The organism is Bartonella phoceensis, from assembly GCF_902825145.1.
Taxonomy (GTDB): Bacteria; Pseudomonadota; Alphaproteobacteria; order Rhizobiales; family Rhizobiaceae; genus Bartonella; species Bartonella phoceensis.
The window spans coordinates 1-57,671 of sequence record NZ_CADEAD010000003.1 but is presented as its reverse complement, the minus strand read 5'-3'; the positions used below and the strand labels follow the sequence as shown (position 1 = coordinate 57,671).

Annotated in this window: 57 protein-coding genes, 1 tRNA gene and 1 pseudogene (1 of these 59 running past the window's edge); 12 read left to right on the top strand and 47 right to left on the bottom strand. The window is 39.0% G+C overall.

Features of this window, described 5'->3' with window-relative positions; genetic code table 11:
* On the bottom strand, positions 1 to 318 hold the 5' portion of the coding sequence (locus tag J7R07_RS04255; protein WP_208435704.1) for a carboxypeptidase regulatory-like domain-containing protein. Its footprint begins 672 nt before the window's first position; 318 of the gene's 990 nt are visible here — the first part of the coding sequence; the start codon lies at positions 316 to 318; the stop codon falls past the left edge of the window.
* Positions 319 to 379: 61 nt separating this feature from the next.
* Positions 380 to 703, bottom strand: a complete 324-nt coding sequence (locus J7R07_RS04250; protein WP_208435703.1) for a HesB/IscA family protein — start codon at positions 701 to 703, stop codon at positions 380 to 382.
* A 107-nt stretch (positions 704 to 810) separates the two neighbouring features.
* Here J7R07_RS04250 and J7R07_RS04245 point away from each other — a divergent pair, with 107 nt between their 5' ends.
* From J7R07_RS04245 to J7R07_RS04235, 3 genes are all read left to right on the top strand, one after another.
* A complete protein-coding gene (locus J7R07_RS04245; RefSeq protein ID WP_208435702.1) occupies positions 811 to 2,013 on the top strand; it encodes a deoxyguanosinetriphosphate triphosphohydrolase in 1,203 nt (400 codons plus the stop codon).
* A 31-nt stretch (positions 2,014 to 2,044) separates the two neighbouring features.
* Entirely contained in the window at positions 2,045 to 3,802 is a 1,758-nt protein-coding gene (gene argS, locus J7R07_RS04240) for an arginine--tRNA ligase (protein ID WP_208435701.1), read from the top strand.
* Between the two features lie 152 nt (positions 3,803 to 3,954).
* Positions 3,955 to 6,447: an SPOR domain-containing protein gene (locus J7R07_RS04235; RefSeq protein ID WP_208435700.1), complete on the top strand. Its 2,493-nt coding sequence runs from the start codon at positions 3,955 to 3,957 to the stop codon at positions 6,445 to 6,447.
* A gap of 91 nt (positions 6,448 to 6,538) precedes the next feature.
* Here the strand turns inward: J7R07_RS04235 and J7R07_RS04230 are convergent, their stop codons facing one another.
* Positions 6,539 to 6,910: a hypothetical protein gene (locus tag J7R07_RS04230; RefSeq protein WP_208435699.1), complete on the bottom strand. Its 372-nt coding sequence runs from the start codon at positions 6,908 to 6,910 to the stop codon at positions 6,539 to 6,541.
* A 296-nt stretch (positions 6,911 to 7,206) separates the two neighbouring features.
* Here J7R07_RS04230 and J7R07_RS04225 point away from each other — a divergent pair, with 296 nt between their 5' ends.
* A complete protein-coding gene (locus J7R07_RS04225) occupies positions 7,207 to 8,313 on the top strand; it encodes a branched-chain amino acid aminotransferase (RefSeq protein WP_208435698.1) in 1,107 nt (368 codons plus the stop codon).
* A 123-nt stretch (positions 8,314 to 8,436) separates the two neighbouring features.
* Here J7R07_RS04225 and glpX read toward each other — a convergent pair whose 3' ends face one another.
* Both glpX and J7R07_RS04215 read right to left on the bottom strand, forming a co-directional pair.
* On the bottom strand, positions 8,437 to 9,423 hold the full coding sequence (gene glpX / locus J7R07_RS04220) for a class II fructose-bisphosphatase (protein WP_208435697.1): 987 nt from the start codon (positions 9,421 to 9,423) through the stop codon (positions 8,437 to 8,439).
* A 152-nt stretch (positions 9,424 to 9,575) separates the two neighbouring features.
* Positions 9,576 to 10,886, bottom strand: coding sequence for a homoserine dehydrogenase (locus J7R07_RS04215; RefSeq protein WP_208435696.1), 1,311 nt, complete (start codon positions 10,884 to 10,886; stop codon positions 9,576 to 9,578).
* A gap of 1,155 nt (positions 10,887 to 12,041) precedes the next feature.
* On the opposite strand from J7R07_RS04215, the gene J7R07_RS04210 reads away from it, so the two are divergent.
* From J7R07_RS04210 to J7R07_RS04200, 3 genes are all read left to right on the top strand, one after another.
* A tRNA-Glu gene (locus J7R07_RS04210) sits at positions 12,042 to 12,116 on the top strand.
* A 622-nt stretch (positions 12,117 to 12,738) separates the two neighbouring features.
* The gene (locus J7R07_RS04205; RefSeq protein WP_208435695.1) at positions 12,739 to 13,953 is read left to right on the top strand and encodes an NADP-dependent isocitrate dehydrogenase; all 1,215 of its coding nucleotides are present in this window, start codon (positions 12,739 to 12,741) and stop codon (positions 13,951 to 13,953) included.
* 120 nt (positions 13,954 to 14,073) lie between these two features.
* Complete coding sequence (locus J7R07_RS04200; protein ID WP_208435694.1) at positions 14,074 to 15,501, top strand: MFS transporter; 1,428 nt, start codon at positions 14,074 to 14,076, stop codon at positions 15,499 to 15,501.
* A 41-nt stretch (positions 15,502 to 15,542) separates the two neighbouring features.
* Here the strand turns inward: J7R07_RS04200 and J7R07_RS04195 are convergent, their stop codons facing one another.
* The 7 genes from J7R07_RS04195 to ssb form a co-directional block, all read right to left on the bottom strand.
* A complete protein-coding gene (locus J7R07_RS04195) occupies positions 15,543 to 16,751 on the bottom strand; it encodes an MFS transporter (RefSeq protein ID WP_208435693.1) in 1,209 nt (402 codons plus the stop codon).
* A 674-nt stretch (positions 16,752 to 17,425) separates the two neighbouring features.
* A complete protein-coding gene (gene tgt / locus J7R07_RS04190; protein ID WP_208435692.1) occupies positions 17,426 to 18,544 on the bottom strand; it encodes a tRNA guanosine(34) transglycosylase Tgt in 1,119 nt (372 codons plus the stop codon).
* A 950-nt stretch (positions 18,545 to 19,494) separates the two neighbouring features.
* Complete coding sequence (locus J7R07_RS04185; RefSeq protein ID WP_208435691.1) at positions 19,495 to 20,007, bottom strand: peptidylprolyl isomerase; 513 nt, start codon at positions 20,005 to 20,007, stop codon at positions 19,495 to 19,497.
* A gap of 19 nt (positions 20,008 to 20,026) precedes the next feature.
* Positions 20,027 to 20,620: a peptidylprolyl isomerase gene (locus tag J7R07_RS04180; protein WP_208435690.1), complete on the bottom strand. Its 594-nt coding sequence runs from the start codon at positions 20,618 to 20,620 to the stop codon at positions 20,027 to 20,029.
* Positions 20,610 to 21,128, bottom strand: coding sequence for a pantetheine-phosphate adenylyltransferase (gene coaD / locus J7R07_RS04175; protein ID WP_208435689.1), 519 nt, complete (start codon positions 21,126 to 21,128; stop codon positions 20,610 to 20,612). The genes J7R07_RS04180 and coaD overlap by 11 nt, the downstream gene beginning before the upstream one ends.
* Positions 21,129 to 21,152: 24 nt before the next feature.
* Entirely contained in the window at positions 21,153 to 23,930 is a 2,778-nt protein-coding gene (gyrA, locus tag J7R07_RS04170) for a DNA gyrase subunit A (protein ID WP_208435688.1), read from the bottom strand.
* 227 nt (positions 23,931 to 24,157) lie between these two features.
* Positions 24,158 to 24,676: a single-stranded DNA-binding protein gene (ssb, locus tag J7R07_RS04165; protein ID WP_208435687.1), complete on the bottom strand. Its 519-nt coding sequence runs from the start codon at positions 24,674 to 24,676 to the stop codon at positions 24,158 to 24,160.
* Positions 24,677 to 24,979: 303 nt separating this feature from the next.
* On the opposite strand from ssb, the gene uvrA reads away from it, so the two are divergent.
* From uvrA to J7R07_RS04145, 4 genes are all read left to right on the top strand, one after another.
* Entirely contained in the window at positions 24,980 to 27,880 is a 2,901-nt protein-coding gene (gene uvrA / locus J7R07_RS04160; protein ID WP_208435686.1) for an excinuclease ABC subunit UvrA, read from the top strand.
* Between the two features lie 299 nt (positions 27,881 to 28,179).
* A complete protein-coding gene (locus J7R07_RS04155; RefSeq protein ID WP_208435685.1) occupies positions 28,180 to 28,518 on the top strand; it encodes a P-II family nitrogen regulator in 339 nt (112 codons plus the stop codon).
* A 67-nt stretch (positions 28,519 to 28,585) separates the two neighbouring features.
* Positions 28,586 to 29,995, top strand: coding sequence for a type I glutamate--ammonia ligase (gene glnA, locus J7R07_RS04150; RefSeq protein WP_208435684.1), 1,410 nt, complete (start codon positions 28,586 to 28,588; stop codon positions 29,993 to 29,995).
* A gap of 155 nt (positions 29,996 to 30,150) precedes the next feature.
* A complete protein-coding gene (locus J7R07_RS04145; RefSeq protein ID WP_208435683.1) occupies positions 30,151 to 30,699 on the top strand; it encodes a hypothetical protein in 549 nt (182 codons plus the stop codon).
* Between the two features lie 36 nt (positions 30,700 to 30,735).
* Here J7R07_RS04145 and J7R07_RS04140 read toward each other — a convergent pair whose 3' ends face one another.
* From J7R07_RS04140 to J7R07_RS04130, 3 genes are all read right to left on the bottom strand, one after another.
* Entirely contained in the window at positions 30,736 to 31,518 is a 783-nt protein-coding gene (locus J7R07_RS04140) for an ATP12 family chaperone protein (RefSeq protein ID WP_208435682.1), read from the bottom strand.
* A 328-nt stretch (positions 31,519 to 31,846) separates the two neighbouring features.
* Positions 31,847 to 32,047, bottom strand: a complete 201-nt coding sequence (locus tag J7R07_RS04135) for a hypothetical protein (RefSeq protein WP_208435681.1) — start codon at positions 32,045 to 32,047, stop codon at positions 31,847 to 31,849.
* Between the two features lie 533 nt (positions 32,048 to 32,580).
* Entirely contained in the window at positions 32,581 to 33,564 is a 984-nt protein-coding gene (locus J7R07_RS04130; RefSeq protein ID WP_208435680.1) for an RluA family pseudouridine synthase, read from the bottom strand.
* A 217-nt stretch (positions 33,565 to 33,781) separates the two neighbouring features.
* Between J7R07_RS04130 and J7R07_RS04125 the strand changes: the two genes are divergently transcribed.
* Positions 33,782 to 35,569, top strand: a complete 1,788-nt coding sequence (locus J7R07_RS04125; RefSeq protein WP_208435679.1) for a glucan ABC transporter ATP-binding protein/ permease — start codon at positions 33,782 to 33,784, stop codon at positions 35,567 to 35,569.
* Positions 35,570 to 35,663: 94 nt separating this feature from the next.
* Here J7R07_RS04125 and alaS read toward each other — a convergent pair whose 3' ends face one another.
* From alaS to J7R07_RS03965, 32 genes and pseudogenes are all read right to left on the bottom strand, one after another.
* Positions 35,664 to 38,327 carry an alanine--tRNA ligase gene (gene alaS / locus J7R07_RS04120; protein ID WP_208435678.1) on the bottom strand — a complete coding sequence of 888 codons (2,664 nt, stop codon included), beginning with the start codon at positions 38,325 to 38,327 and terminating at the stop codon, positions 35,664 to 35,666.
* A gap of 210 nt (positions 38,328 to 38,537) precedes the next feature.
* Positions 38,538 to 39,581: a recombinase RecA gene (gene recA, locus J7R07_RS04115; protein ID WP_208435677.1), complete on the bottom strand. Its 1,044-nt coding sequence runs from the start codon at positions 39,579 to 39,581 to the stop codon at positions 38,538 to 38,540.
* 623 nt (positions 39,582 to 40,204) lie between these two features.
* A pseudogene (locus J7R07_RS04110) lies at positions 40,205 to 41,524 on the bottom strand (replication-associated recombination protein A).
* Between the two features lie 8 nt (positions 41,525 to 41,532).
* Entirely contained in the window at positions 41,533 to 42,927 is a 1,395-nt protein-coding gene (locus tag J7R07_RS04105; RefSeq protein WP_208435676.1) for a DegQ family serine endoprotease, read from the bottom strand.
* A 261-nt stretch (positions 42,928 to 43,188) separates the two neighbouring features.
* Positions 43,189 to 43,617: a 50S ribosomal protein L17 gene (gene rplQ / locus J7R07_RS04100; protein ID WP_208435675.1), complete on the bottom strand. Its 429-nt coding sequence runs from the start codon at positions 43,615 to 43,617 to the stop codon at positions 43,189 to 43,191.
* Between the two features lie 24 nt (positions 43,618 to 43,641).
* Positions 43,642 to 44,655 carry a DNA-directed RNA polymerase subunit alpha gene (locus J7R07_RS04095; protein WP_208435674.1) on the bottom strand — a complete coding sequence of 338 codons (1,014 nt, stop codon included), beginning with the start codon at positions 44,653 to 44,655 and terminating at the stop codon, positions 43,642 to 43,644.
* Positions 44,656 to 44,751: 96 nt separating this feature from the next.
* A complete protein-coding gene (gene rpsK / locus J7R07_RS04090; RefSeq protein ID WP_005865097.1) occupies positions 44,752 to 45,141 on the bottom strand; it encodes a 30S ribosomal protein S11 in 390 nt (129 codons plus the stop codon).
* 113 nt (positions 45,142 to 45,254) lie between these two features.
* Positions 45,255 to 45,623, bottom strand: a complete 369-nt coding sequence (gene rpsM, locus J7R07_RS04085) for a 30S ribosomal protein S13 (RefSeq protein ID WP_208435673.1) — start codon at positions 45,621 to 45,623, stop codon at positions 45,255 to 45,257.
* A 180-nt stretch (positions 45,624 to 45,803) separates the two neighbouring features.
* Entirely contained in the window at positions 45,804 to 46,382 is a 579-nt protein-coding gene (locus J7R07_RS04080; RefSeq protein WP_208435672.1) for an adenylate kinase, read from the bottom strand.
* Entirely contained in the window at positions 46,379 to 47,725 is a 1,347-nt protein-coding gene (gene secY, locus J7R07_RS04075; RefSeq protein ID WP_208435671.1) for a preprotein translocase subunit SecY, read from the bottom strand. The genes J7R07_RS04080 and secY overlap by 4 nt, the downstream gene beginning before the upstream one ends.
* A gap of 149 nt (positions 47,726 to 47,874) precedes the next feature.
* A complete protein-coding gene (gene rplO, locus J7R07_RS04070) occupies positions 47,875 to 48,342 on the bottom strand; it encodes a 50S ribosomal protein L15 (RefSeq protein WP_208435670.1) in 468 nt (155 codons plus the stop codon).
* Between the two features lie 20 nt (positions 48,343 to 48,362).
* Positions 48,363 to 48,569: a 50S ribosomal protein L30 gene (rpmD, locus tag J7R07_RS04065; RefSeq protein ID WP_208435669.1), complete on the bottom strand. Its 207-nt coding sequence runs from the start codon at positions 48,567 to 48,569 to the stop codon at positions 48,363 to 48,365.
* Between the two features lie 31 nt (positions 48,570 to 48,600).
* Positions 48,601 to 49,149, bottom strand: a complete 549-nt coding sequence (gene rpsE, locus J7R07_RS04060; RefSeq protein ID WP_208435668.1) for a 30S ribosomal protein S5 — start codon at positions 49,147 to 49,149, stop codon at positions 48,601 to 48,603.
* A gap of 113 nt (positions 49,150 to 49,262) precedes the next feature.
* Complete coding sequence (gene rplR, locus J7R07_RS04055) at positions 49,263 to 49,625, bottom strand: 50S ribosomal protein L18 (protein ID WP_208435667.1); 363 nt, start codon at positions 49,623 to 49,625, stop codon at positions 49,263 to 49,265.
* A gap of 12 nt (positions 49,626 to 49,637) precedes the next feature.
* Complete coding sequence (rplF, locus tag J7R07_RS04050; RefSeq protein ID WP_208435666.1) at positions 49,638 to 50,171, bottom strand: 50S ribosomal protein L6; 534 nt, start codon at positions 50,169 to 50,171, stop codon at positions 49,638 to 49,640.
* 38 nt (positions 50,172 to 50,209) lie between these two features.
* A complete protein-coding gene (rpsH, locus tag J7R07_RS04045) occupies positions 50,210 to 50,608 on the bottom strand; it encodes a 30S ribosomal protein S8 (RefSeq protein ID WP_208435665.1) in 399 nt (132 codons plus the stop codon).
* 14 nt (positions 50,609 to 50,622) lie between these two features.
* Positions 50,623 to 50,928 carry a 30S ribosomal protein S14 gene (rpsN, locus tag J7R07_RS04040; RefSeq protein WP_208435664.1) on the bottom strand — a complete coding sequence of 102 codons (306 nt, stop codon included), beginning with the start codon at positions 50,926 to 50,928 and terminating at the stop codon, positions 50,623 to 50,625.
* A 24-nt stretch (positions 50,929 to 50,952) separates the two neighbouring features.
* The gene (rplE, locus tag J7R07_RS04035; protein WP_208435663.1) at positions 50,953 to 51,510 is read right to left on the bottom strand and encodes a 50S ribosomal protein L5; all 558 of its coding nucleotides are present in this window, start codon (positions 51,508 to 51,510) and stop codon (positions 50,953 to 50,955) included.
* Complete coding sequence (gene rplX / locus J7R07_RS04030) at positions 51,503 to 51,817, bottom strand: 50S ribosomal protein L24 (protein WP_208435662.1); 315 nt, start codon at positions 51,815 to 51,817, stop codon at positions 51,503 to 51,505. The genes rplE and rplX overlap by 8 nt, the downstream gene beginning before the upstream one ends.
* Positions 51,818 to 51,828: 11 nt before the next feature.
* Positions 51,829 to 52,197, bottom strand: a complete 369-nt coding sequence (rplN, locus tag J7R07_RS04025) for a 50S ribosomal protein L14 (protein WP_004855715.1) — start codon at positions 52,195 to 52,197, stop codon at positions 51,829 to 51,831.
* 147 nt (positions 52,198 to 52,344) lie between these two features.
* On the bottom strand, positions 52,345 to 52,587 hold the full coding sequence (rpsQ, locus tag J7R07_RS04020; protein WP_208435661.1) for a 30S ribosomal protein S17: 243 nt from the start codon (positions 52,585 to 52,587) through the stop codon (positions 52,345 to 52,347).
* Between the two features lie 11 nt (positions 52,588 to 52,598).
* A complete protein-coding gene (rpmC, locus tag J7R07_RS04015) occupies positions 52,599 to 52,799 on the bottom strand; it encodes a 50S ribosomal protein L29 (RefSeq protein WP_208435660.1) in 201 nt (66 codons plus the stop codon).
* A gap of 12 nt (positions 52,800 to 52,811) precedes the next feature.
* Positions 52,812 to 53,225 (bottom strand): 50S ribosomal protein L16, encoded by a 414-nt coding sequence (gene rplP, locus J7R07_RS04010; RefSeq protein ID WP_208435659.1) that lies wholly within the window; start codon positions 53,223 to 53,225, stop codon positions 52,812 to 52,814.
* Positions 53,226 to 53,261: 36 nt separating this feature from the next.
* Positions 53,262 to 53,972 (bottom strand): 30S ribosomal protein S3, encoded by a 711-nt coding sequence (gene rpsC, locus J7R07_RS04005; RefSeq protein WP_208435658.1) that lies wholly within the window; start codon positions 53,970 to 53,972, stop codon positions 53,262 to 53,264.
* Positions 53,972 to 54,361, bottom strand: coding sequence for a 50S ribosomal protein L22 (gene rplV, locus J7R07_RS04000; protein ID WP_208435657.1), 390 nt, complete (start codon positions 54,359 to 54,361; stop codon positions 53,972 to 53,974). The genes rpsC and rplV overlap by 1 nt, the downstream gene beginning before the upstream one ends.
* A 2-nt stretch (positions 54,362 to 54,363) precedes the next feature.
* Positions 54,364 to 54,642: a 30S ribosomal protein S19 gene (rpsS, locus tag J7R07_RS03995; RefSeq protein WP_011180910.1), complete on the bottom strand. Its 279-nt coding sequence runs from the start codon at positions 54,640 to 54,642 to the stop codon at positions 54,364 to 54,366.
* Positions 54,643 to 54,657: 15 nt separating this feature from the next.
* Positions 54,658 to 55,491 carry a 50S ribosomal protein L2 gene (gene rplB / locus J7R07_RS03990; protein WP_208435656.1) on the bottom strand — a complete coding sequence of 278 codons (834 nt, stop codon included), beginning with the start codon at positions 55,489 to 55,491 and terminating at the stop codon, positions 54,658 to 54,660.
* Between the two features lie 21 nt (positions 55,492 to 55,512).
* Positions 55,513 to 55,806: a 50S ribosomal protein L23 gene (locus J7R07_RS03985; RefSeq protein WP_208435655.1), complete on the bottom strand. Its 294-nt coding sequence runs from the start codon at positions 55,804 to 55,806 to the stop codon at positions 55,513 to 55,515.
* Complete coding sequence (gene rplD, locus J7R07_RS03980; protein WP_208435654.1) at positions 55,803 to 56,423, bottom strand: 50S ribosomal protein L4; 621 nt, start codon at positions 56,421 to 56,423, stop codon at positions 55,803 to 55,805. The genes J7R07_RS03985 and rplD overlap by 4 nt, the downstream gene beginning before the upstream one ends.
* Positions 56,423 to 57,163 (bottom strand): 50S ribosomal protein L3, encoded by a 741-nt coding sequence (rplC, locus tag J7R07_RS03975; RefSeq protein WP_208435653.1) that lies wholly within the window; start codon positions 57,161 to 57,163, stop codon positions 56,423 to 56,425. Before rplC ends, rplD begins: the two co-directional genes overlap by 1 nt.
* A 27-nt stretch (positions 57,164 to 57,190) precedes the next feature.
* Positions 57,191 to 57,499 (bottom strand): 30S ribosomal protein S10, encoded by a 309-nt coding sequence (gene rpsJ, locus J7R07_RS03970; RefSeq protein ID WP_004855744.1) that lies wholly within the window; start codon positions 57,497 to 57,499, stop codon positions 57,191 to 57,193.
* Positions 57,500 to 57,563: 64 nt separating this feature from the next.
* Positions 57,564 to 57,671, bottom strand: a 108-nt coding sequence (locus tag J7R07_RS03965) for an EF-Tu C-terminal domain-related protein (RefSeq protein WP_482830035.1), incomplete at its 5' end; no start/stop codon positions are given.

Below are 57,671 nucleotides of genomic sequence, written 5' to 3'. Positions count from 1 at the left end.
CGCAATGAGTGGTAACTTGTTATCAATCCCTAAGATGGGGGCATAAACCCGCCATACGAGCCCTTTCATAATATCTTCATTGCTGTTTTTTAATTGAGCATGCATAATGAGTTGAGCCTGAGAAACAAAATTTTCCTTTTCATCATCTTGAGATTTTAATTCATGGTCTTGGGATTTTAAAATAAAATTTGTTGACCGTTTTTGTTGATAATCCTGTCCTCTCCCTTCTTCAGAAAAGACACAATTATTCCAGATCAATAAGGTAAGCGCCACACATAGCCACAACCATCGGCGCAATATTTTCGTAAGGATACCCATTTTTATATTGTTGACCAAAGTGATAAATTTTTCAAGAAACAATATCACAAAGTCATCACTCTCAAATTGCAAAACTCACACCACAACCACACGATGAAACGGCATTGGGATTATGAATTTGAAAAGACTGTCCCATAAGATCATCAACAAAATCAATTACAGCTCCTTCCATAAAGGGAAGCGATAATGAATCAATAAAGACAATCGCTCCATCTTTTTTAAAGACGAAATCATCTTCTTGCTTTTCCGAAACCAAATTATATTTATAGGAAAAACCGGAACATCCACCACCTTCAACAGAAATACGTAATCCTATTTTATCAGGTTCATTCACAAGTATCTGTGTAATCCTCTTGGCAGCAATATCTGAAATATTCACACGCATCCTACATATCCTTGTATTAAACTATCAAAACATAGTATCTTCGACGAAAGAGAAATTTATTAAGTATAAACCAACCTCAGTTTTGAAATGAGAATGGACAACTTACAATGGATATAAGCAATATCAACATCAATTACCAATCTCGAGCGGTTTATAGTACCAATCCGCAAATAAGTCGCGGCAGATTATTCCATGAAACGACAAGTCCTATACGATCACCTTTTCAAAGAGATCGAGATCGTATTATTCATTCTAATGCATTTCGACGCCTTAAACATAAAACGCAAGTTTTTATTGCTGATGAAAGCGATTATTATCGTACGCGCCTGACACATTCAATAGAAGTTTCCCAAATTGCACGAACATTAGCCCGTGTACTCCGTCTTGATGAAGATCTTGCCGAAGCTATTGCCCTTGTTCACGATTTTGGGCATACACCTTTCGGCCATGCAGGTGAAGATGCTCTTAATGAAGCAATGGCACCTTATGGTGGCTTTGACCATAATGCACAAGCATTGCGCATCGTGACAAAATTGGAACAACGCTATGCAAATTTTGATGGACTGAATCTTACTTGGGAAACTCTCGAAGGGCTTGTAAAACATAACGGTCCTCTTTTAGGTCCTTATGCTAAAAACAAAGAAGTTCCTATTGATATTCTACAATACAATGCAAAGCAGGATCTTGAACTCGGCTGTTTTGCTGGACTAGAAGCACAATGTGCTGCTATTGCTGATGATATTGCTTACAATGCGCATGATATAGATGATGGACTGCGATCGCAATTTTTAATACTCGGTCAATTTGAACAAGTTTCACTCACAGCAGCCTTATTAAAAGAGATAACAGATGAGTATCCACAACTTGATAAAGTTCGGCGCGGTTATGCGCTTGTACGAAAACAGATAAAAACCATGGTTGAAGATGTTATCAAACAATCACAAAAAAACTTGGCACATATCAAACCAACAAATATAAATGATATTTATCAAGCAAAACAAACCATTGTTACCTTTTCGCCCACAATGGCCGTTTACGAAAAAGAACTAAAAGACTTTTTGTTGAAAAATCTGTATTACCATAATCAAGTCCTCAAGCGTCGCAATGCAGCAAAATGCATTGTACAAAGATTATTCGACTGTTATTATGAAAACCCGAATACAATGCCTGAAAGTTGGTGCAGCAAAGCAACGCACTTAAAAAATCATGAATTAGCACGTCTCATTGCTGACTTTTTATCAGGTATGACCGATCACTATGCCCTACGTGAACATCGCCGTTTATTTGACCACACAGATAATTTCATTTAATTGCATCTGAACCCCACGATGGAAGTTGAATATGAATGTTTTTAAAAACTTCGAGAAAAAAATTAGAAAATCGATCGAATCATCTGATATAAAAGGAAAAAATGTAGAAGATATAGACTTATCGAAAATTACCGTTGATCCCCCACGCGATTCTTCGCATGGCCATTTATCAACCAATGCTGCCATGGTGCTTGCAAAATCTATCGGTTTAAATCCCCGTACACTTGCAGAAAAGATCATAAAACTTCTCGAAAATGATTCCTCTATTGAAAATATTGATGTTGCAGGTCCTGGTTTTATCAATATCAAGCTTACAAAATCATTTTGGCAAGATGCAATAAAATCTATGCTTGAATTGGGCCTCTCCTACGGTCGTATGCCTATAGGACAAGGAAAACGCATTAATGTTGAATATGTATCAGCAAATCCAACAGGGCCAATGCATGTGGGACATTGCCGAGGTGCTGTTGTCGGAGATGTTATGTCCAATTTACTACAATTCGTCGGCTATAACATTACAAAAGAATATTACATCAATGATGCTGGTCAACAAATCGAGGTACTAGCTCGCTCTGTGTTGTTACGCTACCGCGAAGCCCTTGGACAAAAAATCAATGAAATTCCAGAAGGGCTCTATCCTGGTGAATATTTGATACCACTGGGGCAAGCGCTTGCTCGAGAGTTTGGTGAACAACTCCTCACTATGGATAAAGATGAAGCTTTATCTATCATAAAGGAGCGTGCAGTCCATGCAATGATGTCAATGATTCGCGACGATTTAGCTGCCCTTAATATTTATCATGATATCTTTTTCTCTGAGCGGATGCTTTATACGGATAATGCGCGCGCTATTCGTAACACGATTAATGACCTCACTTTAAATGGTTATATCTACAAAGGCAAACTCCCACCACCAAAAGGGCAAAATACAGAAGACTGGAAACCAAGCGAGCAAACTTTGTTCCGTTCCACAGATGTTGGAGATGACCAGGACCGTGTCTTAGTGAAATCTGACGGTTCTTATACTTATTTCGCTGCAGATGTTGCTTATTTTCGTGATAAATTTCATCGTCATTTTGATGAGATGATTTATATTCTAGGTGCAGATCATGCTGGTTATGTAAAGCGGCTAGAAGCGATGGCGAAAGCAATCTCTGGTGATAAAGCCAAATTGAGCGTTTTTTTATGTCAATTAGTAAAGCTTTTTCGTAACGGTCAACCTGTACGCATGTCAAAAAGAGCAGGATCATTTGTCACTTTGCGTGATGTTGTAGAAGAAGTTGGTCGTGATTCCGTGCGTTTTATGATGCTATACCGTAAATGTGAAGCACCTCTTGAATTTGATTTTGCAAAAGTAACAGAACAGTCAAAAGATAACCCCATCTTTTATGTACAATATGCAAGCGCACGTTGTCACTCAGTCTTTCGTCAAGCAAAAGAAACTTTTCAAATTGACAATTTTTCAAATGATATAATGATTGCACACCTTAACCGATTAACCGATGACCATGAAATATTCTTAATACGCAAACTTTCTGAATATCCACGTATTATTGAACAGGCCGTCGTTCATAAAGAACCACATCGATTGGCGTTTTATCTCTATGACCTTGCTTCTAGTTTTCATTCCCATTGGAACAAAGGAAGTGATAATTTTAATTTACGTTTTATTCAGCCTAATGATAAAGAACTATCGCTCGCTAGATTGGGATTAATACAAGCTATCGTGAATATCCTATCATCAGGACTTACAATTGTAGGAGTTGAAGCGCCTACAGAAATGCGTTGAAAAAGTTCTATCAATACATAAAATAGGTACTTTATTGATATTTTTTCATATATCTTTATCATAGGAGGGAGAGAGTTTGTAATTTTAAAATACAACAAATTAAAATTAACCATTTATTATACGCCAATGCAGATCATCATGTGAGAAAAGCTATGAGCGATAACGATCGCAAAAATCCACACGAAATGAAACAGGATCATCATGATCCTTTAGGAAGACTTACGCAAATCTTTAATCCGAATAAACAAAGTGAAAATCAAAATGATCAATCTTCTTTACAGACTGATCAATCGGTACCTCAGTCCCATAAAACTCCATCCCATGATAATTTTGATTTATCCTTTCTAGAAGCAGAATTTGAAAATAATTTAACAAATGACTTGGCCTTTGATGATCCAAAGAAGCAAGGGAACTTAGAGACAACGAGCAATGAACAAACCTCAGATATTTTTTCAAAATCTTCTTTTAAACATTTGGAAAAAAATAGTTTTTTAACTAAAGAAGAGAATTTTTTACCTCTTAATCATGATGAAGAGCAAATTTTAGACGCGCTCTCTCCTTTACCTATCCAAAAGAATCCATTATCTCGAAAGACTACTGTATCGATAAATACGGATCCTCTTTTTGAAAAAAGTGACTTGAGTATACAATCAGAAAATTTCTTTTTTGATTCAGATAATAGAAAAGTCTCTTCAGAGCCTATTGAACAAGCCAACCGTTTTTCACAAACAACCCCACAACAGGAGGATACTAGAAACATACAACAAAATTATGAGAACAAGCAAAACTTCTACGATACTTCCCTAAACCATCCCTATCAAGCTTCAAATGCTCAAGAAAACCAGGATAAAGAACATTATACTGATGTTTTCCTCTCCTCTATGAATGCAAATATGCTCTTCTCTTCTTCTGACCTTATTTCAGAGAGGGAGGACACAGAAAAAAGTAAAACAACAAGCGACTTTTCGTCACCTTTGGATTCAACACAAATAGACACACAGCCTGATTTAAAAAGATTTTCACAAGAACGCTGCACAACTGATTATTTCGAGTCTTATAAAGAAAAACCCTTACAAGCAGAGACTTACGCTGAAGAATCTCCGAAATATCGTAATCCTCAAGAATACATTAATAACGTTGAAAATATCCCTGAGCAAAGCAATAAAAAAGAAGGGTCGTATAGTCAAAGTAATTTAAATGATATGAATGCTTCATCGGAAGCCTCTAGTACAAAACAAACGGGTAATTTTTTTACGTATCACTATACACACAGAAATACTTCCGCCCCAAATGTCGATACTTATAAATTTGCAGAGGAAATCGTGGAAAAAACTGGACCAATTGTAGTTCCCGAAGTTCCCTATGACCCTCCAGAATATGATGTACAAACGGATGGTTTGAAAGAAGAATTTGCTGATGTACTCAATGTTGGAAATGTTCCAGAAGAAAGTTTTTCGCAGCAACAACAGCAAAATGAAATTTTTAATGAAATCTTTCATAAAACTCTGCAAAATCCAAGAGATTCATATACAAATTCCCAAACTCAAAACACCAATTATTTTCCCCCTGATAATGTGGATTATAATTCTTCTCCTTTTACTGAAAATCACTCATACGCAGGAGGTGTAGACGAAATCCCCACGCATGCATCAATCACTGCTCCTTTAAAAAGTTTTGCTGTTGGTAAAATTTTTACCAGAAGTGCTCTTCTTCTTATTTTAATAGCAACCGGTTTTGTTGGCTATTCTCATTTTTTAGTACCATCACAAAAAAATGAAAGCACACCCATTATACGCGCTGATAATACACCTTTCAAATTTAAACAAGAAACAGCTGAAACGAAAAATGATGTTACACATAATTTAGATATTTATAAACAAACAACTGAACAAAATGAAAAACAAGAAAATACACAACAATTTCTTATTGATAATTCTGAACAGCCTGAAAACTTACCAGAAGAAAATCAACCAGAATTTACAAATTCTTCATCATCTTCTCTTGCTCAATCTGATGTTGAAGACGCAGTAACTAAAGCTATCAATCACACCATTCCAACACGAGAAGTACAAACTGTTATTGTAAACCGAGATGGCACAATTGTATTAGAGCCACAACATAACATAGAGAAAAAAACCTCTGATGACCCAAAAGAAATGATTGATCAAACTCCTGGAGATCAATTTCAAGATTCCTCCCTTGTTGCTTCACACAAATCCAATACAAATAACGGAGATAATCTCACGAGCGCTATTGATAAAATAATAGCGGAAAACACTTCTACTTCTCATATTGAAGAAAAATTTGTACCACTTCCTTCACATCCAAAGAGAAATTTAGATCAACAAACGCACGTTTCTTCTCGCCCAACAGTACCAACCCCAGTAGTTATACAAAACTCAGAAAGTTATTACGTACAACTTGCATCTCAACCAACCCATGCACTAGCTAGCGATACTTTGAAAAGAATAAAATCTAAATTTGGGCCTCTTATCGGCATTCGTCCTTTAAATATTCAGCCTGCTCTCATACCAGGAAAAGGAACTTATTATCGTGTTCGCATTCAAACGCAAAACCGAAATGACGCTATAAATCTTTGTGAAAGCATCAAAAATTCTGGAGGCAATTGCTTCATCACACGCTAAAAATATAGCGCAACGGCCTTATTAACCATTGCGCTATTTATTTTGAGAGTAAATCATAAACCGATGATTAATTTTAAGAGTCAGAAGTCTATCAGATCTTTGTAGAATCATGCATTTGAGGGAACTTGACTCCTTGATCTATGTTAGGTTTGATTTTTTTCTCGAGGGAATTTTGTTCGTGAGATAAAGGTAATCTCGTGCCCTTATCAATATAAGGTGTTGGAGATGTTGGATTTAATTCTCTCGGGCGTATAATTGTTTGTTCTGATTCTGTAGAATTATCGTGAGAGATACGTTCAGGGGATTTTGCAAAAAAAGACCCTAAAAAACCAAAAATAAACCAAATAATAAAGAGTGTAAGAAGAACAACAAGAATACCTTTACCAATCGCATTACGCTGTTCACGCTCTTTCTTTTCTGCAGTTATACGTTCCTCGTATGTATGGTAATTTCTATCAATCATAGTAAATTCCTTTTCTCAATTCCCCTTACCTTTAAAGATATGCATATATGCAATTATTCAGACACTTACTTTTGAAAACGACAAAAATGTAAAAAGGTTCCTGATTATTTGATAAAATGAAAAGAAGGTGCAAAATGGTAACAGAAAATATCTCTCAAATAGTCTTTTCTTTTAATTCCATAATAAAGCATTGACACAAATGTTTCGCTAATAATAAGGTTGGGATATTAAGCATATCATTATTTTTCATAATAAAGAACACTTAGAAATAAAGCGTATCCCAAAAGGTTTTACTTATGAAATCTCCTACATCACCAATTTCGTTAAAAATAGAAAAGCACCCATCACCTCTGTCAGATGAAAAGCGTGAAGAAATTTTAAAAAATCCTGGTTTTGGTCAATTTTTTACAGATCATATGTGTACCATCCAATGGACTAAAGATAAAGGTTGGCATAATGCTGTTATCTCTCCATACAAACCTTTGGAGATTAGCCCAGCAAGTGCCGTCTTGCATTATGCGCAAGAAATTTTTGAAGGTTTAAAAGCATTCCGCACAAAAGATGGACGCGTTTTGTTATTTCGTCCTGATGCTAATGCACAACGCTTTATAGAATCTGCGCAACGTTTAGCCATGCCAGAATTGCCAAAAGATATTTTTTTAGATGCTGTTCATCAATTGGTAAGGATTGATCAGAAGTGGATTTCTGGAAATCCCAATGCTAGCCTCTACATACGTCCATTCATGTTTGGTAATGAAAAGTTTTTGGGAGTTCGCCCTTCTGAAGAATATCTTTTCTGTATTATAGCATCTCCTGTTGAATTCTATTTCAAAGGAGAAGAAAAACCTGTCAGCGTATGGATTGAAACCGGTTATAGCCGTGCTGGACCAGGAGGAACAGGTGCAGCGAAATGTGGGGGTAACTATGCAGCAAGTTTACTTGTACAAAGAAATGCAATTGAAAACAACTGTAGCCAAGTACTCTTCCTTGATATGGTTGAACATAAGTGGATTGAAGAACTTGGCGGTATGAACGTTTGCTTTATTATGGCAAATAATACACTTGTAACACCTGCACTTAATGGCACTATTCTTCCTGGGATAACACGTCATTCAATTTTACAATTGGCTCAACAAATGGGTTTAACAATAGAAGAACGTCCTTATTCTTTTGAATCGCTCAAAGAGGATGTGCGTAGGGGTCACCTTAAAGAAGCCTTTGCTTGTGGTACAGCGGCTGTTGTTACATCAATCGGTCGTTTCAAATACAACGGGGGTGAAATCGTTATCGGAAATGACGTAATTGGTGAGATCACGAAACAACTTCGCACACAGCTTGTTGACCTTCAGAAAGGCAACAGAGAAGATAAAAATGGTTGGGTGCATTCCGTACAGCTCTCATAACATAAAAAATACCCCCCCACACCAATAATGCTTCCATAAAGATATTTCTTAAAATGTTTATGGAAGCATATGTTTTTAAAACGTTTTTTTATTTTTTAATAGCGATAGCGAAAAAAGAAAACATTAATCAAATTTTGAACAATCCCTATGCTGCGCTTTAATATAACGGATTGTCCCTGTATGTGAACGCATTACAAGAGTGTCCGTCTGAATATAACGAGGGGCGAATTTAACACCAGAAAGCATATTGCCATCCGTTACGCCTGTCGCAGAAAACAACACATCACCTTTCGCCATCTCTTCCATTGTATAAGCTTTATTGGGGTTATCAATTCCCATTTTGGCTGCGCGTGCAATTTTTTCGTCTGTATCAAGCTGTAAACGTCCTTGCATCTGCCCACCAATACAGCGTAAAGCTGCAGCCGCTAACACGCCCTCTGGTGCTCCACCAATCCCCATATAGATATCAATACCCGTTTCATCTGGATTAGTTGTATCAATAACAGCTGCAACATCTCCATCACCAATTAAACGAATTGAAGCCCCAGTTGCCCGTACTTCATCAATCAGCTTTGTATGGCGAGGACGATCCATCACACAAACAGTAATTTGATTTACAGCCACTCCTTTAGCCTTTGCAAGTGCGTAAATATTATCAGCAGGATGTGCATCTATATCAACAACCCCTTTTGGATAACCAGGACCAATAGCAATTTTCTCCATATAAACATCAGGAGCATAAAGGAGGTTACCCTTTTCAGCAATCGCGATTACAGCTAAGGAATTAGCAAGATTCTTAGCACAAATTGTCGTTCCCTCAAGTGGATCAAGCGCAATATCAATCGCCAATCCATTTTGAAGACCTACTTTCTCTCCAATATAAAGCATAGGAGCTTCATCGCGTTCCCCTTCACCAATCACCACTGTACCATCGATAGGCAAGCGATTAAGTTCCTGACGCATTGCATCTACAGCAGCTTGATCAGCTGCCTTTTCATCACCACGTCCACGCCAGCGTGCCGCTGCAACAGCAGCACGTTCAGTTACGCGTACTAATTCAAGCGTTAGAATACGATCAAGTCCATTTAAAATCTTCTGAGTTTTGAGCATATGAAAAATCCTATCGAATACATACTAATAAAAAACACTAGCATTTATTACTCAATATTAAGAAGAAAGCTTTTGGTAAAGACGAGAAATTTCCACAAAAGAAAAAGGACTCAAGCCTCTTTTGTCTTACGTTATAAAACAAACTATCCGTTCTATGCTATAGGTTCGATACGAATGAATTGAGATTTTGCAACAAGATGACCATCTTTTTCAATTGCAGCAAGTGCTTGTCGTACATTCACTTCTGTTGTTTCATGCGTTATTAAAATAATTGTTTTCACAATTTGACTTTCTACAAAAGATCTTTGAACAATCGACTCTAATGAAATATTATTATCAGCCATATGCCTTGCAACCGCCGCAAAAACACCAGCGCGATCATGAACATTCAAACGAATAAAATAACCACCTGCATGATGAGAAATACGTGCTTTTTTATGAGGAGTAAGACCCAATGCTGGACTTCCCAAAATAGGTGCGTATTGAAAACCAGGATGCGCTCTCGCTATATCAGCCAAATCACCAATCACTGCTGATGCTGTTGCCGCTCCTCCAGCACCAGGACCAGAAAATAATAATTCACCCAATAAATCACTTTGAATAGAAAGGGCATTTGTCACACCATGAATCTGTGCAATCATTGATGATGTTGGTACCATTGTTGGATGAACGCGCTGTTCGATACCAGAATCAGTTTTTAATGCAACGCCTAAAAGCTTAATCCGATAACCCAATTCATCAGCCGCCCGGATATCAATCTGCGAAATATTGCTAATTCCTTCAACATAGACATCATCTAACGAAATCGCTGTTCCAAATGCTAAACTCGTTAACAAAGCCAATTTATGAGCTGTATCATATCCCTCAATATCAAAAGTTGAATCAGCTTCAGCATAACCAAGTCTCTGTGCATCTACCAAACAATCTTTAAAGGAAAGATCTTCGGTAAACATGCGTGTTAATATATAGTTGCAGGTTCCATTAAGAATGCCATAAATCCGCGATATATGATTACCGGGAAGTGATTCTCTCATCGCCTTGATGACAGGAATTCCCCCTGCGACGGCAGCTTCAAAATGCAAAAAAACACCTTTCTCTTCTGCCCTCACAGCAAGTGTTACCCCATGACGAGCGAGAAGTGCTTTGTTGGCAGTAACAACATGATGCCCCATCTCAAGCGCCTTCTTAACAGCTTCATATACAACATCTAATTCGCCACCAATCAATTCAACAAAAACGTCAATTTCATCAGAAGCAGCCATTTCTACAGGTGAATCGAACCATTTTACACCACTTAGATCAATTCCACGATTACGGTTTTTATCACGCGCACTAACAGCAACAATCTGGATTGATCGCCCACATTGGCAAGCTAAACTATCAGCTTTTTCGCGTAGAATTCGAATAACTGAAGTACCAACCGTACCAAGACCCGCAATGCCCACTTTTAAAGTTTCTGTCATTATCTAGCTGCTTACCCCTATCTCTCTAAAAAATATTTAAATGATGCACAAATCAGCCTACATGATGCTCAAAACCAGCACAATTTAAAGAAGTCCTTCAATAAGTTCCCCGCTCTATGCAACTCAATTATCCCTCTCGTACAACAAGTACTCGTTTAATAAAAATTGCTAAGGAACACAAATTATTTATCTTTTCGTAAAGAACAAAGACTCAATTAAGATTACAGATTCAGATATTAAAAATTTTCCATGAGCATATAAAAACTTCCGATTATCAACCCTGCATCCCTCTTTATACATCTTTCAAACAACCACAACATAAAGCAACAATCTTTTTAAAAGCAATCATATAATGCTAACCTTTATGAAAACAGAAGTCCTCTCTAATCTCAATAGGAGTTTATAAGCAGAAAAAATTATAAACCATTCATTTTTAACAGAAAAATTATCCTCTATCCTAACATTGAAAAATGTTTCACACATAAATTCAATTATTACAAATACTTTCAAGAGAAAATTTATAGATAAAAATTACATAAAACTATCCAATTCAACAAATATTGAAAAAACAACAGTCCTTCATATGATGCATTAAAAGGATGGATATAATAAGGTGTAACAGAAGATAATACCACATCTCTTGCTACCGTTGCATAGCTTGAACCCCATCAGAAATATCTGTCCCTTAAAATCTAGATATCCTCACCCCCTGTATACAACCTCAACAGAGCCTAACACCAAAATAGGAGGTATAAACTTGACTTGTAGACAATGCAACCATGAAACATTGGAAAATATAGGAGACCAAGAATATTTGCAAAACCTACATATTTTACATTAATACATCAACAGTACCTTAAAAGGAATGATAAATTACGGTAGCGTATACCTAAATCAGTTCCCTTATGAATAAGCAGCTTTCAGACAATAATTGTTTAGATAGACGAAAGAACCAAATGGTAGGCGTTAATGCTTTTCTAAAAATCTCTTAATTTAGCCATGTGGAAATAAATAAAGGGAAAAGTAATTATTTTTTCTCTACTGTTCAAAGAGATACACCTAAAAATAATTCAATAAGACAGGTTTTTTTAAAAAAAATTACATAGAGGACTTGCGAAGTAAAAAGATCCTCTCTATAAGCCTCATCATTGGTTTGCGCCCATCGTCTAGCGGTTAGGACGCCGCCCTTTCACGGCGGAAACAGGGGTTCGATTCCCCTTGGGCGTACCAAGTCTTTTTTATTTAGCCAACATGTTGATTTTATGCTCTTTTTTAAAGTTATGAGGTACATCAATAAGAGTAAGAATTGTTTTTTAATGTGCTTTTATGTGCATACATAAAGGAATCATCAAATTTACCCTGTGAATGGCTTATTTTCTCTTAAAAAAATTATTAAGGGAAACGTAATAGATATATTGTAAATTCTTTAAGTCACGCTTCACTCTATCTCTATAAGTTCTTTACCCAAAATAACTGTAAAAGCTTCTAAAACATCCTAAAAGATTAAACCACAATTTGGCTTACAAGGCCATTTCTCATAACAGTTTTTCTTTATCACATTGTATCTTTAGCTAAAAAACGAATCATGTTCTTGAAATTGCAATGACAATACAAAAGATTCATAATCCTATGCACCGCATACAATAACGTGAAAAAATGTCTCACAAAAAATAAACAATCTCTTTACCACCAGTAAAACCCCATGCGAAATATATTTTCCCAATAAAATTTTACTCCCTATGCGCTATACCCTATTATATATGAATGCCTCTCTATCATTTTTGTTTTTACTTTTCATCACAAACCTGAAAATGTTATCAAATAATATCACTTAAACGAAAAAGGACTTGTAATGGTAAAGATCAGAGTAGAAAATCCTGTTGTTGAAATCGATGGTGATGAAATGACTCGTATCATCTGGAAATATATCAAAGACAAATTAATCCATCCCTATCTCGACATTGAGCTCAAATATTACGATCTTTCCATCGAAAATCGAGATACAACCAACGATCAGGTAACTATTGATTCTGCCAATGCTATCAAAAAACATGGAGTTGGTGTAAAATGTGCAACTATCACGCCAGATGAAGCACGTGTTAAAGAATTCAACTTAAAAAAAATGTGGAAATCACCCAATGGTACTATTCGTAATATTTTAGGAGGGGTTATTTTTCGCGAACCTATTATCTGCAAGAATGTCCCGCGCCTCGTCCCTAACTGGACAAAACCAATTATTATTGGTCGTCATGCTTTTGGTGATCAATATAAGGCAACAGATTTTAAATTTCCTGGCAAAGGAAAATTAAGTATTAAATTTGTCGGCGATGACAATCAAGTTATCGAACATGATGTCTTTGATGCCCCAAGCGAAGGGGTTGCCATGGCTATGTATAACCTTGATGAATCTATTCGTGATTTTGCTAGGGCTTCTTTTAATTACGGGCTACAGCGGAACCTTCCAGTTTATCTTTCAACAAAAAACACCATTCTAAAAGCTTACGATGGTCGTTTTAAAGATATCTTTCAAGAAATATTTGATGCAGAATTTAAAGCTGAATTTGAAATTCGTAAATTATATTACGAACATCGCTTAATTGATGATATGGTTGCTTCGGCAGTTAAATGGTCAGGTGGTTACGTATGGGCATGTAAAAACTATGATGGTGATGTCCAATCAGATATCGTTGCTCAAGGCTTTGGGTCCCTTGGACTTATGACTTCTGTTCTCATGACACCAGACGGTAAAATTGTTGAAGCAGAAGCTGCACACGGCACAGTAACACGCCATTACCGTCAGCACCAAAAAAATGAAGAGACATCAACAAATTCTATTGCTTCCATTTTTGCGTGGACACGTGGACTGGCACACCGTGCCAAACTCGATAACAATGAAAAATTAAAAAACTTTGCTACGACGTTGGAAGAAGTCTGTGTTAAGACTGTTGAAGAAGGTTTTATGACCAAAGATCTTGCACTTTTGATTGGGCCAAAACAAAAGTGGCTTTCTACAACAGGTTTTCTTGATAAAATTGATGAAAATCTCAAAAATGCAATGAACAATTAAATTGCATATTGTTTAAGTTTCAAAGCTCTATAAAAGAGGAGCTTTGAAACTTCTCTTGGCAAATTCAAATAACTGCCCTATAAATAGGAGAAGTCAACTCTTTACTAAATAGCAAAAACAGTGGAAAAACAAAACTGGTCTGTGCTTTTATTGGGTAAAAATGGTATTCACTTTTTAACGTTTACAGGCGGTGTTGTGTTACATGCCACCAACGTTTATATCGTTGTAACTATTTTACCTTCTCTTATGAATGACATTGGCGGTGAGCTATATTATTCATGGGTAGCGACTATTTTCATTATAGCATCACTCCTTGGAACTACACTTGTAACAAAAATATTAGGGATAATAGGCCCTCGGAAAGCTTATGTTGCCTCTGGGCTTCTTTTTATTATTGGAACCTTTGTGTGCAGCGGTGCACCGACTGTGTCGTTATTTTTAATAGGACGCTTTATTCAAGGATTTGGAAGTGGTTCTTTACTCTCCCTATCCTATTCAATGATACGTATTGTTTTTAGTCCCTCTGTATGGCCGCGTGCATTAAGTGTTGTCTCCGGGATGTGGGGAATATCAACCTTGTTAGGACCAGCTATCGGTGGCATTTGTGTATACTATGGCGTATGGAGAGTATCCTTTTGGATCATTGGTACATTAGCAATAATCTTTTCGCTCATAGCCCTTAAGGTTTTACCAAAAGAAAACGAAAATTATATTCCAACATCTCCTTTCCCCCTCGCACAACTTCTCGCATTGATTTTATTGCTTCTTGTCATTTCTGTTGGAGGAGCTATGGATACCGCAATTGCAAAAATTTGCGGGCTTGTTATCGGCTTAAGTCTTCTCTTTGTCCTAGCAAAGATTGAATCGTTCACACTTTATCCTATGTTACCACGCAATTCCTTTTCCTTCTCCTCTGAATTTTTTCCTGTTTATACATTGATACTCATTATGACTATAGTAGTGTATAGCATAGAGCTTTATTTTCCGCTTTTTCTTCAAGAGCTTCATGGACAAACCCCGCTTATCGCTGGTTATATGACATCACTCATGAGTCTTGGTTGGACATGTGGTACTCTATCAAGTGCTGGTATCTCCCCAAAAAAAATTCGCGGCCTCATTATATATTCTCCCATATTAAACCTATTGGGCATAGCTATTCTTTTATGGTTCATTCCAATAAAAACGTCTACATCTGAACATATTTTTGTCATTTGCTTAACTTTGTTTTCTGTAGGAATTAGTGCTGGCATAGCATGGCCGCATTTGCTAACACGAATCTTACAATGTGCAAATGATGAAGATGCTCTACGTGCCAGTGAATCCCTTACCTCTGTACAACTGTTTTCAGCAGCATTAAGCGCAACACTCGCTGGAACGATCACTAATCTTGCTGGCCTCTTTAATCCTGGAGGAATAGTGGGAATGATTTTAGCAGCAAAAGTTCTGCTTGCAACACTCATTGGTCTTTTATTTTGTCTTGGTATTCCATTTGCTCTACGTGTCTCCTATAGCATACTTAAAAATCCAACAGGACACCCAAAAAACTAAACAAATAAAAAGATACTGTTTCTCAAAAGCGAAAAAAAATATTAATCGCGCTTTTCTGCGTACCATAAAAAGCAAAAAATCAGTAATCCACATAGGGTCAAAATACCCCCAGCAACAGCGGTATATTCATAACTATAGCCCAACTTCAGAATCCATGCTCCAGATTCTGCTCCAAGAGCATTGGCGATATTAAAAGCAGATTGCATTAATGCTCCCGCCAAAATCTGTCCATGAAGAGCAACATCCATAATTTTTGTTTGTATAGAAGGCATAGCTGCAAAAGAAGTACCAACAAAAAAGCACCCTAATGCTGCCGTTAACGGAGTATGGGATAAAAAGAAAAAAAGAAAAAAAATAAATGTGCTCCAAAGCATAGAAAAAAATATCAATGGTGAAATACCAATTTTCACTGCCAATTTAGGTCCCAAAAGATTACCTATCACCATCCCAAATCCAACTAACGGCATAATAAATGGCACCCAATCAAGTGAAACACCGGAAATATGCATTAATGTTGACTTAATATAAGTAAAAATAGAAAATAATCCTGATGCTCCAACTGAAACCATCATCAAAAGAACCCACACTTGCTTTTGCTTTAATGCACTAAGTTCGCGTAGAGGACTTGTTTTTGAAAAACTTAAACCTGAAGGTAAAAACTTCCAAACAAGCAAACAACCCAATAAAGCAATAATGCCTACAAGGATAAAAGCAATCTGCCAACCAACAAGCTGACCAATCCAGGTTGCACCTGGTGCCCCCAAAACGGTTGCAATGGTTAAACCAAACATAACATACCCAACAGCTTTAGAACGTTCATTTATTTCCACCATTGAAGCTGCAACCAGAGTTGCGAGACCAAAATAGGTACCATGAGGAAGACCACTGATAAACCGCAAGGTTATCAATATGCTAAAATGAGAAAAAAGAGCACTGGCAATATTTGCTAGCGCATAAAAAAACATCAATCCGAGTAAAACAGTTTTGCGTGATAACTGAGCTGTTACAACAGCTAAAAGAGGCGCTCCAATTACAACACCCAATGCATAAGCAGAAATATATTGACCCGCTGTGGGAATATCAACATATGAGCTTCGTGCCATCTCCGGCTGTAGCCCCATTGCAGCAAACTCTGCCGTACCAATAGCAAAACTACCCACAGCAAGAGCTAAAATTGCCAAACAGCGTGTTCTCGAATCAATACCCGATGCAAGAATGTTTTTTCCATAAGGATTATCCATTGTTATCATTTCTATATAGTGAGACTTTAATCATAAATATCTGTAATATAATACAAATAAACACAAAACCTTCTTATATCTTAAGAATTTCCAAAGAAGCATTAAAACATCTGGCACAATGAAAAAACAACATCTTTATTTTTAGTGGCATAATAAAATGTATACTGATAAATAAAACTTGTTTTTAACTACGCAGCAACTGCTATATTTTTCAACTTTAATTATAAAATAATATCGTTATCAGAAAAAATAAATTTAGCACTTTAAAATATTAACTGTTTGCATTTTCTAGGTCTTTAATTCAATCTCAATTCCTTTCACCCTCACTTCTTAATGAAATAGCTTGCGTTAAAATTTCGTTTTTTAACGAAAAAAATACAATTTTTATACTTCTTTAAGGGTTCGCTAACTCCTCATTAACATTGTTAGTCTAAACAGTCATTAGAAACAGAAATACACTGTTTCTCTCCGGATTCAGGTAGCGCGTACCGGAGTAACGGTTTCTGTTTTTTGTAGCCAATTGTAGAGAAAACATGCCCTGATATAAATGGCGTATTTACCCTTTAAGACAGTGCTCGTTGGTTATTTTAGAAAGCAAATCCCATAGTCTTTAACGAAACACTTTAATGCAAAATAAATTGAGCAATCTGAAAGGGTCGGGTACTATAATTATAGCCAACGCTTTAGCGTCCTTGCGTCCATAGAGCACGTGTTTCAGTACAAAAATCAGCATAACATCCTTCTTCAATAGCATCACGAATTCCTTGCATAAGTTGCTGATAATAAAAAAGATTATTCCAAGTTAATAACATACCACCAAGAGATTCACCAGATTTGATCAAATGGTGTAAATAAGCGCAACTATAATCATTTGCCGCAGGACAAAACGACTGTGGATCAAGAGGATATGGATCTTCTGCATAACGCGCATTGCGCAAATTAATCCTCCCAAAGCGTGTAAAAGCTAAACCGTGACGTCCCACACGTGCTGGCATAACACAATCAAACATATCAATACCACGGGCAACACTTTGTAAAATATCATCAGGCGTCCCCACTCCCATGAGATAACGTGGCTTATCCTCTGGTAAAATTGGACAAATAACGTCCAAAACGGAAGTCATAACACTCTGCGGTTCACCAACAGCAAGCCCTCCAATAGCATAACCTTTCAAATCCATCTCTTTTAATGCTTGGGCAGAACGTTCACGCAATTTCATATTATCACCGCCTTGAACAATACCAAACAGTGCTTTATCCGGCTGATCACCAAAAACTGTTTTACAACGCTGTGCCCACCGCAATGAGAGTTCCATAGCAGATTCTATTTCTTTTTCACTTGCAGGTAACGCAATACATTGATCCAGTTGCATCTGGATATCCGCATTAAGAAGTCCTTGAATTTCGACAGAACGCTCTGGGCTCATTTCATAGTACGCCCCATTAATATAAGAGCGAAAAATCACACCTTGTTCTGTAATTTTACGGATTCCCGCCAGGGACATAACCTGAAATCCACCAGAATCTGTTAAAATAGGTCCAGACCAGCGCGAAAATTCATGTAAACCTCCCAAACGCGCAATACGCTCTGCCCCCGGACGCAACATTAAATGATAAGTATTGCCCAAAATGATATCTGCTCCAAGAGCACGTATTTGATCCATATACATAGCCTTAACGGTTCCTGCCGTACCAACTGGCATAAATGCGGGTGTGCGAACACATCCACGACCCGTTATAATTTCACCACGACGCGCATGGCCATCTTGAGCAATTTTTCTATAATGAAATATCTTTTTCATCACTCTCGTCTTTTTGCTCCCATAAATTCACATTGCGATAGAAAGAAAAGGCATCCCTCTCTTACTAACATCATCATAAACTTTATGGATTGATTCTCGATTTGCTAAACACTGTCACTAGCATAAAAAAATTAAATGAGATAAAAAAGTTTTGTTACCAATCAGTGCTTGAAATCAAAATGATAATCTCATTTCACAAAAAATCCCAGAAATACCTGATGACATAATACCTTAGGATATTTACGCTTACGCACTACAGTTTTAAAGAACTGCGAGGCTGCTTTTAAAAATTAACTTTTTCCCACACAGTTATACTATAAAGAGCGCCTAGAAAATTTGGTATTAATAGAAGAAATTTCTGAATACACCGATAACCTCTAATACATTTTATTTTCATAAATAAAAATTTTTGTGTCTATATATGCCCTTGTCCCAACGTAAATTGATCTCCTCTTCATCAAAAATCCTCAAAAAACGTCGACATAAATATCTTCTTCTATCTGCTTTCGAAAAACATTAAGAAAAACCACCATTTCATCCAAACAAATGTCCCCAATGCAAACTGTTGTACGCAATAATTGCTTGTCACACTCTACTTTATTAAATATTGTAACAAACTCTCTCCTGAAGCGTAAAATAGCGACAAAAGCAATGAATCCTACAATATTTAGCATTGCCGAACCGGCTAACCTAAATTATAAGGGAGCAATATTACGTAAATTAAATCTTAAACATACTCCTTGGTAAATGCTAAAAATAAATGAATCGACATGCCATAAGCTCATTATACCTAAGAGTAATAAATCTTAATATGAAAAAAACATATCACACCTGAAGCCACTTATAGGCTCAAACCTCAACAATCAATCATTCTTCATCATGCTCAAAATAACAATCTGATGGCAATAGTTTTTACTTGGTGTTCTCACGATTGAAATTGATATAATACCTTATTTTGTATCCGCAGCAATTGTAGCTTTAATAATTGTATCCGGATCTACAACAGGCTCACCACGCTTAATCTGGTCAACATTTTCCATACCTTCAAGTACTTGCCCCCATATAGAATATTGACGATCAAGCCAAGGAGCATCGGCAAAGCAAATAAAAAATTGTGAATTAGCAGAATTTGGATTCTGACTGCGTGCCATAGAAACCGTACCACGTTTATGAGAAAGATTTGAAAATTCTGCTGTCAAATTAGGCTTCTCTGAACCACCCATACCCGCACGTGATAAATTAAATTTCTCATCATCCTTTTTTCCAAATTGTACATCACCAGTTTGAGCCATAAAACCATCAATAACACGATGAAAAACAACGTTATCATAAGCACCTTCACGCACAAGTTCTTTAATACGTGTAACATGACCAGGTGCTAAATCAGCAAAAAGCTCAATAACAACTCTACCCTTCGTTGTTTCAACAATTAAGGTATTTTCTAGGTCTTTAATCTCAGCCATATGGCTAAACTCCTTTGTTTCATCTATCAGCTTGCAAAGTGGCAGCATTCATAACATCAGGATTTGTCACAGATCCATTATTACTTGTAGTGCCTTTTTTAATTTTATCAACAACGTCCATTCCCTTTATGACCTCTCCAACAACAGTATATTGACCATTTAAAAAAGCAGCATCGCCAAAACAAATGAAGAATTGAGAATTAGCTGAATTTATATCTTGTGAACGCGCCATTCCAACAGTACCACGCTTAAATGGCTGCTTTGAAAACTCTGCCGGTATATTGGGATAATTGGAACCTCCCATACCAACATGCTTAAGATCAAAATCTGCACTGCCCTTTTTTCCAAACTTTACATCACCAGTTTGTGCCATAAAGCCTGGAATAACACGGTGAAATACAACATTGTCGTAAGCACCTTCCCTTGTTAACCTCTTAATTTGTGCAACATGCTTTGGTGCCAGATCAGGACGAAGACGAATAACCACATCACCATTTTTGAGAGATAAAACAAGAATATTAGAACTATCAGCCGTATGAGAATCATTTGCTACAGCCCTCAATGAAAAAAAACAAAAAATACATGTCAAAATAGCAAAAATTCTAAGATACATAATCATTCTCTCCTGAAGACTGAAACTTTAAGCGCAAAGCTCTAGCAATATTTGCCGGCACAAAGGGAGACACATCACCTCCCATAGAGGCGATCTGGCGTACCAATGTGGAAGTTATTATACGTCTAGAAATACTTGATGGTAAAAAAACAGTTTGTAGTTCAGGGGCCATGATACTATTCATTCCTGCCATTTGCATTTCATAATCAAGGTCAGTGCCATCACGTAACCCACGAATAAGAAATGAAGCACCAATTTCACGCGCCTTATCAATCAAAAGAGTATCAAAGGAAATAACCTGTAACTGATCAGGCCCTATACTTAATAACTCCTTACCCACCTCAGTAATTAAATCAACACGTTCTTCAAAACTAAAAAGTGGTTTTTTTTTAGCCTGTAGCCCTATAGCCACAACCACCTTATCAGCCAAAACAAAACTGCCTTGTAAAATATCAAGATGACCATTTGTAAAAGGATCGAAGGAACCCGTATAAAGAGCAATTTTCATGATTTCACTCTGCGTCCTTCAAAATTATTTCTCTTCGCTCACACCAATCATATCAGAATGGTTCGCTTCATCATCTAATTGGTTATCATCCTCTTCAGATTCGGAAATACGCTCAACGGATACGACTCTTTCACCTTTAGCTGTATTAAAAATCGTCACTCCCTTAGTTGAACGACCAGCTATACGAATACCACCAACAGGAACACGAATAAGCTGCCCCCCATCCGATACCAACATAATTTGATCTTGAGCCTTCACCGGAAAAGCCGCCACTAATTTACCAATTTCAGCAGTTTTAGACGGGTCTGTTGCACGAATTCCTTTCCCACCACGTCCTGAAATACGGAACTCATACGAAGAAGATCGTTTCCCATACCCAAACTCGCTCACTGTCAAAAGCATCTGTTCGCGCGCATGAAGTTCTGCATAGCGCTCCTCTGTCAACTCTGTTTCAACTCTCCTGTCTTCCTCATCAAGAGTCACAATATCCTCAGCTTCAGCACCAGTAGAGCGCCTTTCATTAATCACACGCTTGATGTAAGCAGAACGTTCAATCGGCGTTGCTTCAACATGCTCTAAGAGAGTCATTGAAATGACTTTATCACCATTCGCCAAATTGATACCACGGACCCCTACTGAATTACGCCCTGCAAAAACACGAACCTCAACAACTGGAAAACGAACACATTGTCCATTAGCCGTCGTCAGCACAACATCATCATGTTCTGTACAAGTTTCGACAGAGAGAATTTCATCTCCTTCTTCATCAAGTTTCATTGCAATTTTGCCATTACGATTAACCTGAATAAAATCTGATAATTTATTGCGGCGTACCGTTCCACGAGTCGTCGCGAACATGATATCTAATGCACTCCAACTCGCCTCATCCTCTGGTAAAGGCATAATAGTGCTTATGCGTTCACCTTGCTGTAAGGGAAGAAGATTAATCAGAGCCCTTCCGCGCGATTGCGGTGTACCAAGTGGCAAACGCCAAACTTTTTCCTTATACACAATTCCACGCGACGAAAAGAAAAGGACCGGTGTATGCGTATTAGCCACAAACAACCGCGTTACAAAATCTTCATCCTTCGTAGACATACCAGAACGGCCTTTACCACCACGGCGCTGCGCACGATATGTATTAAGAGGGACACGCTTAATATAACCACTATGACTAACCGTTACCACCATATCTTCCGGTGCAATCAGATCTTCGCTATCCATCTCAGCACTACCAAAACCAAACACAGTACGCCGGGGCGTTACAAACTCCTCACGAAGAGCTCTTAGTTCATCCTTAACGATCCCCATAATACGTGAACGCGATGCCAAAATATGAAGATAATCGGTAATATCGACTCCAATTTTATTCAATTCATCAGCAATTTCATCACGCCCAAGTGCTGTCAACCTTTGTAAACGTAATTCTAAAATAGCACGTGCCTGCTCTTCAGAGAGATTATACGTATTATCCTCATGAATAATGTGACGAGGATCATCAATAAGTTTAATCAAAGGCGCTACATCAGCAGCCGGCCAGCGCTGTTCCATTAATTGCGCACGCGCTGTTTGTGGATCAGGAGCTTTACGAATGAGCGCTATAATTTCATCAATATTGGCAACAGCAAGTGCAAGACCAACCAAAACATGTGCACGCTCACGCGCTTTCCGCAAAAGATATTTTGTACGACGACTGACAACCTCCTCACGAAAAGAAACAAATGCGCGAAGCATATCAAGCAACGTCATCTGTTCAGGTTTTCCCCCGTTCAATGCAACCATGTTACAACCAAAGGAAGTTTGTAGCGGCGTATAACGATACAATTGGTTTAAAACGATTTCAGCAACAGCATCTTTTTTTAACTCAATAACAACACGATACCCATCACGATCGGATTCATCACGCAAATCAGAGATCCCTTCGATACGTTTATCACGCACCAACTCAGCTATTTTCTCAATCATCGTTGCTTTATTAACTTGGTAAGGTATTTCACTCACAATGATTGCTTGTCGACCACTGCGAATTCCTTCAATATCAACCTTAGCACGCATAATAATCGAACCACGTCCTGTTTCATAAGCTAAACGAATACCAGAATGGCCAAGGATAATACCACCAGTGGGAAAATCGGGACCAGGAATGATTTCAATAATCTTATCAAGTGTTATGTTAGGATCATCAATCAAAGCGATACAACCATCAATGATTTCACCAAGATTATGAGGAGGAATATTGGTTGCCATTCCCACAGCAATGCCGCCTGATCCATTGACCAAAAGATTAGGAAAACGTGCTGGCAAGACTACCGGTTCACGTTCACGCCCATCATAATTATCCTGAAAGTCAACAGTCTCTTTATCAATATCAGCGAGAAGCTGTTCCGAAACTTTTTCTAAACGGCATTCTGTATAACGCATTGCTGCAGGTGGATCACCATCAACAGAACCAAAATTTCCTTGACCATCAATCAATGGATTTCTCAAAGAGAAGTCCTGGGCCATACGCACCAAAGCATCATAAATTGAAGCGTCACCATGAGGATGAAACTTCCCCATAACTTCCCCAACAACACCCGCAGACTTACGATAAGGTTTATTAAAAGAAAGCCCCATCTCATTCATAGCATGAAGAATACGCCTATGAACAGGCTTAAGACCATCACGTACATCCGGAAGTGCACGCGAAACAATCACGCTCATAGCATAATCGAGATAGGAACGTTGCATTTCATCAATAATACTGACTGGCTCAACACCTGTCAGCACATCACGCTCTGGTTGTGGAGTAAAATCGCTCACTGCTTCAATACTTTCAAAAAAGAATCATTTCACTTTTTTATATCGAAAAATCTATCAAAAAGCCAATTTCTCTCTTACAACAGAAAAGAAATTTAACAATAATTTTCAACACGTTATTTATTGGTATTAAAAACCACAGATAAAATAAACAGAACCTACTTTGCTAAACTTAAAAAACGAAAACAAAAAACTAAAAAAGCAAGAGCAGTATCACACCTCAAAGATGATCAAAAAGGAACTTCATCATCTAATTTATGTGAAAAACTTTCTTCTGATTTGCTATTATTTTGATCAAAAACATTTCTCTGATTTGAACTACTCTCACCAAAACCACTACTGACATAACCGCCATCTGCCTGGTTTACACTTTGCATTTGCTCACCACCAACTACCCCACGCCCATCAAGCATTTGTAATTCACCACGATACTTTTGTAGAACAATCTCTGTTGTATAACGGTCATTACCATTTTGATCTTGCCATTTTCGTGTTTGTAACTGGCCTTCAATGTAGATCTTGCTACCTTTTTTTAAATATTGTTCGACAACTTTAATAAGATTCTCATTAAAAATAACAATATTATGCCACTCTGTTCGTTCTTTTCGCTCATTGGTATTACGATCACGCCAACTCTCTGAAGTAGCAATACGCAAATTTGCTACTTGGTCACCAGAGTTCAAACGGCGGATTTCAGGATCTGCACCCAGATTACCAATCAAAATAACTTTATTAAGGCTACCTGCCATCACATAAACTCCAAAATTTTAATTCACAAACAATCTTTGTTGTATAGTGGTCATTATCACCCTGATCTTGCCATTTGCATATCTGTAATTGACCCTCAATGCGGATAACGTGATTATAACAAAAGACGGCAACAACGCATAGCTTATTCCATCATCAGAGAATAAAAAGCTTTTCTCTATATTTTTCTTTCCACAGAGTTTGTTTTTACCTTCGTTAGAGCAATTAAACACGTTGTAATTCTAAAAAACAACTTTATTCTATTTTGGATGTTTAATTTTCGTTACATATGCCAAGGATAAAATATGGCTCACCAAAAATACATCTCCATTCGCGGCGCACGCGAACATAACCTTAAAAACATTGACCTCAATCTTCCTCGTGATAAACTCATCGTTATCACAGGACTCTCTGGATCGGGTAAATCATCCTTAGCTTTTGATACACTTTATGCCGAAGGTCAACGCCGTTATGTTGAAAGTCTTTCTGCCTACGCACGCCAATTTTTGGAAGTGATGCAAAAACCAGATGTCGACAGGATAGATGGCCTTTCTCCAGCTATCTCCATTGAACAAAAAACAACCAACCGCAACCCTCGCTCAACAGTAGGTACTGTCACTGAAATCCACGACTATATGCGACTCCTCTTTGCACGCATTGGCGTTCCTCACTCCCCTGCTACAGGACTTCCCATTGAAAGCCAGACCGTAAGCCAAATGGTTGATCAAATTATGACCTTACCAGAAGGTACACGAATTTTTATTATGGCCCCTCTCGTCCGAGGCCGAAAGGGAGAATATAAAAAAGAGCTAACCGAACTTTTAAAAAAAGGATTTCAGCGTGCCAAAGTTGATGGAAAATTCTATGAAATTCCTGATATTCCTCCTCTTGATAAAAAATATAAACATGACATAGATGTCGTGGTAGACCGTATTGTTGTCAATAATGACATTGCTTCTCGCTTAGCAGACAGTATAGAAACCTGTTTACAGCTAGCAAGTGGGCTTGCAGTTGCTGAAATGGCAGACCAACCTTTGGCACAAAAAGAAACCACAAAAGAATCTGCTCATAAATCAAAAAATGAAACACACAAACGGCTTATTTTTTCAGAAAAGTTTTCTTGCCCCATATCTGGATTTTCTATCTCTGAAATTGAACCACGTCTTTTTTCATTCAATAACCCTTTTGGTGCTTGCCCTCTTTGTGACGGGCTTGGCATTAAAAAGGCAATAGACCCGATAAAAATTGTACCAAATAAACATCTTACCCTAGAGGAGGGAGCAATTGTACCTTGGTCAAAATCTTCTTCTCTTTACTATAACCAAATCTTAGAAGAGCTAGGTAAAGTTTATGGATTTAAACTTACGGACAAATGGTCCGCACTTTCAAATGAAGCGCAATACGCTATTCTTTATGGTACAAAAAGAAAAGAAATCTCTTCTTTTTGTAAAAATGATCCAGGCGCGCAGACGAGGACCCAATATTTTGAAGGCATTATCCCTAATATGGAGCGGCGATGGAAAGAAACTGATTCTACGTGGTTACGTGAAGAAATCGAGCATTATATGTTTTCTTCCACCTGTCCAGCTTGTCATGGTTATCGTTTAAAACCAGAGGCACTAGCTGTCAAAATCCACGGAATGCATATCGGGCAAATATCAGAACTTTCTATCCTAAAAGCAGATGATTGGTTCGCTAATATTCATCAACATCTCACCGAAAAACAACAAAATATCGCAACGCGTATTTTAAAAGAAATTCGTGAGCGCTTAGCTTTTTTAAATCATGTAGGGCTTGAATACCTCACCTTATCTCGCAGTTCAGGCACCCTTTCAGGGGGAGAAAGTCAACGTATTCGGTTAGCATCCCAGATTGGCTCTGGTCTTACAGGTGTCCTTTATATTTTAGATGAACCCTCTATCGGTTTACACCAACGCGATAATGAACGCCTCCTGAAAATGCTGCACCATCTGCGTGATTTTGGCAATACAGTTATTGTTGTTGAACATGATGAAGATGCCATTCGCACAGCAGACTATGTAGTGGATATGGGCCCTGCTGCTGGTATTCATGGTGGAGAGATCATAGCACAAGGTACACCACAAGAAATTATAGACAATCCATCCTCTCTCACAGGGCAATATCTTTCAGGAAAAATGGCCGTTAAAGTACCGACACAACGACGTAAAATATCGAAATCAAAAACACTTAAAATTATTGGGGCCCGTGGTAATAATCTCAAAAATATCAGTGCAGATATTCCGCTTGGAACCTTTACATGCATCACTGGTGTTTCAGGTGGAGGAAAATCTACATTTCTCATTGAAACACTTTTCAAAGCTGCATCACATCACATCATGGGCAGTCATCATAGCCCTGCAATTTATGATAAAATTGAAGGATTAGAATTTCTTGATAAGGTCATTGCTATTAACCAATCACCTATTGGACGCACCCCACGCTCTAATCCTGCAACCTATACAGGCGCATTTACCCCAATCCGTGAGTGGTTTGCCGAACTTCCAGAATCAAAAGCCCGCGGTTATCGAGCAGGCCGTTTTTCATTTAATGTTAAGGGAGGACGCTGTGAAGCGTGTCAAGGCGATGGAGTTATCAAAATTGAAATGCATTTTTTACCTGATGTTTACGTTACTTGCGATGTCTGTCAAGGAAAACGCTACAATCGAGAAACGCTAGAAGTAAAATTTAAAGGGCAATCCATTGCAGACATTTTGGATATGACAATTGAAAAGGCTGAAGAATTTTTTCGAGCTATTCCCAGTATCCACAATAAAATAAAGCCCCTCATTAAAGTTGGTCTTGGCTATATTAAAGTAGGACAACAAGCTACAACGCTTTCTGGTGGTGAAGCCCAACGCGTAAAGCTTGCCAAAGAACTTTCACGTAAAACAACAGGGCGCACACTTTACATTTTGGACGAACCAACAACAGGTCTACATTTCCATGATATTTCTAAACTCCTTGAAGTACTCCATAAACTGGTTGAGCAAGGCAATACCGTCATCATTATTGAACATAACCTTGAAGTTATAAAGACAGCCGACTGGATTATTGATTTAGGACCAGAAGGTGGAGACCGTGGTGGTGAAATTGTAGCAGCTGGACGTCCTGAAGACATTATTCATGTTCCAGACTCCTATACGGGAAAATTTCTGAAAGAAATTCTGCTACGTCGATCTTTATAAACTTCCTCTTCTTAAAATGATTTCTATTACAAAATGAGCGTGTGATTACAATGAAAAAAACAAAACCTCATAACTTTCAAGTCGTATCGCTTTTATTATAATACAAACCTTATAGCTTTTTCTAAAAAGAACAACAAAAATCCATTCATGCTGCTATAAGAGAAACTTTCTCCAAAGAATGTCTTAAAGCGACATAATTTTGTCTTTGTGTGTACAAAGTATCTGTTGGACATCTCACAGTTGTCAATATAATGTGATGCAGTCTAAAAAGACAAAATAACGTTGGAGATAATTTCAGCATGAAAAAAATTGAAGCTATCATAAAGCCTTTCAAACTTGATGAAGTAAAAGAAGCACTTCAAAAAATTGGCTTACATGGTATTACAGTAACAGAAGCGAAAGGTTTTGGTCGCCAAAAAGAACACACAGAACTCTATCGCGGTGCTAAATATGTTGTTGATTTTCTACCTAAAGTAAAGATTGAAATTGTTGTTGCCGATGAGAAGCTGGAACAAGCTGTTAATACAATACGGAAAGCAGCACAAACAAAACATATCGGAGATGGAAAAATATTTGTTTTTTCCATTGAGGATGCCATTCGTATCGGAACTGACGAATCCGGGATAGATTCCCTTTAACAAAAACAAATAATGACAAAATTTTTACCTTTTTTATTCACCTCAATCTCACATAAGGAAATTGAATATGACAACCCCATCAGACATCATCAAACAAATTGCAGATAACGAAATCCGTTTTGTTGATTTACGTTTTACTGATCCGCGAGGAAAATTGCACCACATCACAATGGATATCGCAGAAATCAATGAAGAGACATTTAGCGATGGTGTTATGTTTGATGGTTCTTCAATTGCCGGATGGAAAACAATTCATGAATCTGACATGGCATTGATGCCCGATCCAGAAACAGCACATATTGATCCTTTTTTTGCACAATCTACTTTGGTTCTATTTTGTGACGTACTCGATCCTGTTTCGGGAGAATTTTATCGTAGAGATCCTCGTTCTATCGCCAAAAGAGCTGAAGTGTATATGAAATCTTTAGGAATCGGTGATACGATCAATATAGGTCCAGAAGCGGAATTTTTTATCTTTGATGATGTCCGCTATAAAACTGATCCTTATAATACAGGATTTAAACTTGATTCAAGCGAACTTCCATCCAATGATGATACAGAATATGAGATGGGTAATCTTGGCCATCGCCCACGAATAAAGGGCGGTTATCTTCCTGTTCCCCCTGTTGATTCTTGCCAAGATATGCGCTCTGAAATGCTCACAGCGCTCAAAGATATGGGAATACGGGTCGAGAAGCATCACCACGAAGTAGCAGCAGGACAGCATGAATTAGGTATTCGCTTTGATACGCTCATTCGTGAAGCTGATAAGATGCAAATTTTTAAATATGTTGTGCACCAAATAGCAAACAGCTACGGAAAAACAGCAACTTTTATGCCAAAACCGGTTTTTGGTGATAATGGTTCAGGCATGCATGTTCACATGTCTATTTGGAAAGATGGCCAACCGATTTTTGCGGGAAATGAATATGCCGGACTATCAGAAACCTGCTTATTTTTTATAGGTGGTCTCATTAAACACGCGAAAGCAATCAATGCCTTTACAAATCCATCAACAAACTCCTATAAGCGTTTAGTGCCCGGTTATGAAGCGCCTGTCCTTCTTGCTTATTCTGCACGTAACCGTTCTGCATCTTGTCGGATTCCAATGAGTCCTTCGCCAAATTCAAAACGCGTAGAAGTGCGTTTTCCAGATCCAACAGCAAATCCCTATTTAGCATTTGCAGCGCTCTTGATGGCTGGTCTTGATGGAATCAAAAATAAAATTCATCCTGGACATGCTATGGATAAAGATCTTTACGATCTTCCCTTAAAAGAGCTTAAAGAAATCCCTACAGTATCGGGAAGCCTGCGCGAAGCCCTTGAAGCACTTGATAAAGATCGCGGCTTTCTGAAGGCTGGCGATGTGTTTGACGATGATCAAATTAATTCTTTCATTCAGATAAAAATGCAAGAAGTTTTACGTTATGAAACAACACCCCATCCTGTCGAATTTGATATGTATTATTCTGTTTAAAGAATAATCGGCCATTCTTTTGACTTAAAATGGAGGCTTTACCCTCCATTTTTGTGGATATTCCCCTTATCAAAGAGCATAAGTGGCTTTTTGCCAATGTGCTTTTCCTTTATAAGTTTAATTGAATCTATTTAAATCAATTAACAAGGTTTCTGATGCTACGAATTTGTTCTCTATTTTCCATTCTTTTATGCATTGCCTTTGTAATATCGACAACTCAAGCTTCTACAATTACCAATCAAAAACTTATAGCCCTCGAAAAAGCAGCATTTGCTTACAGCAAAGCAATTCAAAATTCTGATGCAAATGCCATATTAAATGCTATTCCCCCCCAAATCATCAATAGCTTCACTGCCAAAAAAAAATTCAGTAAATCACAATTCCAACAAATCATGAAAAGCCAAATAGAACGGTTAGCAGAAAATTATAAAATTGAGGATATTCATATCGATCAAAAACGAAAACGTGAAGGTAAACTTGACAATGGTACCTCTTACTTTATTATACCCGTAAAGTTTGTCACAAAAACAAATTCTGGAAAAAAATGCTCTATTCAAACTGAAATCATTGCACTTCTTGACAATGATCGCTGGTATTTTATCCGTGGGAATGATGAAGCAATCTTAAACATCACCAGCGAAGCATTCCCTGGACTGGAAAAAGTAAGAGTTAATCCCCAAAGAGTCACAAAACACTATGATTAAGAAAAATAGTGCGCGTAAATAAAAGAAAACTTATCCTTACAAACAAGTTGTCATAACTGTAACAGCAGCATTAAATTCAACTTTCCTGTGAGAACGACGCGTCATTGCTTCTTTGTCAACACCCCATTGTTCTATCATCCAATCTTCATCTAAATGAGCAATATTCCAAGCATGATCTGCATCAATTTTTCCCGCCATAACAGCAAGAGCAATAACAGCTGACCCTGTTAAGATTGTCACCATATGAAGTGCAGCAAGCATATAAGGAGACTCAATTTTACGGAGATAATTGCTTATCGCTTGAAGCCCTTCTCGTGGTTGTTCAATATGCATAAGACCTTCTGTTACATGAAAACGAGCACCAAGTTGTTCTTCTGCCCAATCCAATAAAGGATCCCACTGTTCACATTGTCGTTGTACTAATTCTCTTGGTGTTTGTGCGCGATAAAAAATCATATCGCATGCAACAAAACGTAATAAATCTTCAAAAATAACCTGCATATCATCAGCTATGCCATCAATAACGGTATTAACAAGACGCGTCATTGGCATTTCTGCTGGATTAATAACTTGCTTTTGGCTCTCAAATTCCTGTGCCACTAATGTAGCAAACACTTCTGTTGGTACGAGAAAATGGCATTTTGCTGGCGTTTTAACTGGATATCCGTCCAACAAGACAGAAAAACCTCTCTCCTCACAAACAACCTTCACTTCTCTATAAAATCGTTTAGGAAGTGACCGACATGAAAGCTTTTGCATCTTTTGAACGGAATGATTTTTATTCGATAGTATATCAAAATGACCAAAAATCTCATGCATATTGTTTTACCTCTGATATTTTCAAAAAATCGACTGTTTTTCCAAAATTCTGTGTCTCTCAATGAGGTTTAAGCTAATCTTTTTTCTTGCTCTAAAGAAAGAAAAAAACTCTACCACCCCCAATCTGTTTTGAAATCATATTTCATGTCAATTTTACAAAAAAGACGGTGATGATATCTTGTTTCTATATTGAGCAAAAACTGTTAGAATAATTTTTTTAAAGCATTTGTTTTGATTTAAAAACCAAATGTGTTGAATTTTATGGTGAAAATGCATTTTACCTTGCAAATTATCCGCCTACAAGAGTGGTATCGACCCACATTCACAGCTAAAAATACTTCCCACAGAATATTAAAGTAGAAAAATGCTTATCACCAAAAAAGTGATAGAGCAGTATCCGCCGATTAAAATCACCAGAGTTATTAGCTAAAAGTTCCGGAGATAATCCGTCAATAATATCTGCATGATGGTACAACAAATTAATCAATTCATTAATCATATTATTATCTGCTGAAGGAGGCTCTTTCATGTCACCATATAGGCTCTTAACGCACACGGAGTTTGTCAACCAAATTAATAATAAAAAGAAGCGGTTTAAATTGTTTTATGATTAGCTGGCTTTAGCAAATGGAGTAAGAAGAGGGCATTGGCTTGGCACTTTTTCAAAATTTTTGATAATATACAGCTTTTGAAGAAGCTTTTATTTCTGTTGGCTAATTGCTATTAATCAAATTAACTAACCACCTAAAATAGCAATTATCTACACTCGTCAACACCTTAAAAGGTATTTCTATTAAAATGCCAAAGTAGAAAAAATCACTCAACACTTAAAAAATTGTGGAACAACATCCCCTCCTCACTATTTTACTTCACTAGTAGCTGTAGAAGCATATCAATGAGCATTACTTATCAAGATATCCAACAACAAAGCACACTTAGTGTATGAATTTATATATCTTACATCCCCTAAACAACGGTATTTTACGGCATAACAGAATAAAAAATCAAATCTGTAAAAAAACTGCACAAACCAAAAAGAAAAAAACCAGAAAAATTCTTCTTTTATTTTGTTTCACCATCATTCTCATTAAAAGCTAAAAGATTAAAGCTTTGTAGCATATGAGGAGGCAAAGGTGCCACAATATCCAGTATTCCCCCTGAAGGATGAGGGATACGAATCCGACGTGCATGAAGATGAAGGCGGTTTTGAATTCCCCCTGGTAATGTCCAATTACTATCCGAAAAAAAATATTTTGAATCGCCAATAATAGGATGATCCATATGAGCAGCGTGCACACGAAGCTGATGTGTTCTCCCTGTATAAGGCTCCATTTCAAGCCATGAAAGAGATCTTCCTCTAGTATCTAAAACGCGATAGTAGGAAACAGCGTGATAAGAATCTGGTTCTCCATGTCCACAAACACGCATTTTATCACCTAGTGCAGTGATATCCTTGACCATCCATGTTGAAATTTTATCTTGCTTTTTTTTAGGCACACCCCGAACCAATGCCCAATAAGTTTTTTTTGTTTCCCGTGTTCTAAAAGCAGCCGTTAAATTCTGCGCAGCTCCCCTTGACCGCGCAACAATGAGCACACCTGATGTCTCACGATCAAGACGATGAACCAAACGTGGTCTCTCACCTTTTTTATTGCGCCATGCCTCAAGCATACTATCCACATGACGCGTCAAGCCCGATCCACCTTGCACAGCTAAACCAGCAGGTTTGTTAAAAACAAAAACTTTTGGATCTTCATAAAGTAGCATTTTTTTTAAAATCACCCCATCATCCTGTCCCCGAAGTGTTTTATCGGTTACAGGAAAACTTTTCTTGTCATCAACAGGTAAAGGCGGAACACGAACCCATTGCCCCCTGAAAAGGCGTGTATCGGCTTTAACACGCCCACCGTCAACCCGTATTTGGCCAGAACGCAGTAATTTTTGTAAATGTCCAAATCCAAGTCCTGGATAATGCACTTTAAACCAGCGATCTAAGCGCATCCCATTCTCTTCTTCCTCAATATTTTTTATTTCTACATCTGCCATGAAAGTTCCTTTGCAAAATAATTTTATTGATCCGTTTTACGCCCTATATTTATAAATACAAAAACCCGTATCTTATAGAGATGGCATTATCACACCATATTACAATCAGTATCTAAAATTGCATTTTCTTAACATTCAAATTTTATTAGCTCAAAATCTAGCGATTACAAGAATCGATAACCTTTGTGCTTGCAACAGCTAGTGGAGATAATCCCCTGTGTCCTTATTCAAAACCTATGCTCGTGTCCTCACATATCTAAACAGAGAAAAAAATGCATCTGTTTTAATCTGTACTGCTAATGTTATATTGGCTATTATCACCATTGCAGAGCCTATTTTATTTGGACGCGTTGTTGACTCCATTGCAGAAAAATCAGATATTGTGTTTACCCTCGCAATTTGGGTATGTTTTGGTCTTTCTCATATTATTGCTTACGTTCTTGTTGCGCGCAGTGCTGACCGCTTAGCCCATAGACGCCGCTTAGCTGTTTTAACGGAATCTTTTGAACGTATTATCGCTATGCCCTTAATCTGGCATCAACAGCGTGGAACTTCTAATGCTCTTCACATACTTTTGCGTGCCGTAGACTCTATGTCAACCATATGGCTTGATTTTATGCGTCAACATCTCTCAACTCTTGTTGCCTTATTCGTTCTTATTCCCACAGCTTTTAACATGAATTGGCGCCTTTCAACAGTTTTGATAGTGCTTGCCATCATCTATGTCTTGATTGCACGTTTAGTGATGCGAAAAACAAAAGACGGACAAGCCGCTGTAGAATGCTATCATCGCAACCTTTTTGAGCATATTAGTGATTCAATCACGAATGTTTCCATTGTACAAAGCTATAACCGAATAAAGGAAGAAACTTCCACATTGTATCAGCACACAAATGATCTTCTTAAAGCACAAAATCCTGTTCTCAATTGGTGGGCTCTTGCCAGTGGTTTAAACCGGATGGCCTCAACCATTTCAATAGTTTGCGTTCTTCTTCTTGGAGCTTTTTTTGTAGCAAAAGGTCAACTACGTGTAGGCGAAGTTGTTGCCTTTGTCGGATTTGCACAATTAATGATTAGCCGTCTAGATCAAATGAGCGGTTTTATTAATTTAACCGTATCCTCACAAGCAAAACTAAAAGAATTCTTTACGATGGAAGACTCAACCTTTCATATCAACGAACCTGAAAAACTTCCTTCCCTTCAAAATGTTAAGGGTACCATAAAATTTCATCATGTTACTTATAAATTTCCAAATTCTTCTCAGGGTGTTTTTGACATTTGCTTTGAAGTTAAAACAGGACAAACTATTGCGATTGTAGGACCAACAGGCGCTGGAAAAACAACATTAATCAATTTATTACAGCGTGTATACGATCCCACATTTGGATATATCTCCATTGATGGAATAAATATACGCTCTGTGAATCGTGAATCTTTACGCAAATCTTTAGCAACAGTGTTTCAAGATGCAGGCCTTTTCAACCGCAGTATTCATGACAATATCTCCATAGGAAGAACAACTGCAACAGATGAGGAACTTTATGAAGCTGCAAAAATAGCAGCTGCCCATGATTTTATTCTGAAAAAATCGGATTGTTACAACACAATAGTTGGCGAGCGAGGTTCTCAATTGTCAGGTGGAGAAAAGCAACGACTAGCAATCGCACGCGCTGTTTTAAAAAATGCGCCCATTCTCATTTTAGACGAAGCCACAAGTGCTCTTGATGTCGAAACAGAAGCACGCGTTAAAGATGCTCTTGATTGCATAAGTCGCAACCGCACCACTTTTATTATAGCCCATCGCCTTTCAACAATTCGCAATGCTGATGTTGTACTCTTTTTAGAACAAGGACATTTAATTGAAAAAGGAAGCTTTCAAGAATTGATCAAGAAAGGCGGCCGCTTCTATAAACTCTTAAAAACCGATGGTTTGACACTTAATAAAATAGCCATAAAAAGAGAAAATGAGAAGGTAATCTCCTTGCAGGAAGCCATCGCCTCATAGAGGGAATATTCAACTTTTAAAGTAAGAACCTCCTCTAAAGCACGTCTTCTCTCTTGAAGAGATTGAGAAGCCAAGCAATAGAAGTAATCAGAAATTATCCTGCAAGAGAAGATTTTAGTACTACAAGTGCCTCATTCGCCTTATTTCCTTCAGGACCACCAGCCTGCGCCATATCAGGGCGGCCACCACCACCTTGACCACCAAGAACACCCGAAAGAATACGAACGAGGTCAACAGCATTCAACTTATCTGTTAAATCATCCGTAACACCAACAATAGCACTCCCTTTACCATCCTCTGAAACAGTAATAAAAGCAACAATCCCAGATCCAACCTGTTTTTTTCCAGAATCCACTAACGCTTTAAGATCCCGCGGTGAAATATTGTGCACAACACGTCCCATAAAAGAAAGTCCATTAATAATGGTAATATCTTCTTGACCACCTTGCCTCGTTCCACCATTCAGCAGCATTTTCTTGCGTAGGTCATTCAACTCTCTTTCAAGTTTACGACGATCATCAAGTAAAATCTGAACCCGTTCTTCCACATCAACAGAAGAAGCTTTTAAAAGATTAGCAATTTCAAGGATACGCTCATCTTGGTGCGTAAGATAAAGGCGTGCAGCTGTGCCTGTTAAAGCTTCAATACGACGTACTCCAGCCGCTACAGAACTTTCAGAAACAATATGAATTAAACCAATATCCCCCGTCCTCTTCACATGTGTTCCTCCACAAAGCTCAACGGACCAATTCTTTTTTAATTCTCTCTGTTCAAACTGGTTTCCCATAGAAACAACGCGCACTTCGTCACCATATCTTTCACCAAATAATGCCATTGCTCCTTCAGAAATTGCATCATCCACAAGCATAAGGCGTGTTGTTACTTCACTATTTTGCAAAACAATATCATTTGCTAAATTTTCTATTTTTTTCAATTCCTCCAAAGAAACGGATTTTGGATGGGAAAAATCAAAACGCAACCGATCCGGCGATACAAGGGAACCCTTTTGTATAACATGAGCTCCCAATATTTGACGTAAAGCTTCATGTAATAAATGGGTAGCAGAATGGTTTGCACGGATCTTTCTACGACGAACAACATCAACGGCTAATTCTACACAATCAAATATCTTTGCCTGACCAGATTGAATTTCTCCAATATGGATAAAAACACCATCACCCTTTTTCTGAGTGTCATGCACTTTAAAAACAAAACTTTCTCCAGAAATGATACCACTATCGCCAACCTGCCCACCAGATTCACCATAAAAAGGCGTCTGATTCACAACAAGAATAGCTTTTTGTCCTGAAGAAATATGATCAACGATTTCACCATCACACACAAGAGCTGTAATAACCCCTTCGGCTTTTTCTGTTTCATAACCCAAAAATTCTGTAGCCCCCACCTGATCACGAATAGAAAACCAAACCGTCTCTGTTACAACTTCACCAGAACCACACCAATTGGCACGCGCTTCCTCTTTCTGACGCTCCATCGCTTTATCAAAAGCAGCAACATCAACAGATATTCCACGACGCCGAAGAACATCTTGCGTTAAATCAAGCGGGAAACCATAGGTATCATAAAGCTTGAAAGCGACTTCACCATTTAAATGATCTCCTTCTTTAAGATGAATACTTTCTTCATTTAACAAACCAAGTCCACGTTCAAGTGTTTTGCGAAAACGCATTTCTTCTAACTTTAAAATTTCTGTAATCAATACCTCAGCACGCACCAATTCAGGATAAGCTTGTCCCATTTCCCGGATCAAAGCAGGCAAAAGACGCCACATTAAAGGCTCTTTAGCACCAAGAAGATGCACATGACGCATAGCACGACGCATAATGCGCCGTAAAACATATCCCCTCCCTTCATTAGAAGGAAGAACACCATCAGCAATCAAAAACGCTGATGAGCGAAGATGATCAACAATTACACGGTGGCTTGCCACAAAATCACCCGTCGCCTCAATTCCTGTTATCTCTTGTGATGCACTGATTAATGCACGAAAAAGATCAATGTCATAATTATCATGAACGCCTTGTAAAACAGCAGCAATACGCTCCAATCCCATACCTGTGTCGATAGAAGGGTGAGGTAATTCAACACGTTCTTCTTTGCTCACCTGCTCATACTGCATAAAGACAAGATTCCAAATCTCAATAAAGCGATCGCCACCTTCTTCCATACTTCCAGGAGGTCCTCCCCAGATTTGATCACCATGATCATAAAAAATCTCCGAACAAGGACCGCAGGGACCTGTATCCCCCATCGCCCAAAAATTATCAGCCGTCGCAATACGAACAATTTTGTCGTCCGGAAGACCTGAAATTTTACGCCACAACTCTGCCGCAACATCATCACTATGGTAAACTGTCACCAACAATTTATCTTTTGGGAGACAAAATTCCTTTGTTAAAAGGTTCCATGATAAAAAAATGGCTTTTTCTTTGAAATAATCACCGAAAGAAAAATTACCCAACATTTCAAAAAATGTATGATGGCGTGCCGTATAGCCAACATTGTCAAGATCATTATGCTTTCCACCCGCACGAACACATTTTTGTGCTGTTGTTGCCTGTCTATAAGGTCTCTGTTCAAGTCCAGTAAAAACATTTTTAAATTGTACCATTCCTGCATTTGTAAACATGAGTGTGGGATCATTACGTGGAACAAGTGGGCTAGAAGAAAGAACCTCATGCCCATGAAAACGAAAATAATCGAGAAAAGTTGACCGTATGTTCTTAACGCTATTCATATCGACACCTGCAGACTACAGCACAAAACAATAAAAGCAAAACCCACCCTTACTTAAATATCCTTTTTGCCACGCTTGGAGTCAATTTAATCAAAAAGTGGAATATTTGCCCAAAAAAGCTTAGAAATAAGCGACTTTATATTTAAAAACTTCCAATAAATAAAAACAGAAAAATTTTAAAGGAAGGAATTACGCTCAAAAAATATCCCATCAAATCTCTTCATCGCTTTCTGTAATATCTGACCCTGCATTTTCTAACAATCCAATGGCGATCAAACCAGCATTTTGACGCAAAGCGGTTTCGATTTCTGTAGCGATTTCTGCATGTTCGCGTAAAAACTGTTTCGCATTTTCTCGTCCCTGCCCTAAACGTTGAGAATTATATGAAAACCACGAACCAGATTTTTCCACAATGCCAACTTTGACTCCCAAATCAATCAATTCACCTAATTTGGAAATACCTTCACCGTAAATAATATCAAACTCAACCTGCTTGAATGGAGGTGCCAATTTATTTTTGACAACTTTAACACGCGTCTGATTGCCAACGATCATATCCCGATCCTTAATGGAGCCAATACGACGAATATCCAAACGAACAGAAGCATAAAACTTTAAGGCATTCCCTCCTGTTGTTGTTTCAGGGGAACCAAACATCACGCCAATTTTCATGCGAATTTGATTAATAAAAATCACCATACAGTTAGAGCGAAAAATTGACGCAGTGAGTTTCCGCAAAGCTTTACTCATCAACCGCGCTTGCAATCCAGGTAATGCATCACCCATTTCACCATCAATTTCCGCACGTGGTGTTAAAGCTGCTACAGAATCAACAACAAGCACATCAACAGCACCAGAACGAACCAAGGTTTCTGTAATCTCTAATGCCTGTTCACCCGTATCTGGCTGAGAAATAAATAAATTTTCTAAATCAACACCAAGCTTACGCGCATAAATAGGATCAAGAGCATGCTCCGCATCAATAAAAGCACAAATTCCACCAATTTTCTGTGCCTCAGCAATAGCATGAAGAGCCAGTGTCGTTTTTCCAGAACTTTCTGGTCCATAAATCTCAACAATACGCCCCTTTGGTAATCCACCTACCCCCAAAGCAATATCCAAAGATAATGAACCCGTTGAGATTGTTTCAATTTCAACAACCTGCTCTTTTTGCCCAAGACGCATAATTGAGCCTTTACCGAAAGAACGTTCAATTTGTGAGAGAGCAGCATCGAGAGCTTTTGTTTTATCCACGATTATATCCTTGACCAATTCACAATATCCAATTTCCAGTGTACACTGTTATTTTAGCTTAACTAAAGTCTTGAGTTGAGATTTTCACAGACTATTTTTATTCTCATTCCTCCATTGTGTCCATAAAATCTCATGACCAGAACAAAAAAGTTTACCATTCTTTAATCTTATGACACAAAATACACGCCAACAAAACACCCACCTGTAAAGACGAACGATATGATACAATTATATTTTTTCTCTAGATAAAGAAACTATTTGAATTTCAATATGTCACTTTCTACACAACCTCTCCTCATATTCCTTTGTAAATATAGGAAAAGAACATATCTCTTCACCAATCCCCTATTCTTTATAACCGGAAAATACATCACCAATCAAAACCGCACGATCCCATAAACATAAATACAAATTAGCCAATGGATATTAAAGATAAACAAATATTTCTTAAATTTGAATTTTAAGCATATATTAATTTTTACACAAAAAGGAGAATTTTTTACTCTACGAAGAATGATAAGTGTTTAAGGAATAACATATAACCTGTTAATAGAATTATTATTACATCACTGAAGAAAAATAAATTTAAGCGCAATACAAAATTTTAAATCTTAACTAAAGTTTTATTCTTGATCAGCTCGTTTTTTACGCAATTTCTTCCACCACTCAAGACGCTTAGCAATCTCACGCTCAAAACCACGTTCTTGTGGTTGATAATAGCTCTGGCGCCCAAGTTTTTCAGGAAAATATTCCTGCCCTGAAAAAGCATCTGGTTCATCATGGTCATAACGATAACCATGGCCATATCCTTCTTCCTTCATAAATTTTGTAGGCGCATTAAGGATATGCTTAGGAGGAGGCAAAGAACCATTTTTACGCGCACAATGCAATGCTGCTTTATACGCAAGATATGTCGCATTTGATTTTGGTGCAGTTGCAACATAAAGGCATGCTTGCGCCAAAGCTAACTCTCCCTCTGGTGAACCTAAATAATCATAAGCATCCTTTGCAGCATTACAAATGACAAGAGCTTGCGGATCTGCCAAACCAACATCTTCAACAGCCATACGAACCAATCTCCGCCCAATATAGAGAGGATCTTCACCAGCATCAAACATACGTGCTAAATAATAAAGCGCAGCATCAGGATCAGACCCCCGAACTGATTTATGCAACGCTGAAATGAGATTATAGTGTCCCTCTCGTCCTTTGTCATAAATCGGTGCACGACGCTGGATGATCTCTTGCAAAGCCGCAGCATCAAACATCTCCCCCTCTCGTGCAACATACCAAACTTCCTCTGCCAATGTTAACGCTGCTCGTGCATCACCGTCAGACATCCCTATCAAAATATCTCTGGCATCATCATTTACGGGAAGAAGCTTTTCTTCCACCTCTTCAGCGCGTTTTAAAAGCATACCTAAACTTCCATTGTCATGTGGAAGAAATGTCAAAATACGTGCACGAGAAAGAAGAGCAGCATTCAGTTCAAATGAAGGATTTTCGGTTGTTGCACCTATAAGAATTATAGTGCCCTCTTCCATAACAGGAAGAAAACTATCCTGCTGTGCCCGATTAAAGCGATGAATTTCATCAACAAAGAGAAGCGTTCGACATCCAGCCATAAAACGCCTCTGAGCAACTTCAAAAATTTTCTTAAGTTCAGAAACCCCAGTAAAAATAGCAGAAACTTGCTCAAAAGCGTAATTTGTTTCAAGTGCTAATAAACGTGCAATCGTTGTTTTTCACGTCCCCGGAGGTCCCCAGAAAATCATCGAACCAATCGAGCCGGTTACCAACATACGCGAAAGCACCCCTTTCTCTCCAAGTAAATGCTCTTGTCCTATTACATCACCAAGAGAACGAGGACGCATCCTTTCCGCGAGTGGTCGATTTTTATTAATAGAGAGATCAAAAGGCGAAGTAAAAAAATCTTTATTCAAAAAAAACCTCAGCGAATAAACTGGCGAATATACATCCCATCACGTTCATACTCCAATTGCCACATATTTGGGCGACCTTGCATAAGAACCTTTTTCAACTGACTAACTGTTTGAATTTTATGACCATTAACAACACGCAAAATATCTCCTGGACGAAAAATTCCAGCAGCATTACTCATTTCATCAAGACTGGTAATCACAACACCTCTTGCAGATATAGGAAGGCGAAAACGTCGACTATTTTGCGGCGTTAAATCTAATACTTCAGCACCAGAAAGAGGGCCTTCACCAATAATTTTTTCAGATTTTGCAAATGCATCCTCCGATATCGGTGAAACAGTTATTTGTGTCTTTAAAATTTTTCCACCTCGTAAATATTCTACAACAAGGCTATGCCCAATACCAGTCGTCATCAAACGGTATCCAAGACTATCTGGGCTATCAACGCGCACCCCTTGCACACTTAAAATAACATCGCCTACTTTCAAATCAGCTTTTGCCGCAGGACTGTCTTTGACAACTTCAATAACAAGAGCACCATAGGGATGTTCTAAACCTAAACCATCTGCAATATCAGGTGTAACATTTTGAAAAGATGCACCAATATAAGGTGGCACAAAATACTTCCCACCACGTTTTACAGTATCAAGCATCACTTTTACAAGATTTGCCGGAATAGCAAAACCAATTCCCACAGAACCACCTGAACGTGAATAAATAGCGGTATTAATCCCAATTAATTGTCCTTTCATATCAACCAAAGCACCACCAGAGTTTCCAGGATTAATGGCAGCATCTGTCTGAATAAAAAAGTCAAAATCAGAAATACCAACACGTGTACGCGCTTGTGCTGAAACAATACCGCTTGTAACCGTTTGACCAACACCAAAAGGATTACCAATTGCTAAAACAAGATCTCCCACTTCAACAGCATCAGAATCTCCCAAAGAAAGAACCGGAAACTGCGCACCCTTTGTATCAATTTCAAGCACAGCAATATCAGTCGCTTCATCTTTGAGCATAACCTTACTCTCAAATTCCCGACCATCAGAAAGAGCAACTTTAATTTCGCTTGCATCCTTAATGACATGGTAATTCGTAACAATCAACCCACGTGAATCAACAATCACCCCAGAGCCTAATGAAGATTGTTTACGTACAGGTAGATTATTTCGAAAACGACCAAAAAACTGCTCAAAAAATGGATCTCCTTCAAAAGGTGAACGTACTCTAATTTGTCGAGCCGCATAAATATTTACAACAGATGGAATAGTCTTTTTAACTAAAGGGGCAAATGAAAGAGTGATTTCTTTTTGTGTTTGCGGAATTTGAGCATGCGCGCAATGAAAAGATATCTGCATCATACTAGCAAAAAAAAGACACGCCCAAAAAGAATACCTCATTACTCACTCCTTTAAATAACCTACTCTAATATTAAGTAGGACAAGAAATCTCTTATCTTCTATAAAATTAAGGATTTCTATTAATATTTATAATGAAGAAGAAAAACAACCATTTGAATCAAAAATATTATAAAATCAAATAAATTCAATATGTTGTAATATTACTTCATATTTATAGAACAATAATAGAATCGAAAATGTTCATAAAAAAACCGCCCTGAAAGGCGGCTTCCTAAAATTCAATAGAAAAAAACGCTTTCTCTACGAAGAAGATTCTTTTTGATTTGCAGCATTTTCCATGCGCATATGATCTACAGCACCCTTCGCATCAACATCACGATCAACAAATTCTACAACGGCCATAGGAGCATTATCGCCAGTACGAAATCCCGCTTTCATAATACGCAAATACCCACCATTGCGTGATGCATAACGCGGAGCAAGCGTATCAAACAGCTTTGCAACCTTCCCCGTATCACGAAGTGCTGCAATTGCTTGTCTACGCGCATGCAAACCTCCACGTTTACCGAGTGTCACTAACTTTTCAACAATAGGGCGAATTTCCTTAGCCTTTGGAAGCGTTGTCACGATCTGCTCATGCTCAATCAGCGAAACCGCCATATTAGAAAACATCGCTTTACGGTGACTGGCAGTCCGGTTCAACTTGCGGCCTGATTTACTATGGCGCATGAGCCTTCTCCTCAAATTCTAAATTTAATACTGATCTTCATAACGCTTGGCAAGATCATCAATGTTTTCAGGCGGCCATGCAGAAATTTCCATACCAAGATGTAACCCCATACACGCCAAAACTTCTTTAATCTCATTTAACGACTTCCGTCCAAAATTCGGTGTCCGAAGCATTTCAGCTTCTGTCTTTTGTATAAGATCCCCGATGTAGACAATATTATCATTTTTAAGACAATTTGCCGAACGAACTGAAAGTTCCAATTCATCAACTTTTTTGAGAAGCGCAGGATTAAAAGCAAGTTCCGAATCAGACTCTTCGACAACTTCCTTCTGTGGCTCCTCGAAATTAACAAACAATGACAATTGATCCTGAAGAATACGTGCTGCAAAAGCAACAGCATCCTCTCCATTAACAGCCCCATTCGTCTCAATCGTAAGCGTTAATTTATCATAATCCAAGACTTGACCTTCGCGTGTATTTTCTACTTTATAAGATACCTTACGAATTGGTGAATAAAGACTATCAACTGGAATAAGACCTATTCGCGTATCATCAACGCAATTGCGATCAGATGGAACATACCCCTTCCCTGTATTGACAATAAATTCCATACGAATCTCAGCATCTTCATCAAGAGTACAAATCACATGTTCTGGATTCAGAATTTCCATATCCCCAACAGTACTGATATCTCCAGCTTTCACAACACCAGGACCCTCTTTAGAAATAACAACACGTTTAGGACCTTCTTCTTCCATACGAAGTGCAATTTCTTTAATATTAAGAATAATATCCGTAACATCCTCACGAACACCCGGAATTGATGAAAATTCGTGTAACACACCATCAATCTGTACAGCGGTAATTGCAGCACCACGAAGCGATGATAATAATACGCGACGAAGTGCATTCCCCAACGTTAAGCCAAAACCACGCTCAAGAGGCTCCGCAATCACGCTCAAAATATTCGGATTATCATGTGCACAAAACTCAACCTTATTGGGTTTAATTAGTTCCTGCCAGTTTTTCTGGATCATATTTTTATTCCCGTTCTTTAGTTTCGCTACCATTCAACCGTAACGACCAATGTGAACATCAGAGAAGACTCCGACAACAAAAAACACAATACCCAACTAAACACGCCGCCTTTTTCGTGGACGACATCCATTATGAGGAATTGGTGTTACATCACGAATGGAAGTAATGACAAAACCAACAGACTGCAATGCACGTAAAGCAGACTCGCGACCTGATCCAGGGCCACAAACTTCAACTTCCAACGAGCGCATACCATGTTCCTGCGCTTTTCTAGCACAATCCTCTGCAGCAACCTGAGCAGCAAAAGGCGTAGATTTGCGCGAACCTTTAAACCCCTGAGCACCAGCAGACGACCAAGCGATGGTATTTCCCTGAGCATCAGTAATGGTAATCATTGTATTGTTAAATGTTGAATTGATATGCACAACACCTGATGAAATATTTTTACGTTCACGACGACGAACACGTGTGGCTTCCTTTGCCATAGTTTTCCTTTCAACGATCTCCTCACTGCCGTAATACCAGCAGCTCCACCTTTTTTTTCTTGTTAAAAAATTTCAAACAAGAAACAAAACCCTTTTCCTAAATAAAAAAAATTTTATTTTTTCTTACCAGCGATTGCCTTAGCTGGCCCCTTACGCGTGCGCGCATTGGTATGCGTACGCTGCCCACGAACAGGCAAAGAACGGCGATGACGCAAACCACGATAACAACCAAGATCCATCAAACGCTTAACATTCATAGCAACCTCACGGCGAAGATCGCCCTCAACTTGATAACCTTGATCTATCGCCTCACGAATTTGCAACACCTCTGTATCAGAAAGTTCATGCACACGACGCCCTATGGGAATGCCAACCTTTTCAGTAATTTCTTGAGCAAATTTTGGTCCAATCCCGTGGATATACCGAAGCGCAATAACTACACGCTTATTTGTCGGGATATTGACGCCAGCAATACGAGCCACGCCTATTCTCCTTGATTATGTTGACAATTAACCGTAAAATACTTGATGCATCTTACAGAAAAAAAATGATCCGGCATAAATATGCTCCGAATCTGATCACTTTGTTGAAATAAATTAAAGCTATTTTTGATAGATTTCACAAAAAAAGTCAACACTTTTCATTTATTTCTCAAAAAATACTTATTGAAGAAACTCTCTGATTATACGTGATATCTCAGTAACATCAATCATACCATCAACTACTTTTAACAATCCCCTTTCTGAATAAAATTTCGATAGAGGCGCTGTTTTCTCACGAAATTCCACTAATCGCTTCATAAAAGCAACAGGATTATCATCGGAACGGACTTGCCCACCAGAAGTTATTGTTTCCTCAACGCGTCTTTTCATTCGCTCAATCAATGCATCTTCATCAACACGCAACTCGATAACAGCATCAAGTTGTATACCTTTTGACTGCAAAATCTGCTGCAAGGCCTCTGCCTGTCCGACAGTCCGTGGATATCCATCCAAGACAAAACCGTTTACACAATCATTTTCATCAATCCGATCAGAAACAATTTGATTAACAATGCTATCAGAAACCAAAGCACCAGAGCTCATAATAGCTTTAGCTTCTTTGCCAATTTCTGTTTCTCTGGCAATAACTTCACGCAATATATCACCCGTCGATAGCTGAGGGATATTATATTTCTCAGTTAATATTCTAGCTTGTGTACCTTTCCCAGCTCCAGGAGGCCCTAAAAGAACAATTCTCATCGATTCCTTTTACCTCCACGAAGTTTTGACTTCTTAATCAATCCCTCATATTGGTGTGCAACGAGATGTCCCTGAATTTGAGCGACTGTATCAAGCGTAACAGTAACAACAATCAACAAGGACGTCCCCCCAAGATAAAAAGGAACCTGTAGCGCAGATATCATAAATTCAGGTAGCAAACAAACCAAAATAATATAAATTGCACCCACGACAGTAATACGTGTCAAAACATAATCAATATACTCAGCTGTACGTTCACCAGGACGAATTCCAGGAATAAAACCAGAGTGCTTTTTCAACTGATCTGCTGTATCACTTGGATTAAATACAATAGCTGTATAAAAAAAGCAAAAAAACGCCATCAAAAGCGCATAAATAATCATATAAAGTGGTTGCCCATGACCAAGAGAATAAGAAATAGCCTGCATCCACTGTGGCATTTTATCAGAAAAATTATTAATAGTTGCAGGTAATAATAACAAAGACGAAGCAAAAATTGGCGGAATAACACCAGCAGTATTCAACTTTAAAGGAAGATGTGACATATCTCCTTGAAACATTTGATTACCAATCTGACGTTTCGGGTATTGAATAAGAATTCGACGTTGCGCACGCTCTACAAAAACAATAATTGCAATAACAGAAACCGCAATAAGAACAATTCCTATTAACAAAAAAGTTGATAAATCGGCCTGACTATGAGCAGTCAAAAGTTGAGCAAAAGTAGAAGGGAGATTAGCCACAATACCTGTAAAAATAATAAGAGAAACCCCATTACCAACACCGCGTGATGTAATTTGTTCACCAAGCCACATAAGAAACATCGTTCCCCCAACAAGTGTAATAACGGAAGAAATACGAAACATAAGACCTGGCTCTATAACAATTTGAAGCCCCGTTCCTATACCAGTTTCAAGCGCAACTGCGACACCAAATGCTTGTAGAATTGCTAATACAACCGTTACATAGCGGGTATACTGATTAATAACCTTACGACCTACTTCACCTTCTTTTTTGAGAGTTTCCAACGAAGGGATTACTGAGGTGAGCAATTGCACAATAATCGACGCCGATATATAAGGCATAATCCCCAACGTGAAAATTGCCATACGCCCAACAGCACCTCCAGCAAACATATTAAACAATCCCAAAACACCAGATGCATGATGCTCAAATGTCTGGCGCAAAGAGTCTATATTAATACCAGGGAGAGAAATATAAGTACCAAAGCGATAGACAAGAAGCGCAGCTAGAGTAAACCAAATGCGTTTTTTTAATTCAGTTGCACGTGAAAAAGTACCAAAGTTTATATTAGAAGCAAATTGCTCTGCTGCTGATGCCATAAAACGTCTCCAGTTCTTTAATTCACAGAAGTATAACTCTAAAAAATTATATCGTTATACATAAAAATGCAAAACTTCAACAATTCCCTATAAGGCCATCCTCAAACGAAGCATTCACCCCCCCCTTAGAACATCATCTATATTAAAAATCACCGAACAGGCTCAGGAAAAATAACCTGACCACCGACTTTCTCAATCTTAATACGAGCAGACTCAGAAGCACCAGAAACATGAACTATAATCTTTGCTTTCAACTCACCATCAGAAAGAAGACGCACGCCATCCTTCACACGACGAATAATACCAGCCTCTTTCAGTGCAATAATATCGACAGGCTTTTCAATATCTAACTTGCCTGCATCAACCGCCAATTGAATACGCTTCAGTGAAACCTCATTATATGTTTTAGCAAAAAAATTCTTAAATCCACGTTTTGGCAAACGACGATAGATAGGCATTTGCCCACCTTCAAAACCATTAAGCGAAACACCAGAACGTGATTTTTGCCCTTTTACACCACGACCACCAGTTTTACCAGTACCAGAACCAATACCACGACCAATGCGTTTACGACTTCTTGTTGCACCTTCACGATCACGCAGCTCATTGAGTTTCATATTTTATACTCCTGCAACCTTTAACCTTCATCCACAACACGAACAAGATGACGAACCTTAGCAATCATACCCCGCACACAAAGCGTATCTTCTAAAACACGCCGCCGTCGCATTTTATTTAATCCAAGTCCCTTCAAAGTTGCACGCTGGATCTGCGAATTCCGAATCGGACTTCCAATCTGTTCTACCGTCACAGTTTTACCACTCTGAGATTTTTTCTGAACCATTTCCTAATTCCTTTTCTGATAATCTCAGAAACTACCCTTCTGCATCAACTAAATGCCGACGACGCGCCTGCAGAGTCGAATACTTTATGCCACGTTGAGCCGCAATATCTCTAGGATGCATTTGGTGTCTTAACGCATCAAATGTTGCACGTACCATATTATAAGGGTTGGATGAACCTAGCGATTTCGCAACAACATCCTGCATACCAAGAGTTTCAAAAATAGCACGCATCGGTCCGCCAGCAATAATACCAGTACCAGCAGAAGCTGAACGCAACAAAACACGACCAGCTCCGTGACGACCTTCAAGATCATGATGTAATGTACGCCCAGAGCGAAGCGGAACATAAATCATTGCACGCTTTGCAGATTCTGTAGCTTTACGAACCGCCTCCGGCACCTCACGCGCTTTACCATGACCAAAGCCTACACGCCCTTTTTGATCTCCAACAACAACAAGAGCAGCAAAACCAAAACGCCGACCACCCTTTACAACTTTAGCAACACGATTGATATGAACAAGTCTATCGATAAACTCACTATCACGTTCATCTCGCTCACCACGTTCTTTTTGTGCCATTCCTCATTCCTTTTTCTTTTCCGGAAGCACGCCAACAAAGTAACCTCTCAAAACAGAGGAACTTACACGAAACACCCTAAAATTTTCTGACTCGAACTTCTAAATAAAATACTTTAAAAGTTCAAGCCACCTTCACGTGCAGCTTCAGCCAAAGCTTTTACTCTACCATGGTAAACATATGCGCCACGATCAAAAACTACCTCATGAACACCGGCTTTTTTCGCACGTTCAGCAATTAACTTACCAACAGCAGAAGCTGCTTCTTTATCAGCACCACTCTTTAAGGTTTTTTTTAAATCACCTTCAAGGGTAGAAGCCGAAACAAGCGTACAGCCACGCAAATCATCAATAACTTGAGCATAAATATTCTGATTTGAACGATAAACACTAAGCCGCGGACGATCACGAGAAACCATTTTAATTCTACGACGAACACGTCGTGCACGGCGTTGGATAATGTCCTTAGATGAAACCATAATACAAAATCCTTACTTCTTTTTACCTTCTTTACGGAAGACACGTTCATCTGCATGCTTAACGCCTTTACCCTTATAAGGCTCAGGCCTACGATATTCGCGAATTTCTGCTGCAACTTGCCCGACTTGCTGCTTATCAATTCCAGAAACAACAATTTCTGTAGGCTTAGGAACCGTTACAGTGACACCTGATGGCACTTTATAAATCACATCGTGTGAAAAACCTAATGATAACTGAACATCCTTACCCTGCAAAGCAGCACGATAACCAACTCCATTGATCTCCAACCGCTTTTCAAAACCATCCTTCACACCACAAAAAATATTTTCAATCATTGAGCGTGACATACCCCATTTAGAGCGTGCATCTTTTGACTGATCCCGTGGCAAAACGGATATAACATTATCCTCAAATTTCACCAAGACTTCATCATTCACGACGTAACTCAGCTCACCTTTCGGACCTTTTGCCTTAACTAGCTGACCTTCAACAGTTGCGGTAACCCCAGAAGGAATTGCAATGGGTTTTTTTCCAATACGAGACATTGTTCTAACCTACTTTTCTTCTGTTTTCTTGACATAACTTAGAAAACACGACAAAGGAGCTCTCCACCGACATTCTGTTCACGCGCTTCATGGTCCGCCATAACTCCCATAGGAGTCGATAAAATAGAAATACCAAGACCATTTGCTACTTGAGGAAGTGACTTAGCAGAAACATACACACGACGACCCGGCTTTGAAACACGTGAAATCTCACGAATAGCAGCTAATCCTTCAAAATATTTCAACTCGATTTCGATTTCAGACTTTCCACCACCTAAATCGACTTGATTATATCCACGAATATAACCTTCAGACTGAAGAACATCAAGAACACGCGCACGAAGCTTAGAAGCGGGCGTAATTACTTTGCCTTTCTTACGACCAAGTGCATTACGAATACGCGTTAACATATCACCAAGAGGATCTGACATAGACATTGAGCAATCTCCTCTCACCAACTAGACTTCACAATACCTGGAATATGACCTATGGAACCAAGTTCACGCAACGCAATCCGCGACATCTTTAACTTACGATAATAAGCCCGTGGACGCCCGGAAACTTCACAGCGATTACGAACACGAACTTTCGCAGAATTACGTGGTAACCCCGCCAATTGAACAGAAGCTTTAAAACGCTCCTCAAGAGAGACCTTCTGATCCATAACTATCGCTTTCAAACGCGCACGACGTGCAGCATAACGCTTTACCATCACCTCACGACGCTTATTTTTCTCAACGGCACTAACTTTGGCCATAATCTTACCTCGCTACGTCTGCCGTTACGAACGAAAAGGAAAATTAAAAGCACGCAACAATTCACGCGCCTCATTATCCGTTTTTGCTGTCGTACAAACGATAATATCCATGCCCCAAATTTGATCAACCTTATCATAGTTAACCTCTGGAAACACAATGTGCTCTTTAATACCCATAGCAAAATTACCACGACCATCAAAGCTTTTTGGGTTGAGACCACGAAAATCACGAACCCGCGGAAGCGCAATCGTAACAAGACGATCTAAAAACTCAAACATACGATCTTTACGCAATGTAACTTTAGCGCCAAGGGGCATCCCTTCACGAACCTTAAAAGTCGCGATAGAATTACGCGCACGGGTAACAACAGCTTTTTGCCCTGTTATTAATCCCAAATCCCCAGCAGCAATTGACGGTTTCTTGGAATCAGCAGTCGCTTCACCAATGCCCATATTTACTACAATTTTATCGACACGCGGAATCTGCATCGCATTCTTATAATTGAACTTCTCTTGAAGTACTTTACGAACCACTTCAAAATAATGCGTCCTCATGCGCGGCGCTTGTTTTTCCTCAGCCATTAATCACTTCTCCCGAACGCTTGGCAAAACGAACTTTACTACCATTTTCATTCATACGAAAACCTACACGCGTAGGACTACCATCTTTAGGATCAGCAATCGCCAAATTAGATAGATGAATCGGAGCTTCCCTAGAAATAATTCCAGCCTCTTGCTTTTGTGTTTGGCGCTGGTGACGTTTTATCATATTAATTCCACGAACCAAAGCTCTATTTTCCTTTGGACTCACCTTAATAACTTCACCACTGCACCCTTTATCCTTACCGGATAAAACAACAACTCTATCACCTCTTCGAATCTTCTGCATAACTTCACCCCTTATAACACTTCAGGAGCGAGCGAAATGATCTTCATATGATTCCTACCACGAAGTTCGCGGGGAACTGGTCCAAAGATACGTGTACCGATCGGCTCTTTCTTATTATCCACTAAAACAGCAGCATTGCTATCAAAACGAATGACACTACCATCTGCGCGACGAATATCCTTAGCAGTACGAACCACCACAGCTTTCATCACATCACCTTTTTTAACACGGCCACGAGGAATAGCATCCTTAACCGAAACAACAATAATGTCGCCGACCGAAGCATATTTTCGCTTTGAACCGCCTAACACCTTGATGCACATGACACGACGAGCACCAGAATTATCGGCAACGTCGAGGTTTGTTTGCATCTGAATCATGACTGGCCACCTTCTCTTAACATCTATATCCGGTCATGCTTCTAACACACCCGAATTTGCCTGCCAAACAACGATAAAGTTATTGTTCTCAAATCTACCAACAGAAATAAAGCCGCTGCAAAATTCTAAAACAATAAACCCAATTAATTACGCTGCACTGCTTTTTTTAAGCGCAATCCAACGTTTATCTCTCGAAATTGGTTTAGATTCCTGGATAGAAATTTGATCCCCAATCTTGAACTGGTTGTTCTCGTCATGCGCCTTATATTTTTTAGACTGTCTAACGGTTTTTTTGAGAAGTGGATGAGAATAACGGCGCTCCACTTTAACAACCACAGTCTTATCGCTCTTGTCACTAACGACAACACCCTGCAAAATGCGTTTAGGCATCTCTTACTTCCTTAAACCTTACTTTCGTTTATCTTTTGACGAAGAAAAGTTTTAACACGCGCAATATCACGACGGACCTGCCTAACACGTGCAGTCTTTTCCAATTGACCTGTCGCCTTTTGAAAGCGCAAATTAAACTGCTCTTTCTTCAACTTAGCCAACTCATCTTTTATTTGGTCGAGCGTTTGCGCCCGTAATTCTGTGGCTCTCATTGCTTAACCTCTTTATTCAGCAATACGCTGTATGAAACGCGTTTTGATAGGCAACTTTGCAGCACCCAACCTCAATGCTTCACGCGCCACATCCTCAGGAACACCATCAAGTTCAAACATGATACGCCCAGGCGCAACACGAGCAGCCCAATAATCCACACTTCCTTTACCCTTACCCATACGAACCTCTGTTGGCTTAGATGTAACAGGAAGATCTGGAAAAATACGAATCCATACACGACCAGAACGTTTCATATAACGTGTAATCGCACGACGCGCCGCTTCAATTTGGCGGGCAGTAATCCGTTCAGGCTCAACAGCCTTCAGACCGTAAGCACCGAAATTTAAACCCGTACCACCTTTCGAAACACCGCGAATACGGCCTTTGAACTGCTTACGGAACTTTGTGCGCTTTGGCTGCAACATTGTTCTCTACTCCAAATTTTAGTTCAACTATAAAAACTAAGCATTTTCGCGGCGACGATTCAACGAAGAACCAGAATGATCAGATTCCGTAGCGCGACGCTCTGAAGCCATCGGATCATGCTCAAGAATTTCGCCCTTAAAGACCCAAACCTTAACACCACAAATACCATAAGCGGTCTTAGCTTCTGCTGTACCGTAATCGACGTCAGAACGCAAGGTATGAAGTGGAACACGTCCTTCACGATACCACTCCATACGAGCAATTTCAGCACCACCAAGACGACCAGAACAGTTAATACGAATACCTTCTGCTCCAAGGCGCATAGCAGATTGAACTGCACGCTTCATCGCACGTCGAAAAGCAACACGACGTTCTAATTGCTGAGCAATTGATTGCGCAATAATCGTAGCATCAATTTCTGGCTTACGAATCTCCACAATATTCAATGAAGTCTCAGCATTTGTCATTTCCGAAAGCTTACGACGAAGTTTTTCTATATCAGCACCCTTTTTACCAATAATCAAACCGGGACGCGCTGAATGAATCGTCACACGACATTTTTTATGGGGACGCTCAATAACAACCTTAGAAATAGCTGCTTGCTTCAACTCCTCAAGAACATATAAACGAATCTTTAAATCCTCATGAAGAAGACGTCCATATTCACCACTATCAGCATACCAACGAGAATCCCAAGTCCGATTAACGCCAAGACGAAGCCCTATTGGATTGATCTTCTGACCCATTACGCGGCCTCCACTTTTTCGTTAACTTCACGAACAACAATAGTAAGATGCGAAAACGGACGCTCAATCCGACTAGCACGCCCACGACCGCGAACATGAAAACGCTTCATCACTATCGACTTACCAACATAGGCTTCTGCAACAACCAGCGAATCAATATCAAGATCATGGTTATTTTCTGCATTTGCAATCGCTGATTCAAGAGTTTTTTTCACAGTCCCTGCAATACGTTTACGTGAAAATGTCAAATCAGCCAACGCCGCATTAACTTTCTTACCACGAATCATCGCAGCAACTAAATTAAGCTTCTGCGGACTAACACGAATCGTCCGAGCGACAGCCTTCGCCTCATTATCTTTAAGCTGGCGCGGAACCTTAGCTTTTCCCATTCCTACTTCCTCTTCGCTTTCTTATCTGCACCATGCCCATAATAAGTCCGGGTGGGAGCGAATTCACCAAACTTATGCCCAACCATCTCTTCAGAAACAGAAACAGGAATATGCTTATTGCCGTTGTGAACACCAAAAGTCAAACCAACAAATTGTGGCAAAATAGTAGAGCGACGACTCCATATTTTAATAACTTCATTGCGCCCACTCGCACGGACCTTTTCTGCTTTTCCAAGAAGATAGCCGTCAACAAACGGACCTTTCCAAACTGAACGAACCACTTCAGACTACCTTTCTCATTTCTTGCGCTGATGACGCGTACGCATAATAAACTTATCAGTGGCTTTATTAGAGCGCGTACGCTTGCCTTTCGTAGGCTTCCCCCAAGGGGATACTGGATGACGCCCCCCTGATGTACGACCTTCACCACCACCATGTGGATGATCAACCGGGTTCATAGCAACACCACGAACATGTGGACGCTTCCCACGCCAACGCGACCGACCTGCCTTACCATCATTAATATTGCCATGATCAGGATTTGAAACAGCACCAACAGTTGCAAAACAACTGCTAGGCACCAAACGTTGTTCTCCAGAATTAAGACGAAGAATAGCCATTCCTTGATCCCGTCCAACCAATTGCGCATAAGTTCCTGCTGAACGCGCAATCTGACCACCTTTACCTGGCTTCATCTCAACATTATGAATAATTGTACCCACTGGCATATTACTAAGCGGCATAGCATTACCAGGCTTAACATCAACATTAGAACCAGCGATAATAGAATCACCAATACCAAGACGCTGTGGCGCAAGAATATAACTTAATTGCCCATCTTCATAGCGAATGAGTGCAATAAAAGCGGTGCGATTTGGGTCATATTCTAAGCGCTCAACTTTCGCAGAAACATCACGTTTAAAACGCTTAAAATCAACAAATCGATAACTGCGCTTATGACCACCACCCTGAAAACGAGCAGTAACACGACCACAATTATTACGGCCACCTTTCGATGATAAACCTTCAGTCAGCGTTTTTACAGACTTACCCTTATAAAGACAAGAACGATCTATAATAACAAGCTGACGTTGCCCGGGTGTAGTTGGATTAAAGTGCTTAAGTGCCATTATTTTTATCTCCGAGCCTCTCTAAAGACCTGTCGAAACGTCGATAGACTGACCTCTTGCCAGTGTCACGATCGCTTTCTTGATATCACTCTGCCGACCAACAATACCTTTGAAACGCTTCACTTTACCCTTACGGACTATCGTGTTAACGGCTTTAACTTTAACGCTAAAAAGCGCTTCGACAGCAGCCTTAATCTCAGGCTTCGTCGCTTTCGGCGCGACATTAAAAGCAACTTGATTATACTCAGAAATCATAGTCGACTTTTCAGTAATAACTGGACTAATAATTATATCATAATGGCGAAGATCTGTCATTTAAAACGCTCCTCAAGAGCCTCGACAGCTGCTTTTGACAAAACAAGTTTGCTGCGACGCAAAATATCATAAACATTAATCCCTTGAATTGGCAAAACATCAATATTAGGAATATTAGATGCTGCACGAGAAAAATTAATATCAATTTCCTTGCCACCGATTAAGAGTGCATTATCGAATCCGAGCTTAGAAAAACTGGAAACAAGAATTTTCGTTTTAGCATCCTTAATACTCAGATCATCAACGACAATCAAATCATTTGTCTTTAATTTTGCGGACAAAGCAAGACGCACCCCGAGTGCACGGATCTTTTTAGGAAGCTCATGCGCATGACTACGAGATATCGGACCATGTGCTTTACCACCACCGCGAAACTGTGGCGCACGAGCAGAAGAGTGTCTAGCACGTCCAGTTCCTTTTTGCTTGAACATCTTTGCTCCCGTTCGCGACACATCAGACCGTCCTTGTGATTGATGAGTCCCCTGTTGACGGCGTGCAAGCTGCCAACGAACAACACGTTGTAAAATATCCTCACGTGGAACAAGATCAAAGATGGCCTCAGACACTTTCAACTTACCAGCCTCATCCCCATCAAGAGTTTTAATTACAAGATCCATTATTCGGCTCCCTCAATTGCAGAGGTTTCCATCGCTGGAGCACCCATTTCCGTTTTCTCCTTCGCAATACGGCGAATACCGGCAGGCTTAGGTGCATTATCAGGAAGACGTTTCTTTACGGCATCTCGCACCAAAATCCAAGCACCTTTAGAGCCAGAAACAGCACCACGCACTAAAATTAAACCACGTTCAACATCTGTGGAAACAACCTCAATATTCTGTGTTGTTACACGGACTTGCCCCATATGGCCAGCCATTTTTTTACCTTTAAACACTTTACCCGGATCTTGACATTGCCCTGTCGAACCATGGGCACGATGTGTGATTGAATTACCATGTGAAGCACGATGTCCACCAAAATTATGCCGTTTCATAACACCAGCAAAACCTTTACCGATACTCGTACCTGTCACATCAACCCTTTGACCCGGAACAAAATGCTCCACTGTAATCTCAGTACCGACATCAAGAAGATTATCAGGACTGACACGAAATTCCGCTATTTTAGCTTTTGGCTCAACAAAAGCCTTAGCAAAATGCCCACGAAGAGCTCGCGAAGTATTTTTAACCTTGGCAAATCCTACACCTAATTGAACAGCAGTATAACCATTCTTTTCAACTGTACGCTGAGCCACAACTTGACAATTCTCCAAACGAAGCACCGTTACTGGTACATGTTCACCAGCTTCATTATAAATACGGGTCATGCCCAGCTTCTGTGCTATTACACCTGAACGCATCGGGTCTGTTCCTTCTGTCCTCAAACCTCAGAGCTTAATCTCTACATCCACACCAGCAGAAAGATCGAGCTTCATAAGCGCATCTACTGTTTGCGGTGTTGGATCCACAATATCAAGAAGACGCTTATGTGTACGCATTTCAAACTGCTCACGACTCTTCTTATCGATGTGTGGTCCACGATTGACCGTAAATTTCTCAATCCGCGTCGGAAGCGGAATAGGACCACGGACATTTGCACCAGTACGCTTAGCAGTCGACACAATCTCACGCGTCGACGCATCAAGAATTCTGTGATCAAACGCTTTTAAGCGAATGCGGATATTTTGACTGTTCATGCTCTTTTATTTCCCTGTCATGCAAAACACCTCTAACAAAAAGGCGCTCTTCAATAACCACTACTTACTCAATGATTTTAGAAACGATACCTGCACCAACAGTACGGCCACCTTCACGAATAGCGAAACGAAGCTTCTCTTCCATGGCAATTGGAACAATCAAAGAAACATC

What these genes read in the sequence shown, in the direction of transcription:
- J7R07_RS04250 (WP_208435703.1), bottom strand. Translation starts at nt 703, where the DNA reads ATGCGTGTGAATATTTCAGATATTGCTGCCAAGAGGATTACACAGATA.
- J7R07_RS04245 (WP_208435702.1), top strand. Translation starts at nt 811, where the DNA reads ATGGATATAAGCAATATCAACATCAATTACCAATCTCGAGCGGTTTAT.
- argS (WP_208435701.1), top strand. Translation starts at nt 2,045, where the DNA reads ATGAATGTTTTTAAAAACTTCGAGAAAAAAATTAGAAAATCGATCGAA.
- J7R07_RS04235 (WP_208435700.1), top strand. Translation starts at nt 3,955, where the DNA reads ATGAGCGATAACGATCGCAAAAATCCACACGAAATGAAACAGGATCAT.
- J7R07_RS04230 (WP_208435699.1), bottom strand. Translation starts at nt 6,910, where the DNA reads ATGATTGATAGAAATTACCATACATACGAGGAACGTATAACTGCAGAA.
- J7R07_RS04225 (WP_208435698.1), top strand. Translation starts at nt 7,207, where the DNA reads ATGAAATCTCCTACATCACCAATTTCGTTAAAAATAGAAAAGCACCCA.
- glpX (WP_208435697.1), bottom strand. Translation starts at nt 9,423, where the DNA reads ATGCTCAAAACTCAGAAGATTTTAAATGGACTTGATCGTATTCTAACG.
- J7R07_RS04215 (WP_208435696.1), bottom strand. Translation starts at nt 10,886, where the DNA reads ATGACAGAAACTTTAAAAGTGGGCATTGCGGGTCTTGGTACGGTTGGT.
- J7R07_RS04205 (WP_208435695.1), top strand. Translation starts at nt 12,739, where the DNA reads ATGGTAAAGATCAGAGTAGAAAATCCTGTTGTTGAAATCGATGGTGAT.
- J7R07_RS04195 (WP_208435693.1), bottom strand. Translation starts at nt 16,751, where the DNA reads ATGATAACAATGGATAATCCTTATGGAAAAAACATTCTTGCATCGGGT.
- tgt (WP_208435692.1), bottom strand. Translation starts at nt 18,544, where the DNA reads ATGAAAAAGATATTTCATTATAGAAAAATTGCTCAAGATGGCCATGCG.
- J7R07_RS04185 (WP_208435691.1), bottom strand. Translation starts at nt 20,007, where the DNA reads ATGGCTGAGATTAAAGACCTAGAAAATACCTTAATTGTTGAAACAACG.
- J7R07_RS04180 (WP_208435690.1), bottom strand. Translation starts at nt 20,620, where the DNA reads ATGTATCTTAGAATTTTTGCTATTTTGACATGTATTTTTTGTTTTTTT.
- coaD (WP_208435689.1), bottom strand. Translation starts at nt 21,128, where the DNA reads ATGAAAATTGCTCTTTATACGGGTTCCTTCGATCCTTTTACAAATGGT.
- ssb (WP_208435687.1), bottom strand. Translation starts at nt 24,676, where the DNA reads ATGGCAGGTAGCCTTAATAAAGTTATTTTGATTGGTAATCTGGGTGCA.
- uvrA (WP_208435686.1), top strand. Translation starts at nt 24,980, where the DNA reads ATGGCTCACCAAAAATACATCTCCATTCGCGGCGCACGCGAACATAAC.
- J7R07_RS04155 (WP_208435685.1), top strand. Translation starts at nt 28,180, where the DNA reads ATGAAAAAAATTGAAGCTATCATAAAGCCTTTCAAACTTGATGAAGTA.
- glnA (WP_208435684.1), top strand. Translation starts at nt 28,586, where the DNA reads ATGACAACCCCATCAGACATCATCAAACAAATTGCAGATAACGAAATC.
- J7R07_RS04145 (WP_208435683.1), top strand. Translation starts at nt 30,151, where the DNA reads ATGCTACGAATTTGTTCTCTATTTTCCATTCTTTTATGCATTGCCTTT.
- J7R07_RS04140 (WP_208435682.1), bottom strand. Translation starts at nt 31,518, where the DNA reads ATGCATGAGATTTTTGGTCATTTTGATATACTATCGAATAAAAATCAT.
- J7R07_RS04135 (WP_208435681.1), bottom strand. Translation starts at nt 32,047, where the DNA reads ATGAAAGAGCCTCCTTCAGCAGATAATAATATGATTAATGAATTGATT.
- J7R07_RS04130 (WP_208435680.1), bottom strand. Translation starts at nt 33,564, where the DNA reads ATGGCAGATGTAGAAATAAAAAATATTGAGGAAGAAGAGAATGGGATG.
- alaS (WP_208435678.1), bottom strand. Translation starts at nt 38,327, where the DNA reads ATGAATAGCGTTAAGAACATACGGTCAACTTTTCTCGATTATTTTCGT.
- J7R07_RS04105 (WP_208435676.1), bottom strand. Translation starts at nt 42,927, where the DNA reads ATGAGGTATTCTTTTTGGGCGTGTCTTTTTTTTGCTAGTATGATGCAG.
- rplQ (WP_208435675.1), bottom strand. Translation starts at nt 43,617, where the DNA reads ATGCGCCATAGTAAATCAGGCCGCAAGTTGAACCGGACTGCCAGTCAC.
- J7R07_RS04095 (WP_208435674.1), bottom strand. Translation starts at nt 44,655, where the DNA reads ATGATCCAGAAAAACTGGCAGGAACTAATTAAACCCAATAAGGTTGAG.
- rpsK (WP_005865097.1), bottom strand. Translation starts at nt 45,141, where the DNA reads ATGGCAAAGGAAGCCACACGTGTTCGTCGTCGTGAACGTAAAAATATT.
- J7R07_RS04080 (WP_208435672.1), bottom strand. Translation starts at nt 46,382, where the DNA reads ATGAGAATTGTTCTTTTAGGGCCTCCTGGAGCTGGGAAAGGTACACAA.
- secY (WP_208435671.1), bottom strand. Translation starts at nt 47,725, where the DNA reads ATGGCATCAGCAGCAGAGCAATTTGCTTCTAATATAAACTTTGGTACT.
- rplO (WP_208435670.1), bottom strand. Translation starts at nt 48,342, where the DNA reads ATGAAACTCAATGAGCTGCGTGATCGTGAAGGTGCAACAAGAAGTCGT.
- rpmD (WP_208435669.1), bottom strand. Translation starts at nt 48,569, where the DNA reads ATGGTTCAGAAAAAATCTCAGAGTGGTAAAACTGTGACGGTAGAACAG.
- rpsE (WP_208435668.1), bottom strand. Translation starts at nt 49,149, where the DNA reads ATGGCACAAAAAGAACGTGGTGAGCGAGATGAACGTGATAGTGAGTTT.
- rplR (WP_208435667.1), bottom strand. Translation starts at nt 49,625, where the DNA reads ATGGTTTCATCTAAGGACATTATCCAACGCCGTGCACGACGTGTTCGT.
- rplF (WP_208435666.1), bottom strand. Translation starts at nt 50,171, where the DNA reads ATGTCTCGTATTGGAAAAAAACCCATTGCAATTCCTTCTGGGGTTACC.
- rpsH (WP_208435665.1), bottom strand. Translation starts at nt 50,608, where the DNA reads ATGTCTATGTCAGATCCTCTTGGTGATATGTTAACGCGTATTCGTAAT.
- rpsN (WP_208435664.1), bottom strand. Translation starts at nt 50,928, where the DNA reads ATGGCCAAAGTTAGTGCCGTTGAGAAAAATAAGCGTCGTGAGGTGATG.
- rplE (WP_208435663.1), bottom strand. Translation starts at nt 51,510, where the DNA reads ATGGCTGAGGAAAAACAAGCGCCGCGCATGAGGACGCATTATTTTGAA.
- rplX (WP_208435662.1), bottom strand. Translation starts at nt 51,817, where the DNA reads ATGCAGAAGATTCGAAGAGGTGATAGAGTTGTTGTTTTATCCGGTAAG.
- rplN (WP_004855715.1), bottom strand. Translation starts at nt 52,197, where the DNA reads ATGATTCAGATGCAAACAAACCTCGACGTTGCCGATAATTCTGGTGCT.
- rpsQ (WP_208435661.1), bottom strand. Translation starts at nt 52,587, where the DNA reads ATGCCTAAACGCATTTTGCAGGGTGTTGTCGTTAGTGACAAGAGCGAT.
- rpmC (WP_208435660.1), bottom strand. Translation starts at nt 52,799, where the DNA reads ATGAGAGCCACAGAATTACGGGCGCAAACGCTCGACCAAATAAAAGAT.
- rplP (WP_208435659.1), bottom strand. Translation starts at nt 53,225, where the DNA reads ATGTTGCAGCCAAAGCGCACAAAGTTCCGTAAGCAGTTCAAAGGCCGT.
- rpsC (WP_208435658.1), bottom strand. Translation starts at nt 53,972, where the DNA reads ATGGGTCAGAAGATCAATCCAATAGGGCTTCGTCTTGGCGTTAATCGG.
- rplV (WP_208435657.1), bottom strand. Translation starts at nt 54,361, where the DNA reads ATGGGAAAAGCTAAGGTTCCGCGCCAGCTTAAAGATAATGAGGCGAAG.
- rplB (WP_208435656.1), bottom strand. Translation starts at nt 55,491, where the DNA reads ATGGCACTTAAGCACTTTAATCCAACTACACCCGGGCAACGTCAGCTT.
- J7R07_RS03985 (WP_208435655.1), bottom strand. Translation starts at nt 55,806, where the DNA reads ATGACAGATCTTCGCCATTATGATATAATTATTAGTCCAGTTATTACT.
- rplD (WP_208435654.1), bottom strand. Translation starts at nt 56,423, where the DNA reads ATGGATCTTGTAATTAAAACTCTTGATGGGGATGAGGCTGGTAAGTTG.
- rplC (WP_208435653.1), bottom strand. Translation starts at nt 57,163, where the DNA reads ATGCGTTCAGGTGTAATAGCACAGAAGCTGGGCATGACCCGTATTTAT.
- rpsJ (WP_004855744.1), bottom strand. Translation starts at nt 57,499, where the DNA reads ATGAACAGTCAAAATATCCGCATTCGCTTAAAAGCGTTTGATCACAGA.